Annotated in this window: 47 protein-coding genes and 1 pseudogene (1 of these 48 only partly in view); 28 read left to right on the top strand and 20 right to left on the bottom strand. The window is 49.9% G+C overall.

What is annotated here, in order from left to right:
* Nucleotides 1-945 precede the first annotated feature (945 nt).
* Nucleotides 946-1,428, top strand: coding sequence for a hypothetical protein (locus ABLU88_RS14780; protein WP_004210306.1), 483 nt, complete (start codon nucleotides 946-948; stop codon nucleotides 1,426-1,428).
* A gap of 242 nt (nucleotides 1,429-1,670) precedes the next feature.
* Here ABLU88_RS14780 and ABLU88_RS14775 read toward each other — a convergent pair whose 3' ends face one another.
* The gene (locus tag ABLU88_RS14775; protein ID WP_017146616.1) at nucleotides 1,671-1,985 is read right to left on the bottom strand and encodes a hypothetical protein; all 315 of its coding nucleotides are present in this window, start codon (nucleotides 1,983-1,985) and stop codon (nucleotides 1,671-1,673) included.
* Between the two features lie 907 nt (nucleotides 1,986-2,892).
* On the opposite strand from ABLU88_RS14775, the gene ABLU88_RS14770 reads away from it, so the two are divergent.
* Together ABLU88_RS14770 and ABLU88_RS14765 are read left to right on the top strand one after the other, a co-directional pair.
* Entirely contained in the window at nucleotides 2,893-3,234 is a 342-nt protein-coding gene (locus ABLU88_RS14770; RefSeq protein ID WP_237374845.1) for a hypothetical protein, read from the top strand.
* A 144-nt stretch (nucleotides 3,235-3,378) separates the two neighbouring features.
* Nucleotides 3,379-3,918 (top strand): type II toxin-antitoxin system RelB/DinJ family antitoxin, encoded by a 540-nt coding sequence (locus ABLU88_RS14765; RefSeq protein WP_237374846.1) that lies wholly within the window; start codon nucleotides 3,379-3,381, stop codon nucleotides 3,916-3,918.
* A 139-nt stretch (nucleotides 3,919-4,057) separates the two neighbouring features.
* On the opposite strand, the gene ABLU88_RS14760 is transcribed toward ABLU88_RS14765, so the two are convergent.
* Together ABLU88_RS14760 and ABLU88_RS14755 are read right to left on the bottom strand one after the other, a co-directional pair.
* Nucleotides 4,058-5,218, bottom strand: a complete 1,161-nt coding sequence (locus ABLU88_RS14760; protein ID WP_098141307.1) for an IS30 family transposase — start codon at nucleotides 5,216-5,218, stop codon at nucleotides 4,058-4,060.
* A gap of 93 nt (nucleotides 5,219-5,311) precedes the next feature.
* The gene (locus ABLU88_RS14755) at nucleotides 5,312-5,761 is read right to left on the bottom strand and encodes a MarR family transcriptional regulator (RefSeq protein WP_325779479.1); all 450 of its coding nucleotides are present in this window, start codon (nucleotides 5,759-5,761) and stop codon (nucleotides 5,312-5,314) included.
* A 92-nt stretch (nucleotides 5,762-5,853) separates the two neighbouring features.
* Between ABLU88_RS14755 and ABLU88_RS14750 the strand changes: the two genes are divergently transcribed.
* From ABLU88_RS14750 to ABLU88_RS14730, 5 genes are all read left to right on the top strand, one after another.
* Nucleotides 5,854-6,834 (top strand): zinc-binding alcohol dehydrogenase family protein, encoded by a 981-nt coding sequence (locus tag ABLU88_RS14750; RefSeq protein ID WP_098141309.1) that lies wholly within the window; start codon nucleotides 5,854-5,856, stop codon nucleotides 6,832-6,834.
* Nucleotides 6,831-7,334 (top strand): DUF4405 domain-containing protein, encoded by a 504-nt coding sequence (locus tag ABLU88_RS14745; protein ID WP_165775039.1) that lies wholly within the window; start codon nucleotides 6,831-6,833, stop codon nucleotides 7,332-7,334. Before ABLU88_RS14750 ends, ABLU88_RS14745 begins: the two co-directional genes overlap by 4 nt.
* Nucleotides 7,335-7,424: 90 nt before the next feature.
* Nucleotides 7,425-7,655: a hypothetical protein gene (locus tag ABLU88_RS14740; protein ID WP_098141311.1), complete on the top strand. Its 231-nt coding sequence runs from the start codon at nucleotides 7,425-7,427 to the stop codon at nucleotides 7,653-7,655.
* Nucleotides 7,652-8,791: an efflux RND transporter periplasmic adaptor subunit gene (locus ABLU88_RS14735; protein WP_098141313.1), complete on the top strand. Its 1,140-nt coding sequence runs from the start codon at nucleotides 7,652-7,654 to the stop codon at nucleotides 8,789-8,791. Before ABLU88_RS14740 ends, ABLU88_RS14735 begins: the two co-directional genes overlap by 4 nt.
* A complete protein-coding gene (locus ABLU88_RS14730) occupies nucleotides 8,788-11,850 on the top strand; it encodes an efflux RND transporter permease subunit (RefSeq protein ID WP_098141315.1) in 3,063 nt (1,020 codons plus the stop codon). The genes ABLU88_RS14735 and ABLU88_RS14730 overlap by 4 nt, the downstream gene beginning before the upstream one ends.
* Here ABLU88_RS14730 and ABLU88_RS14725 read toward each other — a convergent pair.
* Nucleotides 11,802-12,005, bottom strand: coding sequence for a hypothetical protein (locus tag ABLU88_RS14725; protein WP_133116585.1), 204 nt, complete (start codon nucleotides 12,003-12,005; stop codon nucleotides 11,802-11,804). The two genes, ABLU88_RS14730 and ABLU88_RS14725, sit on opposite strands and share 49 nt — an antisense overlap.
* A gap of 47 nt (nucleotides 12,006-12,052) precedes the next feature.
* On the opposite strand from ABLU88_RS14725, the gene ABLU88_RS14720 reads away from it, so the two are divergent.
* The 6 genes from ABLU88_RS14720 to ABLU88_RS14695 all read left to right on the top strand — a co-directional run bounded on the left by ABLU88_RS14720 (nucleotide 12,053) and on the right by ABLU88_RS14695 (nucleotide 15,402).
* Complete coding sequence (locus tag ABLU88_RS14720) at nucleotides 12,053-12,664, top strand: LysR substrate-binding domain-containing protein (RefSeq protein ID WP_325934933.1); 612 nt, start codon at nucleotides 12,053-12,055, stop codon at nucleotides 12,662-12,664.
* 33 nt (nucleotides 12,665-12,697) lie between these two features.
* The gene (locus tag ABLU88_RS14715; RefSeq protein ID WP_207762620.1) at nucleotides 12,698-12,910 is read left to right on the top strand and encodes a hypothetical protein; all 213 of its coding nucleotides are present in this window, start codon (nucleotides 12,698-12,700) and stop codon (nucleotides 12,908-12,910) included.
* Between the two features lie 387 nt (nucleotides 12,911-13,297).
* On the top strand, nucleotides 13,298-13,573 hold the full coding sequence (locus ABLU88_RS14710; RefSeq protein WP_237374848.1) for a hypothetical protein: 276 nt from the start codon (nucleotides 13,298-13,300) through the stop codon (nucleotides 13,571-13,573).
* Nucleotides 13,574-13,862: 289 nt separating this feature from the next.
* Nucleotides 13,863-14,573, top strand: a complete 711-nt coding sequence (locus ABLU88_RS14705) for a hypothetical protein (RefSeq protein ID WP_348836899.1) — start codon at nucleotides 13,863-13,865, stop codon at nucleotides 14,571-14,573.
* A gap of 64 nt (nucleotides 14,574-14,637) precedes the next feature.
* Nucleotides 14,638-14,754 (top strand): small membrane protein, encoded by a 117-nt coding sequence (locus tag ABLU88_RS14700; protein WP_348836897.1) that lies wholly within the window; start codon nucleotides 14,638-14,640, stop codon nucleotides 14,752-14,754.
* Between the two features lie 78 nt (nucleotides 14,755-14,832).
* The gene (locus tag ABLU88_RS14695) at nucleotides 14,833-15,402 is read left to right on the top strand and encodes a LuxR C-terminal-related transcriptional regulator (RefSeq protein ID WP_237374850.1); all 570 of its coding nucleotides are present in this window, start codon (nucleotides 14,833-14,835) and stop codon (nucleotides 15,400-15,402) included.
* A gap of 191 nt (nucleotides 15,403-15,593) precedes the next feature.
* Here ABLU88_RS14695 and ABLU88_RS14690 read toward each other — a convergent pair whose 3' ends face one another.
* Genes ABLU88_RS14690 through ABLU88_RS14660 form a run of 7 tightly spaced genes read right to left on the bottom strand, consistent with a single transcriptional unit; the run spans nucleotide 15,594 to nucleotide 22,319 of the window.
* Complete coding sequence (locus ABLU88_RS14690) at nucleotides 15,594-16,067, bottom strand: ribbon-helix-helix protein, CopG family (protein WP_237374851.1); 474 nt, start codon at nucleotides 16,065-16,067, stop codon at nucleotides 15,594-15,596.
* A gap of 2 nt (nucleotides 16,068-16,069) precedes the next feature.
* Nucleotides 16,070-17,293, bottom strand: coding sequence for a DUF4236 domain-containing protein (locus tag ABLU88_RS14685; RefSeq protein ID WP_348836896.1), 1,224 nt, complete (start codon nucleotides 17,291-17,293; stop codon nucleotides 16,070-16,072).
* A 10-nt stretch (nucleotides 17,294-17,303) separates the two neighbouring features.
* Entirely contained in the window at nucleotides 17,304-18,260 is a 957-nt protein-coding gene (locus ABLU88_RS14680; protein ID WP_237374852.1) for an HpcH/HpaI aldolase/citrate lyase family protein, read from the bottom strand.
* A complete protein-coding gene (locus tag ABLU88_RS14675) occupies nucleotides 18,260-19,339 on the bottom strand; it encodes a cysteine protease StiP family protein (protein ID WP_044347237.1) in 1,080 nt (359 codons plus the stop codon). Before ABLU88_RS14675 ends, ABLU88_RS14680 begins: the two co-directional genes overlap by 1 nt.
* A gap of 1 nt (nucleotide 19,340) precedes the next feature.
* The gene (locus tag ABLU88_RS14670; RefSeq protein ID WP_142958039.1) at nucleotides 19,341-20,114 is read right to left on the bottom strand and encodes a hypothetical protein; all 774 of its coding nucleotides are present in this window, start codon (nucleotides 20,112-20,114) and stop codon (nucleotides 19,341-19,343) included.
* On the bottom strand, nucleotides 20,107-21,249 hold the full coding sequence (locus ABLU88_RS14665; RefSeq protein WP_014839884.1) for a phosphoribosyltransferase domain-containing protein: 1,143 nt from the start codon (nucleotides 21,247-21,249) through the stop codon (nucleotides 20,107-20,109). The genes ABLU88_RS14670 and ABLU88_RS14665 overlap by 8 nt, the downstream gene beginning before the upstream one ends.
* An 11-nt stretch (nucleotides 21,250-21,260) precedes the next feature.
* Nucleotides 21,261-22,319, bottom strand: a complete 1,059-nt coding sequence (locus ABLU88_RS14660; protein ID WP_237374853.1) for an ATP-grasp domain-containing protein — start codon at nucleotides 22,317-22,319, stop codon at nucleotides 21,261-21,263.
* A 311-nt stretch (nucleotides 22,320-22,630) separates the two neighbouring features.
* Here ABLU88_RS14660 and ABLU88_RS14655 point away from each other — a divergent pair, with 311 nt between their 5' ends.
* The 7 genes from ABLU88_RS14655 to ABLU88_RS14625 all read left to right on the top strand — a co-directional run bounded on the left by ABLU88_RS14655 (nucleotide 22,631) and on the right by ABLU88_RS14625 (nucleotide 28,532).
* A complete protein-coding gene (locus tag ABLU88_RS14655) occupies nucleotides 22,631-23,215 on the top strand; it encodes a TerD family protein (protein WP_014839886.1) in 585 nt (194 codons plus the stop codon).
* Nucleotides 23,212-24,375 (top strand): TerD family protein, encoded by a 1,164-nt coding sequence (locus ABLU88_RS14650; protein ID WP_237374854.1) that lies wholly within the window; start codon nucleotides 23,212-23,214, stop codon nucleotides 24,373-24,375. Before ABLU88_RS14655 ends, ABLU88_RS14650 begins: the two co-directional genes overlap by 4 nt.
* Before the next feature lie 22 nt (nucleotides 24,376-24,397).
* Entirely contained in the window at nucleotides 24,398-24,853 is a 456-nt protein-coding gene (gene terB, locus ABLU88_RS14645) for a tellurium resistance membrane protein TerB (protein WP_014839888.1), read from the top strand.
* Nucleotides 24,854-24,876: 23 nt separating this feature from the next.
* Complete coding sequence (gene terC / locus ABLU88_RS14640; protein ID WP_014839889.1) at nucleotides 24,877-25,917, top strand: tellurium resistance membrane protein TerC; 1,041 nt, start codon at nucleotides 24,877-24,879, stop codon at nucleotides 25,915-25,917.
* Nucleotides 25,918-25,967: 50 nt separating this feature from the next.
* Nucleotides 25,968-26,546: a tellurium resistance membrane protein TerD gene (gene terD, locus ABLU88_RS14635; RefSeq protein ID WP_071359882.1), complete on the top strand. Its 579-nt coding sequence runs from the start codon at nucleotides 25,968-25,970 to the stop codon at nucleotides 26,544-26,546.
* A gap of 80 nt (nucleotides 26,547-26,626) precedes the next feature.
* Nucleotides 26,627-27,202, top strand: a complete 576-nt coding sequence (locus tag ABLU88_RS14630; RefSeq protein ID WP_017901334.1) for a TerD family protein — start codon at nucleotides 26,627-26,629, stop codon at nucleotides 27,200-27,202.
* Between the two features lie 88 nt (nucleotides 27,203-27,290).
* Entirely contained in the window at nucleotides 27,291-28,532 is a 1,242-nt protein-coding gene (locus ABLU88_RS14625; RefSeq protein ID WP_014839891.1) for a VWA domain-containing protein, read from the top strand.
* Between the two features lie 27 nt (nucleotides 28,533-28,559).
* Here the strand turns inward: ABLU88_RS14625 and ABLU88_RS14620 are convergent, their stop codons facing one another.
* The 6 genes from ABLU88_RS14620 to ABLU88_RS14595 form a co-directional block, all read right to left on the bottom strand.
* On the bottom strand, nucleotides 28,560-29,210 hold the full coding sequence (locus tag ABLU88_RS14620) for an HAD family hydrolase (RefSeq protein ID WP_154946339.1): 651 nt from the start codon (nucleotides 29,208-29,210) through the stop codon (nucleotides 28,560-28,562).
* 584 nt (nucleotides 29,211-29,794) lie between these two features.
* Nucleotides 29,795-30,541 (bottom strand): hypothetical protein, encoded by a 747-nt coding sequence (locus ABLU88_RS14615; RefSeq protein ID WP_135184852.1) that lies wholly within the window; start codon nucleotides 30,539-30,541, stop codon nucleotides 29,795-29,797.
* 64 nt (nucleotides 30,542-30,605) lie between these two features.
* Nucleotides 30,606-31,364 carry a hypothetical protein gene (locus ABLU88_RS14610; protein WP_237374855.1) on the bottom strand — a complete coding sequence of 253 codons (759 nt, stop codon included), beginning with the start codon at nucleotides 31,362-31,364 and terminating at the stop codon, nucleotides 30,606-30,608.
* Between the two features lie 235 nt (nucleotides 31,365-31,599).
* Nucleotides 31,600-32,328 (bottom strand): plasmid SOS inhibition protein A, encoded by a 729-nt coding sequence (locus ABLU88_RS14605; protein ID WP_127673841.1) that lies wholly within the window; start codon nucleotides 32,326-32,328, stop codon nucleotides 31,600-31,602.
* A gap of 570 nt (nucleotides 32,329-32,898) precedes the next feature.
* Nucleotides 32,899-33,498: a hypothetical protein gene (locus ABLU88_RS14600; protein ID WP_348836892.1), complete on the bottom strand. Its 600-nt coding sequence runs from the start codon at nucleotides 33,496-33,498 to the stop codon at nucleotides 32,899-32,901.
* Nucleotides 33,499-34,359: 861 nt separating this feature from the next.
* Entirely contained in the window at nucleotides 34,360-35,631 is a 1,272-nt protein-coding gene (locus ABLU88_RS14595; protein ID WP_094645291.1) for a DUF1173 family protein, read from the bottom strand.
* Nucleotides 35,632-35,812: 181 nt separating this feature from the next.
* On the opposite strand from ABLU88_RS14595, the gene ABLU88_RS14590 reads away from it, so the two are divergent.
* The 3 genes from ABLU88_RS14590 to ABLU88_RS14580 all read left to right on the top strand — a co-directional run bounded on the left by ABLU88_RS14590 (nucleotide 35,813) and on the right by ABLU88_RS14580 (nucleotide 38,274).
* Nucleotides 35,813-36,307: a thermonuclease family protein gene (locus ABLU88_RS14590; protein WP_009655004.1), complete on the top strand. Its 495-nt coding sequence runs from the start codon at nucleotides 35,813-35,815 to the stop codon at nucleotides 36,305-36,307.
* A gap of 108 nt (nucleotides 36,308-36,415) precedes the next feature.
* Complete coding sequence (locus ABLU88_RS14585) at nucleotides 36,416-37,237, top strand: phospholipase D family protein (protein WP_009655014.1); 822 nt, start codon at nucleotides 36,416-36,418, stop codon at nucleotides 37,235-37,237.
* A gap of 242 nt (nucleotides 37,238-37,479) precedes the next feature.
* Nucleotides 37,480-38,274 carry a DUF4942 domain-containing protein gene (locus tag ABLU88_RS14580; protein ID WP_009655016.1) on the top strand — a complete coding sequence of 265 codons (795 nt, stop codon included), beginning with the start codon at nucleotides 37,480-37,482 and terminating at the stop codon, nucleotides 38,272-38,274.
* A gap of 31 nt (nucleotides 38,275-38,305) precedes the next feature.
* Here ABLU88_RS14580 and ABLU88_RS14575 read toward each other — a convergent pair.
* Nucleotides 38,306-38,782, bottom strand: a pseudogene (locus ABLU88_RS14575) (YceI family protein); the annotation flags it as partial.
* Between the two features lie 450 nt (nucleotides 38,783-39,232).
* Between ABLU88_RS14575 and ABLU88_RS14570 the strand changes: the two are divergent.
* From ABLU88_RS14570 to ABLU88_RS14555, 4 genes are all read left to right on the top strand, one after another.
* Complete coding sequence (locus tag ABLU88_RS14570; RefSeq protein ID WP_042928831.1) at nucleotides 39,233-39,637, top strand: H-NS family nucleoid-associated regulatory protein; 405 nt, start codon at nucleotides 39,233-39,235, stop codon at nucleotides 39,635-39,637.
* 207 nt (nucleotides 39,638-39,844) lie between these two features.
* A complete protein-coding gene (locus tag ABLU88_RS14565; RefSeq protein WP_305955472.1) occupies nucleotides 39,845-40,498 on the top strand; it encodes a DUF2913 family protein in 654 nt (217 codons plus the stop codon).
* A 511-nt stretch (nucleotides 40,499-41,009) separates the two neighbouring features.
* Nucleotides 41,010-41,285, top strand: coding sequence for a hypothetical protein (locus ABLU88_RS14560; protein ID WP_009655011.1), 276 nt, complete (start codon nucleotides 41,010-41,012; stop codon nucleotides 41,283-41,285).
* Nucleotides 41,286-41,641: 356 nt separating this feature from the next.
* A complete protein-coding gene (locus tag ABLU88_RS14555) occupies nucleotides 41,642-42,316 on the top strand; it encodes a hypothetical protein (protein WP_154975111.1) in 675 nt (224 codons plus the stop codon).
* Here ABLU88_RS14555 and ABLU88_RS14550 read toward each other — a convergent pair.
* Nucleotides 42,311-44,440, bottom strand: coding sequence for a hypothetical protein (locus tag ABLU88_RS14550; protein ID WP_348836888.1), 2,130 nt, complete (start codon nucleotides 44,438-44,440; stop codon nucleotides 42,311-42,313). The genes ABLU88_RS14555 and ABLU88_RS14550 overlap by 6 nt on opposite strands.
* A 1,758-nt stretch (nucleotides 44,441-46,198) precedes the next feature.
* Nucleotides 46,199-46,768, bottom strand: partial view of a Na+/H+ antiporter gene (locus ABLU88_RS14545; protein ID WP_154975103.1) — the final stretch only. The gene runs 1,065 nt beyond the window's last position; 570 of the gene's 1,635 nt are visible here — the last part of the coding sequence; its start codon lies off the right edge, out of view; the stop codon is at nucleotides 46,199-46,201.

The raw sequence follows: 46,768 nt of genomic DNA, 5'->3' as shown, positions 1-46,768 counted from the left end.
ATTGTATTCGATGCCCGGTTAAATGGCCGGGCATCGCCGGTTCTGCCGGGCAGGAACAACGGGTGTCTATTGTATGCGACAACTAACGCACCGGTTAGGTGCTGTCAGGCAATGGGTTACTGTATTTTATGCCCGATTAAATCGCGGATCAGTGCCGGTTATCCGTGGTGGAAAGAATTTACTGTCTACTGTATGCGACAACCAGTGAGACCTGGCAGAGATGGTAACGGTCTACTGTATCCGACGCTCTGCCTGGTAGCCGGGAAGCGCCAGATATGCTGTAAACCCACGTTTAATGTCTACTGTGTGCGACCCCAACATATTTGGCGAAGGTCTACTGTATTCGAGTTTTTGTTCAGGGGCCGGATAATACCGGTCGAACTGGTGGCCGACATAATGTGTCTACTGTGTGCGACAACCAGGGAAGCCTCGAGGGTAAAGGTCTACTGCATGCTACAACTATCATACTGGCCATTGGCTGGTATGTGCGGCTGTGGTGAGGTTATCCGTAAATGTAAGCTTTTTAAGGAAAGCTGGTGGAGGAAATCACTATGTCTATTGGATGCTATGCCATGGCCCGGGACTGGTCAGTATTGGAAGCACCAGCGTCGAAACCAGGAATGTCTACTGTAGGCGACAACGATCTAAATTTTGCATCGAGCGTTATTCTGGCTTCGTTGTGTCTACTATATGCGATACCCTCTGCTTCGTGATTAAAACTCAAACAATATTATCAGGACATACCGAGGTTCCTGTCTTTTGTGTCGACTACAGTAGACCAGCGGGAAAAGAGGGGGGAGGGGCAACCTGTATACCAGAACGCAAAAGCTATAATTCAAAAGAGACAGCCACCTGCACTGAATCAGATCGGTTTCCTGATTTTTGTTTAACCTGATACTTAATGCTAATGTATGCGTACATTAGCTTTGGCTGAGGACAAGATTCGTGAGAGCTGAAACGAAAGAAGCTATGCGGATGTTTCTGGGGGGACGTTGCTACACGGCTAAACAACTCGAGAAGGACTATCTCTCTGAAGTGGCAGGTTACAGCGACGACCGCTGGGAAGCGCCGCAAAGAGCTGCCCGGCTGGCGGCAGCGGTAAAACGCTACAAAACCTCTGAGATGCTGCGTTTTATTTTTGCCACCATCGCGTATGATCCCGACCCGGATCTGACCCCGCTTGCCGTGAGGCGGCTGTGTCAGGCCTTGTTCGGCAGAACCGGTAGCCAGTGGCTTATAGTGGAAATTTTCGGGGTGAAGGGACGGCAGCACCGCAGCGATGACAGCACTCCGGAGGCCGTTGAAAAAATGGCAACCAGATATCGTCACGCCGCAGGGCTGCACTGGGCGGCAACTCTGGCGGAAATTGAGCGGGTAAAGCGCAACTATCAGACCCAGGTTAAGGCATCCAGGAAGGGAGAAGGGTAAATAACATAAATTTTATGCTAATGTACGCATACATTAGCTTTAAGCTAAAGTGGCTATACCACCAGTTTTTGTATCCCGATGGCTTACTGACATGTTTCCTTGCACGGTAATTCAGGTCTGAATGCGACAGGGGCCTACAGCACAGAACGGGATTGAGAACTGGAATGCGCTGGTCTGTTTTGCACCAGCGCTACGGGGTTTTTATACCACACACAGGTTTCAGCTGGTGGGCATCACGGCAGCTACTTGAGCTTACTGTAGTGTTTTTGCCCAGCCCGATACTGTTTTATTGCAGCCTGTTGGCAGGCTACAGAGTCAGCCGGGGCGATGTCTGGATTTTCTTTCAGTGCGTCAATTGTGGCCTGCACCATGCCCTTGTCCAAACCCCATGTGGGGGAGGACGGATTATTGGCTTCTAAAGGGACTTTCAGTTCCAGTACATCTCGTTTAGCACACGTTTTATTTGCCTGGTTAGTAAGGTCTGGCTCTGCAAGGATTTTAGCGGATACACCAAAACTCGCCAAAACCAGACACAGGGTGATACTTGTCGTTCGCATGTTTTATCCTTATTAATCGTCACTGATAATCAGAGTGGTCTGGGATGCTTCTTTCTCCACGCCATCCACATTCTGTGTTCTGTCCTGATGTTTCCTTCAGAAGTTACTTTATTGTGCTTCGTGGTCGGTGGAGAGGCTAAAACGCTTTCAAGCGTTTCACCAGCATCGAATCGCGCGTACAGCTTGTAATCGGCGGCATTCGTGTTTGTCGGCTCACATTTGCCATGGCTCATTTTTATCATCCTTTGCGATAAGAACTTAACTCTGCCAGGTACCAGCTGCTGGCGCCATAAACGAATTTTTACTCCCGGTGGTAAATCACCTCAGGCATCGTCATCCCAGAGTTCCAGGTTTTAATACGTAGTGAAGGTCTTGCTCAATACTCGCCGGACGGAATTATTCATCATCACCGGCAGGGGCTGCAGTGCTGGTATGCACTTTATAGCAGTCCACCCGGCGGGACAATTCATGAAAGCTGGTGAGCTCGTAACCATCACACTCAAAACGTAAGACAACATGCCTTATAGCCCTGCAAAGCCTTTGCTCCGGAGTGCCACGCTCTGCGTGGGTCTCGACTGTGCACATTTTCGGCATATTCTTTTTTTCTTTTTTTTTATTTTTTCTCTTTTTTTCGTCCGCGCGGCGGGGGCCGGGTCGGGCACGGTAAAGGTCCAAAGACCTTGGGGTATGTTGTCTTACGTTTGCTATTTTATCGCCTGATGGTCGTGCCGGCATTCAGAAATTATGGAGATGGCCATCTCCGTGTTTGCCCACCTTGTCGCATACAGTAGACACCTCTCCGGGGTCAGGTGCCGGTACCCACTGGACTATTCTGCCCGGAGCTGCTGGTCGTTACGGCTCTTAACTGTTACCCTGGATAATGACTGCATATCGGGGGATATAGGACATGGGCAAAGTCCAGGGGATTTTTGTTGGTCACCGAAAGTTTGCTGTAGATAGCGACTGGAAAAGACGGGAAGAAGAGCGACGCTATCAGCTGCGTTGCCAGAAATTTGATGCATGGTCTGAAAAATGGATCACGGTCTACAGGCTTAAGAACTCCCGTCTGTGGACAGACGCCGCCATACGCCGCTGGCTTGGCGTGCCCCTGCAGCAGGGCAAATATAAGGTATTCTCTGTTGAAGCCGTCAGGAAGGCGGAAACACGCCCGGATTTTCAGGCGTGGCTACAGACTCGTATCGATAAAAAACGCACCATGGATAAATTCTCAGAGATCCCGTCTCTCTGAATGTGAATACCCGGCTTATTCCCACGCTTCTCTTTTTCCGATTGTGCTGAAATGCCAAGGATAGGGACTAAGCGTGTAGCATAGTTGCTACACAAATATCACTGTGATATGTTGTATAGCAAACTCACTACACGGGAAGTGTGTATGGCACTGTCACAGATCAGCGTTCGCATTGATGAAGAACTCAAACAACGCACGGATGAAACAATGAAACTGCTGGGAACCAACCCCACGCAGGCCATTACTTTGCTCTATCAGTATATTGCTGAAAACGGAAAACTCCCCTTTACGGTCAGCTCCCGGCTTTTTAGCTCAGAGGAATACACTCGGAGGTTAATCACCACTGCCCGGTCTGTGTTTGAATACTGGCGTGTGCTTACTGAAACATCGTCAACACCCAGAACGAAAAATGGAATGGCGTACTCAATGACGATGGCAGGACATATTTCAAAGCTGCATAACGATCTGATATATGACTGCGGCACCCTGAGCGGTGAGGAGGTCGCGTCATTGATGGACGTTATGGAGGCCATTCTCTCTACTCCTCCAGCTTTTTATAACGGGGAAGCGGGAGGCCAGGAATTGCAGGATAAATTACACGCCGCCGACCAGACAATTCTGGCGATTCAGAAAAATCATGGTATGGAAGTTCAGCGCCGGGAGGATTTTGACTTTCTCAAATGAATGCGTTGACGATGCGACGGCCCCCAAAAGGAGCTTTTTGGTGTTGTGAAGTTCTGTGGGGGCCGCTTGGAAAACGGAAAATATCCTACGCTAAGCCAGTGACTAAAGCAGGTATGACGGTCCGCTTTGTGCTGTGAGTTCAACAGGTGGATGCAACACATTGGTTAAAACGCTCTGCGGGTGATTCATAGTCTAGCGTTTTTCTTGGCCTCTCGTTGAGCTGCCTGGCAACACTGTTTAGTCTTTGCTGGCTGTGAACTGATAAGTCAGTTCCTTTTGGAAAATACTGTCTGAGTAATCTGTTTGTATTTTCATTTGAGCCGCGTTGCCAGGGAGATTGAGGATCGCAGAAGTAAACCTGAATATCTGTGGCTACGGTAAACCGGGTATGGCTGGTCATTTCAGCACCCCGGTCCCATGTTAATGTTTTATAAAGCTCAGCAGGTAATTCTCGGGCTTGTCTGATGAGTGCTGATATAACCGTTATGGTCTTGTTGTCCCTAACTTTGGCCAGCATAACAAAACGGGAATGACGTTCTACGAGGGTGATGATATAGGAGTTTTTAGAGCCCTGGATCAGGTCACCTTCCCAGTGACCGGGTATGGCTCTGTCAGCTGCTTCAGGTGGCCTTTCGCTGATAGAGATCGTATCCGGGATTGATCCTAATCCTTTCCCTTTAAGCGATGATGTTCTGGATCTACGCACGACTCTTCCGCTTCTGAGGCATTGCTGCAGTTCTTTTTTTAATGCACCCCGGGTTTGTATAAAAAGCGTTTTATATATCGTTTCGTGTGACACATGCATTTCCTGACTATCCGGATAACAGCGTTTCAGCCAACCGGCAATCTGTTCCGGCGACCAGTCCTGATGCATCTTCTCTGCAATGATTTTGCACAATGTGGGGCTTTCAATTAGCTTGCAAGGTTTTGGTCTCAGAGCATTTTCCCACGCAGCAGTATCGGCTTTTGCTGCACGATATTGTTTTGCACCGCCGTGCCTCCTTATCTCGCGGCTAATCGTTGAAGGGGCTCTTGATAATTTAACAGCGATGTCCCTGATGCTGCGTTTTGCTACCAATCCTCTGGATATCTCCTCTCCTTCATCAAGTGAAAGCGCTAACCGGTGCCGCTTTCGCACGGGAGGATGGTAGCCACCTGTCTGGTGGATTGTAGGCATAATAGAAGAGTGAAATCTGTCGAACATGCTGGCGATATCATGCAGGGAATCACCTTGCTTATATCTGTCCCAGATAATCGCCTTTTGTTCTGGTGTGTAGTAGATGCGAGTTCTTCGTTTCATGGCAACGTCCCCCTTCGATTAAGGATAGCGTTGCATCGACCCGTTGAACTCACAGCATCGAGCCGTCGTTGGTGCAGGAGTCGCGCATGATCCTCATCTTTTTCGGGTTTCGAGCATGCGCCGAAGCAACGCCTGAAGGGATTGCTGATCTGCTGCACTGAGTTGCTCGATGAGCGGTGCCAATGCCTGCTGTGTCTGTGCATGCAGGCGTTTGACGAGCTTGGCCCCCTCGCTCGTCAGAAAAACATCCGTCGCCCGGCCATCCTCCGCGTTGGGCGCGCGCGCCACGAGTCCCTTTTTTTCCGCCCGGGCAACGAGCCCTGACATCGTCTGCTTCTCCAACCCCAGGTAGTCGGCAAGCTCGGTCATCCGTGGGCGCCGGTCCCACAGGATGCCCAGGACGCGGATCAGCGTGAGGGACAGGTCGTTCTCGGCGCCGATCTTGTTGAGTATGGCCATCGTGACAAAGGCGGTCGGCACGAGCGCATCGGCCAGTCCTTCGCCAGGTGGGGTTGGTTGTTTCATGGATTTTTTCTTCTTCATCTTGGCTCCATCTTGACATAGTTCGCATTACGTATCAACAATAGATCGCAATACGAACTATGTGGGTTGCATGCCCACCCTAGGAGAGCCTCTTGAAAGCAGCCGTCATCACCTCTTTCGATCAACCGCCGCACTATGGCGATTTCCCTGAGCCAGAACCCAAAGGGTCTGGAGAAATGCTTGTCGAAGTACTCGCCGCTGGCCTGCACCATCTCACCCGTGGGCGAGCTTCTGGCGCGCACTACTCCAGCGCTGGCACTCTGCCGCTCGTTCCAGGTGCCGATGGTGTCGGGCGCGGCGCCGACGGCAAGCTACGCTACTTCGCGCAGAGCCCCGGGCAGATCGGTACGATGGCCGAGAGGACGGTGATCGAACTCGACCATAGCATCGAGCTGCCGAGCGGCTGCGACCCCGTCACAGTCGCTGCCGCAATGAATCCCGCGATGGCGTCCTGGCTCGCGCTGCGTTTCCGTCTGCCCTATCAGCGCGGGCGGAAGGTACTGGTCCTCGGCGCCACCGGCAGTTCGGGAACCATGGCCGTGCAGATCGCCCGACACATGGGCGCTTCGCAGGTCATCGCAGCAGGTCGCGACGAGCAGAAGCTCGCGAAACTTCCCGCGCTCGGGGCTACCGAAATCGTGACGCTGGGCGATGCCCGGTTGGGCGCCCTCACGCGCGAGTTGGATGTCGTGCTCGATTTCCTCTGGGGCGAGACCGCAGTGCGAGTCATGGACGCCATGCTCAAGCAGCGGGCAGATCGCAGCCTCCCGCTAACCTGGATACACGTCGGCTCGATGGCAGGTGAAGTCGCTGCAATTTCGGGCGCGTTCTTGCGCTCTGCGAATCTCCAGATCGTGGGCAGCGGACAAGGCTCAGTGTCGGGGCGCGAGATCCTCATGGAACTGCCTACGCTGGCGAAAGAAATCGCACGCGGCACGTTCCACATCGACATGACAGCTATGCCGCTTCGAGATGTTGAGCAGGCATGGTGCGAGACTTACCATACCGGCGGGCGAATCGTCTTCACGCCATTACAGACAGCCAACGATCAGTTCGACAGGAAGCTGAGATGAAAACAGTCAAACCCCTCGGCTTACGCACCTGGTCTACGCCATTGGTCATCGGGTCCTTCATTCTGATGAGTGTCACAGGCGTCCTGATGTTCTTCGACATAGTTCCAGGATACCTCAGCTTCGCGCATGAATGGTTCTCGTGGTTATTCCTTGTCGGCGCAGGCGGCCACATTGCTGTTAACTTCCGTCCGTTCACGAAGCACTTCCAATCCAATTGGGGGCGAGCCAATGTTGCTATTTTTGCTCTCGTTCTTGTCGTATCGACGTTCTCTTTCGGGCGCATCACGGTACCGCAATTGAAGTGGCCAATCTACAACGCACTCATCGACGCTCCGCTGTCTGCATTGGCCGACGTCACACGAAAGGACCGAGCTGCTCTTCTGGCAAAGCTCAAGACACACGGCATCACGGCGACCCCTGACCAGAACATCAAGGAACTGGCAGCAACACACGACATAGATGAGTTCCACATATTGGGTATCGTTATCATTCGCGAGTGAATACCGCACGCCAAGCGCGTAGCAACAATCTCTGTAGTTCATCGCCGCGCTTGGCGTGTGGTGTCTTACCCTCAACCTGGAAGCAAGCACATGAACATACCATTGCTGACCAAGAACCTGACGACAACGCCGGCTGGCGCTGTTCCGTTCCTCAACATCGTGGCGGACCTGGCACAAAAGCGGGGCTACACGCTCAACTACCTCGTCCGCCTGTTTGCGCAGACGGATCAGGCACAGGCCCGATTCCGACTGTACTACATTCTTGGCTGTGGCTGGAACGCCGGCCCAAGACTCATCAAACAACGGGCTATTCAACCATGAAGCATCCTCTCGTTTTTCTCTTCGCCGCGACTGTCGCCCTTTGCATTGCCTGCGCAGTGCTGCTCGTTACCAAGCGCAGCGCTGCTCAAACCACCGCTGCCTCTAATTCATCACCGGCACTGACGGTCAAGAGCACCGTAGCCACCTCACAGCAGTGGCCACAGACATTGAGCGCTGTCGGCAGTATCGCCGCCTGGCAGGAAGTCGTGATCGGCGCCGAGATCAGTGGGCAGCGCCTGTCGCGACTGCTGGCCGACGTCGGTGACCGAGTGGAGCAAGGGCAGCTTCTGGCACAGCTAAATCCTGGCACGCTCGAAGCCGATCTGAACGTCAGCCGCGCGGCGCTTCAAGAGGCCGAGGTCAATGCCGCAGAGGCGCGCCGGGCATCTGATCGCGCCCGAGCACTGCAAGGCACCAATTTCTTGTCGGAGCAGGTCATCGACCAAGCGCTGGCAGCCGGCGATGCGGCGCAGGCACGACTGGCCGCAGCCCGTGCGCGCGTGCAGGCCGACACGCTGCGACTGGCCTACACCCAGGTGCGGGCGCCGGACGATGGCGTGATCAGCGTCCGGCTTGCGGTTGAAGGTGCGCTCGTCCAAGAAGGGGCAGAAATCATGCGCCTGCAGCGCCAGGGCCGGCTTGAGTGGCGCGCCGAATTGCCGGGACCCGAACTCGCACGGATAGCGCCAGGGCAGACCGTGCGCATAGCATTCGGTGGCACACAGTCTGTTGAAGGCCGTGTGCGAAAAATCTCGCCACAGGTCGATCCGCAAAGCCGCACCGGCCTCGTGTACGTGGATCTCAAGTCTGTCCCTCGGGTGCGCGCTGGCCTTTTCGCACGGGGCGAGTTTCTGCTGGACCAGCACACGGTGCTGACGCTGCCGGAAACCGCCGTCCTGCTGCGCGACGGATTCAGCTATGTCTTCCGCATCGAGGGCGACAAGGTGCGTCAGCAGAAGGTGGCGCTGGGCGCGCGGCGCGGTGACCGGATAGAGATCCGCGAAGGACTTGCCGCCGATACGGCGGTCGTCGAGTCCGGAGTCGGCTTCCTAGCGGATGGCTTGACGGTGCGTGTCGTCAGCACCACCCCGAATCGATCTCCCCAGCCCTCCCCGCACGGAAGGAGCCGACTATGAACTTCTCCTCCTGGTCGATCCGCAAACCCGTGCCAGCCATCCTGCTGTTCATTATGCTCACGGCAGCAGGGTTGATCGCCTTCAGCAGCGCCAAGGTTCAGAACTTCCCGGACGTTGACCTGCCGATGGTAACTGTCGTGGCCAGCCTACCAGGTACCGCGCCAGCCCAGATGGAAACCGAGGTCGCGCGCAAGTTGGAGAACGCGATGGCCACCATGAAGGGACTGCGCCACCTGCACACGACGGTACAGGACGGCGTAGCCACGGTCTCGGCCGAGTTCCGTCTGGAGAAGCCGCCACAGGAAGCCCTGGACGACACCCGGGCCGCCGTGGCTCGCGTGCGGGCCGATCTGCCGGCAGCTCTGCGCGATCCCATCATCAGCAAGATCGAGTTCCAGAACGATCCGATCCTGACCTACACGGTGGCATCGACGCGCATGGACGATGAAGCACTGTCGTGGTTCGTGGATGACCATATCACCCGGCGTCTGCTCGCCGTGCCCGGCGTCGGAGCCGTCACCCGCGTGGGTGGTGTGAGCCGTGAAGTGCGCGTGGAACTGGACCCGGACCGGCTGCTGGCGCTGCGTTTGAGTGCGGCCGATGTCTCGCGAAGGCTTGTCCAAGTGCAGCGCGAAGCTCCGGGCGGGCGCGTCAAGCTGGGCAGCGGTGAGCAGACCGTACGCACGATCGGCACAGTGTCCTCGGCTGCAGCGCTGGCCGCCATCGAAATTCCCTTACCCAATGGGCAAGTCGTGCGCTTGGATCAGGTGGCCACCGTGAGCGATGCGATGGCCGAGCGCCGCAGTGGGGCCTTCCTGAACGGCAAACCGGTGGTCGGATTCGAGATACTCCGTACCACGGGCGCCGGTGTCATCGATGTTGCCGACGGCGTGCGTCAGGCGCTCGCCGCATTGAAGACGGAACAACCGGACATCGAACTCACCGAGGCATTCAACGCCGTCGATCCCGTGGCAGAGAACTTCGAAGGTAGCATGTGGCTGCTCATCGAAGGCGCCGTGCTCGCAGTGCTGGTGGTGGGGCTCTTCCTGCGCGACTTCCGTGCGACGTTCGTCAGCGCCGTGGCACTGCCGCTATCAATCATCCCTACCTTCCTGGTCATGCAGTGGATGGGGTTCACGCTGAACGTCATCACCTTGCTGTCCCTGTCACTGGTGGTCGGCATTCTGGTGGATGACGCCATCGTGGAGATCGAAAATATCATGCGCCATCTGGCGCAGGGCAAGGAACCGCTGGTGGCCGCCCGCGAGGCGGCCGACGAGATCGGGCTGGCGGTGATCGCCACCACGTTCACGTTGATCGCCGTCTTCCTGCCCACCGCCTTCATGAAGGGCCTGGCCGGCAAGTTCTTTGTGCAGTTTGGCTGGACGGCATCCATCGCCGTGTTCTTCTCGCTCGTCGTGGCCCGGCTGCTCACGCCCATGATGGCGGCCTACCTGCTCACGAAGCCGACCCGGCCCCATGCCGAGCCATTCTGGATGGCGGCCTATCTGAAGGCCGCGCGCTGGGCCTTCACGCACAAGGGCGCGGCCTTAGCGATCATGACGGTATTCGGCATCGCCAGTTGCACGCCACTGCTCACGGGTGCGATCAAGGGCGACTTCATGCCGCCGGACGACCTGAGCCGAACCCGTATCAGCGTCGAACTGCCGCCCGGCAGTACATTCGAGCAAACGCGCGCCATCGCCGACGAAGTACGTGCCGCCGTGGCCGCACATCCGCATGTGACGATGATCTACGCCGCCATTGGCGGCGGCAGCACCGGAGACAGTCCAGTGCGCAACGCGGCCGAGGCCCGCACGGCGAACTTCACGCTGAACCTGACGCCACGCAAGCAGCGCACAGGTCTGAGCCAGCAACACATTGAGCGCGAGCTGCGCACCCGCCTGCAGGACGTTGCCGGTGCACGCATCAAGGTGGCCGCGAATGAAGCCTACACGCTGGTGCTTTCCGGTGAGGACACTGATCTGCTGGCGCAGCATGCGGCCACGGTGGAGCAGGAACTGCGCGGCCTAGCGGGGATCAACCAAGTGACCAGCAATTCAAGCCTGCAGAGGCCCGAGTTGATCGTGCGCCCGGACACGGCGCGCGCGGCGGATCTGGGCGTGAGCACCGACGCCATCGCAGAGACGGTGCGTGTGGCCACCCTGGGCGACTATGACCAGTTCCTGCCGAAGCTGAACCTAAGCCAGCGCCAGGTGCCGATCGTGGTACGGCTGCCCGACGAGGCGACGCGGGACCTCGAACTGTTGCGTCAGCTCACGGTGCCGGGCGCGCAGGGTCCGGTGCCGCTGCGTGAGGTGGCGGAGGTGGAGATCGTCAGTGGACCCGCGCAGATCAATCGTCTCGACCGGCTGCGCAACGTGAACTTCGAGATCGAACTCAACGGGCAGGCCTTGGGCGATGTGCAGCTGCGGGCCGCCGCGCTGCCCAGTTTGTCTCACCTGCCGCCTGGTCTGTTCAAAAACGACATCGGTGAAGCGGAAACCTCCAACGAACTGGGCAAAAGTTTCCTGTTGGCGATGGGAACAGGCGTGGCCTGCATCTACATCGTGCTGGTGCTGCTGTTCCACGCCTGGATGCAGCCGGTGACGATTCTCGGGGCACTGCTGTTGTCGATCCCTGGCGCCATCCTGGCGCTCTTCGCGACCGGCACTAACCTCAGTATGCCCGCCATGATCGGAATGATCATGCTGATGGGCATCGCCACCAAGAACTCCATCTTGCTGGTGGAGTACGCCATCGTGGCGCAGCGCGATCACGGCATGTCCAGGCTCGATGCGCTGCTCGACGCCTGCCACAAGCGCGCACGTCCCATCGTAATGACCACTCTGGCAATGGGTGCCGGGATGCTGCCCATTGCCTTGGGCTTCGGCGCAGATCCGAGCTTTCGCGCGCCGATGGCTATCGTCGTGATCGGCGGCCTCATCACTTCAACATTCTTGAGCCTACTGGTGATCCCTGTGCTTTACGAAGTGGTGGATGACCTCGCTCAGCGTTTGATGCCAAGACGCTGGATGGCTCGATGGGGAGGAACTTGAATTGGAGCTTCGCCGTTGCTTTCAATTGCAACTTCAAAAAGTAATAAATGAGCAGGATGAAAGAGACCGATGTAGAAACGGTAACCTTCGTCAGTAGTGAAATAGTGCATAACCACTGCCAGGCGCATTTCGAAAGGATATTTACGTTTTGACATGGGACTCTCCAGTAAGAGAGTCCAACTAAATGGGTGCAGTACAGGTAATGCCAGGGTTGCGGCTGGCTATTTCGTCCATTGCCGAACGCATCATCGACGGCAGGATGCTGGCATCCTTTATCGCGGCGTATCCTCATGTCGAACTGGACATTACCATCACCGATGAGGCGTTCGACATTGTGGAGCAGGGGTTCGACGCGGGCGTGCAGCTGGGGGAGGTCATCGCCCGGGATATGATAGCGGTGCCGGTGTCCGCTATGCAGCGGCAGATCGCCGTCGCATCGCCGGCCTATCTTGCGCAATACGGCATTCCGCAGCATCCACAGGAGCTGCTTAAGCATCGCTGTATCGGCTGGCGAAAATCCCCTGGTGTGTCGCCGTATCGCTGGGAGTTTGCCGAGCAGGGCCGCGAATTTGACGTGGACGTTAATCCCCAACTGACCACCAACGATATGGGGGTGATGATCCGCACCGTATGCGCCGGGGGCGGGATCAGTTTTGGTATGGAAGAGACCTATGTGCCTTTTATCGCGCGGGGTGAGCTGGTGACGTTATTAGATGAGTGGTTGCCGACGTTCCCTGGCTTTGATCTCTATTTCTCTGGCGGAAAACATATGCCGCCGAGGCTGAGAACTTTTATTGATCATGTGAGGATGTGACGGAACGGTTGTTGCGAGTAGCCGCTTTGTGGCGTGCAAGCTGTTAAAGGCAGTTTTACTACGCCGATTGACGACGCACTTAAAGCATTCGGGCATAAACGTAACGTGGTGATGTCGGCAGCTTCATTTTTATTTATTCCTGAAATCGTTAAGAAAAGTGACCTTGTTGCGCTTATTCTCCGGCGTTTATTGCAAGCACACTCGGGACCACTCATCGTCACAGAATTACCCTGGCTTGCCGAATAATTTGATAGTTGTCTGATCTGGCACGACCGCAGCCACAGCCACGCTGGGCATCGCTGGGTTAGAGAATTGATTATTGAAATGAATGGCAGAGAAACGTCCGCTCCTCGCTCATTGCTGCCTGTCATTCCTGCTTAAAAAACAGGCTTAACGTAGGATATTTTCCGTTTTCCAAGCGGCCCCCTTCTGTGGTCGGATCGGCAAAAAATGCGCCTTGATTGTCGTCAAATCGCAGCTTCGCTCCCACTGATCCGCACAGCGCGTGTGTACCCCCTATTGCTATACGCCGTTTTCCGTTGATTTTGTCCAATCGGATAACCTAAATGCCATACCACTAAGGCGATAATTTAAAAGCTATAGGTATTGAGACTAAAAGAAAGGAACGCAGGAATGGCTAAGAAAAAATATTGCTGCCCGGAATGCGGTGCAGAGATTACCGTCTGGTTTGATATGAACGCCGAGCTTCAGTACAACGTGAAACCCAGTGGGAGTCTGTCAAAGGTTGTAGTAGTGAGCTGCGACTCCGGAGAGGCGCGGTTTGGGATTAAATGTCAGAGCTGTGAGTGGTCCGTACATGGTCATGATGATGTGATTGAAGAGTATGATGCGCTTATTCAGCTGGCCGCCGATAAAGCGGAAGGTGTTCATCTGGTCGCGAAAAAATAAGACACACGCCGCGAAAGCGGCTTTTTTATGGGCGCTGGACAGAACCTCCTGTACGTCCAAGCTGGCAAGGTGGTTAAATAATGCGCTTAACAATAATTTCCGATCTCCAAACCGACCCCTACAAAGACAATATTCAGTCTGGAGATTCGTTTAACGGAGTGATTGTATTTTGGAATAGATTCGGGCAACTGCAGTTAAATATATCAAGCTGGGAGAGGGAGGCGAATGGGAACGTGAGTGCCTGACATCTGGCATTATTAGGTTTGGTTACGACAAAACACCCCATCAGATGTGCCTTGAGGGAAAGTGGGAAGAAGTCAATAAAGTCTGGTTAGAAGAGAGGAAATATAACCAGTCCACTGCCACCAGTGATGTCAGGCAGATAAAGACATTTTACACAGCCACCCCCAATATACTGTTCATAACTTTCAGCCAGGGATTATTGTATTGGTGCCAGCCTTCCGGGGGGGTCACAGAACTGGATGATGGCAGCAAGATCCGCCCCACTGTGAACGGATGGCACAGCCATAGTCTGGCCGGAAACCCTCTCTCCCACAGCGTCCTGAGCGGTGCTTTACTCGCTACACAGAATTACCGGGGCACCATCTGCGATGTGCGTTTGGCCGATTACGCTCTGCGGAAAATTAACGATGAGCAATCGCCGGAAATCATAGACGCGGATATTGCTGAAGATCAGTACCTGAAGGCTATTAGCAGGCTTTGTAGTTTACTTACCTGGCAGGACTTTGAGTTGCTGGTAGATCTGATTTTTTCCGCCAGCGGATGGAGAAGAACCGGGAGCCTTGGGAGGACACAGAAGACGGTCGACATTGAGCTTGAACTGCCCACCACCGGCGAGCGGGCATTTGTGCAAGTGAAGTCTGTTGCTGACCAGTCTGTATTCTCTGAGTATCTGTCACTGTTCCGGAGCAGTGACAGCTATGATCGAATGTGTATGCATCGCCCTACCATAATCATGGGGAGATATGAAATGAATTAATGGTGATAGGAATTTTCTTGGCAATAAGCTAGTTTAGTCACTGATCCCATATATACGGAGATACATGATGACCAACCTGATTGCACTGCTCGCCGCTATCGTTCTGCTTTGCATCGCTGTGTATTCATTGGTGTCCTACCTTAAAGACCAACGTAGGACTAAAGGCAGCTTTAAACGCTGAAATCATGACCGTATTAGCTCCGGTCACAGTGCATCATTCACAGACGGGGCGGATACCATACATGGAGTGACAAAGAGGTTGATTTACGTCATTACGGACAACCAGTTTCTGTATGCAGGAATTGAGTTGCTACTCAGAAAATATGAGATCACCGTATGCCAACTTTCAGCGGACGATCTCCGTAGCCATATGGTCCGTAAGGAGCATGTATTTTTCATTGAATGCCCACTCCGTGAGGAAAATTTCCACTCACTGAGTAAGCTTTATCACTATGGTGCACGTGTCTGCTATCTGATGCGGAGTTCAATAGGATGTGACCGTAAGAATGTCTCACAGTTTATCGATATCACAACCGAAATGAATGTATTCATCGCTACTGTTCTGAAAACAATCAATAACTCTGCAGGTCCACCAGCAGTAAATACTGTCCGGTTAACTAATCAGGAATTCACTGTCGCCCGTCTCGTTCTGCGTGGCCGTTCCGATGTAGACATTGCGTCTGAACTGTTAATCACCAAACGGTCATCTCAGGACCATATTAATCGAGTGCTGAAAAAACTGGGTGGTAAATCCGTCGCTGATATCTATCTTCAGAGGAATATTATTTACGGGAGTGGCTCCACGCTCCAGAAACAGAAAAGACCGTAATTTGATGAAGGTAACGTTTGGGCTGTTCGGCCCCTCTTGACAGGTAAATAAGTCACTCGTACGTTACGTAGCGATCTAAAGAAGGCACAAAGATTTTCTGACTGTGCCCCCTGGGAGGATGATTCAACCGGTTGTGAAATAGGGGCCCATTCTGCAGGTAACCCCAGATTAATTCTCTGCAGGGAATGATTTTATTCCGGTTTATTTTTCAACTGAATTGCCTTAATAAAGTCCTCGACCTTCATTTCAGCGAGAGTCTCTACCGCCTCACTTCGTGACGTACCGGTAAGTTCGGCCAGTTTGTCTATTTTCCGGAGTATCCGGCGTCGGATGGATAAAGAAACTGTCGTCTTCAGTTCTTTATCCAGCACCACTTTCGTCGAAATATCCTGCGCTTTCTGTTCAGCGTTTTGAGTGAGTGCTTCATTCATACGGCGCAAAGTTTTTTTATCGAGCTGCCCGGGACTAACTAACTGATAGGAATGACCGGCTTTACTGTATTTTATTTCAGCTGCATAGGACTCCCGAAGCTCCTTCAGCGCACGACTGAGGGTAGGTTCAGAACAGTCAAGAATGCTGATGATTTTTGCCGCAGAAACGGGTTTTCCCGTACCCAGTAAGCTCGCCAGAGTATAAATTCGTTCCTGTCGGGTATTTAGTTGCATAGTCAGCTGGTGCCTGCAGTTATCATAATAGGGTCAATAGCCTGAAACAGGAAAGTTGCGCTCATTTTTCGGACCAACGCCTGAACACTCAGCACCGTGATAGGGTCCACATCTTTAAGGTTCGTGTAGTTTATTTTTTCCATATGATGGCGGTCTATCCTGCAGGAAAGAATGTACTCATCTTCAAGGTAACCCGTTTGTTTGCTGATCCGCTGAGTAAAGCCGGAAAGCACGGCGTGTTCAAACGGAAGCGTCTGAAATACGATGGCAGCTAATCGCATCAGGCAACCGTGGACGTGTCTTGCATAACTCTCCCGGACCGCTTTCTGTGTCATCGTTTTTTCAGTGATATCGGTTCCCTTTGCATTGACGGCATATACTTTATCAGGCATATCCTCAATCTCAGGTAAATCAATATCAAGCCAGACCATTGAATCGTCAGGTCTGACTTCAAAAGTCACAAGTGTTTCTCGCGGCCATTCTGTTTGTGAGAGCACCTCTGCCAGGCAGTCTTCAAAGAAACGGGCATCCGATCGGAACTGCTCGCGTGCAACGCCAGCAGTGAGAGAAGAGTTTTTTTCATGTTCCTGAGCTTCAAACTGCCAGTTTGCATACTGCTCAGCCCAGGCGACACGTTGTTTCTCATACCGTTGTTTAAGCAGTGTGTTTTCGCGTTCAACGTCCGCCACTTCCTGTTGCCACTGTCGCTGGTTCTCATTCTGTCGTTCGGTGCGAGCCGCATCGGTTTCGAACCATCCCCCCAGAAAACCACGACCGCAACGTTCATCTGGTGCGGATGGGAAAGGGCTGTATTCAGGTTTGGCAGGACGAACGGGCGCGGGCAGGGTGAACGTCCTCTGGTGGAGCTCAAGATAATGTGATTCGAGCGATGCCCATGTGTTCCCGTCCACGGGTGAAGGGGAAAGCTCATGAATATTGGAAATGGCCGTTATAGCGGACATCAGCCTTTCCACTTCATGCTCCAGCTCTTCCCTCAGTCCCGGATTAGCCTGAGCTCTGCTGTTCTGACGCTCCCGTACTGTCCGGTCAATTCGGGTCCGATAACTCAGTCCAGTGCCCGGCAACCCCAGATTGGCATAGGTCCCGCGCTTCCCAAAAGACAGTGACGCCCCCCGGGGTCCAACACTCAGGCTGGGGGCTCCATTGCTCAGGTTTATCCTGACGCCGGGAATAATGCTTATCGACTTCCTGAATCTGAATCCCATGCTCTGCCCCTTATTGCTGCTGAGAGAACGGGATCAGCTTCATCCCGTCCGTTTTCTGTCCTGTCGTCAGTCCGTATACCTGGCCCCGGGCCAGGATCCCATGCGCCCACCGCCGGTGTGTCGCCGGTTCGCACATCGCTCCCTGTGATTTAAAGACCGCCTGCGTGGAGTTCAGAATTCGCAGTGCGTCAGAATGTTCCCCAGGAGAGACTTTCAGCGCCCCCTCAATCACACTGATCTGATCCGGGTGAATCGCCGTTTTTCCCACCAGCCCGTGAGCGATATCCATCGCCAGCTCGCGCTCCATGACGCCATGGTCATCAATGTGTTCGCATACCGGGGCCGTCAGCGCAAAATCACGGGGTGCAAAAACCGAAACCAGCATTTTAATGACATAGCCCATTGGCGTGTCGTAGAGAGTCAGATCCCGTGGCCGTCGCAGAGAGACCACGTTCATCAGGTCGTTCCCCCCGATGCGCAGCGCAATAATACGTTCCCGGCAGTCATGGTCCGACAGTTCAGAAGCCAGCGCCTGCATTTTCAGAACGTCATAGACCTCTTCTGTTTCAAGCGTCGGCATCATGCTCAACCGGGTACCGGCCATGATGTCCCACCATACCGGCAACGTGGAACGGGTGAATTTCGGTAGCACAAACCCATCAACTGCACTCAGCTCCATGTTTTCAGTCAGCCATCGCCCCATGTCCGGATGACGGGGGCGAATAAAAACCAGCGGCCACTCGTCGTCTCCATGTTGGAATTTCGCGTCATTCAGCCTTTGCAAAAACAGTGAGAGATTCTGAAGAGCAAAGGGAACATCATGCTCACTGACCGCATCTTCCAGACAGACCACCAGAGACCGCAGACCGGGTATTTTCCCTTCCAGCACAACTTCGGCAAGATCCATACGGGTTGCTGGCATATACAGCGTTGCACCGAGATCCCAGGGAGTGAATTGTTTTTTCATCAGCGTACCTTTTTGATGATGGTAACTGCACGATACTGGCCGAGAGCGTCCCCGGCTTCCGTCACCGCGATACCTTTCTCTTTTGCCAGACCGACCAGAAGAGCGACATCCGGGTCATCCATCTGCCGGACAAACACATGATCGGGCACACGGCGCAGAACTGCCCGTGTCGCTTCAGCAATGCCCGGTTTAATCCGGTTAATGCTGTCCACCTCATAACGTTCGGCCAACCCTCCGATGACGTCCCGGCTCAGCTGCCAGCGTGCGGCATTGTGCCCGGCGTCCCAACCTGAAGCGGGAAGGTCTCGACCGTCAAGTTGTTCGCGGAAATGCGCTACCGTATTCACTAGCATCTGGCTACATTCAAAAGACTGAAGGTGATCGCAGACCACGCAGCCATGCAGGCCTTCTTCAGTCCAGACAGAGCGCGAAATCAGACCTGATACAGGAGCACCCATGATACCGAATGGGATCAACCAGTCATCGTCACTGGCGGCAAGCCAGGCACATCCGCAGGGATCTGCCAGCACAACCAGACGAGGTTGTACCGGGTAGCCGGGGCGGTCCTTCAGCGTGCGTGACAATTCGCCGGTAATGGCTCCTTTTCCCGTCCAGCCGTCGACAAACACAATGCCCTTTGTGCCATGACGTGATTCGATGTAGTCGAGCGCCGCAGCGTCAATACCCCGATCGCGGATAATGCTGATACCGTAATGGTAAGACCGTTTTCCCATTGCCCGTAGCGCCTGATGGAGCATCACACCAAGAGGGACACCGGCTCTGACCAGACTGACCAGAACCACGGGGTCATCACCGGCGCGTAAGGCCAGTTCACGGCTAAGCTGAGAGACCTCCCGCGCCAGCCGTGCTGCCCCCGCGTCCAGCGCACGGGTGAAAAGATCCAGATGCCAGCGGGTTGGCTCAGGCTCCTGACTCAGCATGTCGGAGTAATGCATTTTCCCTGACTGAATCAGTTCTTCCTTCAGGTCAACCGGCGTCATCTCCATAGCAATGGGTTTCAGCAAAAACTGAACATCGTCCGGTTGATACGAACCAGAAAACGAAGTGATGTGAGACATGTTATTGCTCTCCAAAAATATGCTGTGAAATAGCCTCAGCAAACTGGCTCTGGCGTGGGAGACCAAACCAGCTGCACAGTTTCATGAACCGATGGTCACTCAGGCTGTCACCCAGCCCTATCACCGGGAAAACCCCGCGCTCCTGGCGGAGCTTCTCCAGCAACCAGGAAACGGCCAGTCCTTTTTCTACCGGGCAGGGTAACCAGGCAATGTTGTTGCTGTTGCGGTGGATGTAAAACCCTTCGGTCGAAAAGACGCGCTCGATCTCATCCCCGATAGCATTCAGTTCATCAAGCTTCGTGCTGTCGCAGTGCTTCATGACCAGATACACCGGCGTACCATCATATTCGTAGTTGAGCCGTGCCCAGGCATTGATGCCCCGTGCTTCCATGAGTTCGGTGATGATATGTTGCATTGACGTTAAGCGGTCGGCGTAGGAGGACAGGCTCTCCAGCATATGGGCTTTCCAGTCGCTGTCTGGCGTACCATCAGGACGAAGGATCACCGCACCATGAGTGGTTACGGCCCAGGAACGGAAGGGGATCTGCACCCGGCTGATTTCTTCCGTTCCTCTGGCCGTCACCGGAATGAGATCCGCATGCTCCAGCAACCAGTCCACCAGCATGGCCTGCTCTTCGGTCATAAAGCTGCGAGGTGTGAGACTGCGATCCAGTGCGCCGGTCCGGAAGGGTTCAAGGGCAAGTTCATCCACCATTTTTCGGCGGGTCTGGAACAGGGTGTCATCGAGATCGCTGAATACGACGGGCTTATTCATAGGTAATCACCTCTACGGCAGGAGCGACGGCGGAAAGCGCCTCAAGCAGGCGGGGGTCCACGCTCGACGCCGGAGTTTCTGTGCAAAGCAGGATGCGGTCAAACCGCTGGTGGGCGACGTTATAGACAAAATTCGGGATACCCAGGCCGTAATTATCGCTGAAAGCAATGGCGGACTGGATTGCAAAGCCGGTTGAAATCGGTGATCGGGTGGTGGAACTGTAAAGGACCTGAGCGCCCGCCGATCCCAGACGTTCAGCCAGCAGGAACGGTTCCCAGACGAATTCGCCGGTGCCCAGCACCAGAATGTTTTCCCCGTGCGAAACCTTAACCTTAAGGCCCAGGTCACTGGCCGGTATCTGCATCCCGAGTCGCCCCCAGGATTGTTTGCCGGTGATCGGGACGTTCCCCCTGGAGGTCACATTAACCGGGGGCATGACGGGCAGCGGGGCATCCGGTTCGGGTGTCCAGCGCCAGTTGCCTGAGATGAGCGATACAGCGTGAACGGGCAGGGGGCTGTTCTGACTGAGGGCCTCTCCGCTCCAGTCAGTCAGCGTGACAGCAATAACCCGTCGTACCTTCCGGAGTGCACCCGATGCACGTAATGAGGCCAGAAGATTGAGAAACGTTTTCCCCGTCGTGGCTTCATCATCCACCAGCACCAGCGTCTGAGCTTCTGCCACTGTGCGCCGCATATCCGGTGTGGAGGGACAGTAGATCAGGTGGTCAGTGGCATGGCTGTGCTCTTCTTTAAACTCGCACAGCAGTTCGCCATCGACCGGATGGCGGGTTGATGTCAGATAGACACAATCAGGGTGATGCTTACGCACCTCATCAAACACTCCCGCCCCAAGGCCGACAGCCGTCTCGGCCATCCCGATAAAGACCACAGGCCCGTCCAGTGTTCCAAGGAACTGCTCCGCCAGCTGTGTGTAAACATTGCGCATGACCTGAGGCGAGACAGGAATATGGCGACCCAGCACTTTACTGACAAACAGAAATGCGCGTTTAGGATTCCGCCGTTCGGCGATATCAAAGAGATCAGTAAGAGGATAATCGGTCACCTCGCTGCTTACCTCAATCCGCCCACAAGATAATGTCTTTTGATAAACGGAACATCCATCCATTACTGACATATTTATCTCCATTAATCGATTCTGTTGGTCAATAATGCCGGGTAGCGAATGACGTCGGTGACAGAGCGGACGACTGCAGGCGAAAAATCAGTTTTCGCTGACTGCCTGACCTGATCCTCATCCATCAACCCCAGTGTATGGAAGGCATACAGACCCGGCAGATTCACGCCACTGTGCTGCGTATAACCGATACCACCTGATGGTCGCATGTTAATTTCCAGCAACAGTGGTTTGCCTTCGGCATTATGGCGGGTCTGAACATTAACCAGGCCGTCTGCGTTCATTAAGCGGGCGCAGTCGATGGCAAGTTCAATCGCTTCCCCTTCATTCTCCAGATACTGAAGCACGCCTTCCTTACGCCGCCCGATAGCGGCCAGGACCGTCCCTTGACTGACCACCATATCCACGGAATATTCTGGCCCGGATAAATAAGGCATCAGCACCTGAGGTGTAAAGGTCTCCATTTCGGCATGTGCAGACAGATACTGTGACGGGCGGATAACACGGCTGTCGGGATTATTCAGAAATGCAACAGGGGAAACATTGTCATCAAAACGCCAGAATCCCATGCCATAAATACCGGTTACGGGCTTAATACAGAGACGATCAGAAGGATACGGGGAGTGGCTGAGCAAATGACTCAGTTCATCGGGAGAGTTGACCCGCACAGACGGCACAACCGGGAGTCCATTTTTTGTCATGTACTCCGAGAAAGTAACTTTTTCGTCAGCGAGCTCGAACCATTCAGTTCCGGTCGCGCCTGTTGTCAGACTCACGGACGGGGATTGAATGGCATCTCGCTGACTTTCAAACCATTTACAGTTTCGCCCGGTATGAATCGCATTAATGCCATGGTTCATCGTGACGGAGTGAATGAAAGAAAGACGGTCATCTTCATTTTTAGGTTCGATTAATGAGAGATCTGAAACAGAGAGAATTTCATTTCGTTCATTCCGGTGAGAAGATAAAACCAGAATATCTTTATTGTGTTTATCTGCAAAAGATTTCACACCGAGAATAATGTCTCGCTGGGAGGACAAACCTTCCATAAACCAAATTTTGTTTTTCATCTTTTATTATTTTTGCCTGAAGAGAGAAAAAAGTTTTACTGATACATGAGTCTAAGAATACCTCCGAACCATGTCAATCATAATATGATAAACTCTGGCTGTTTATGATTTTGAGAACAACTATATATTTTTGAATGCTATCAATTGGTTACGCTAATTTAATTCGTTAGTCCGGAATGTAATTAAAAGTAAATTATGAAAACCTACCCGTTTTTGTCTTGCAGGTGAACTTTGTCATGATATGATTTTGATGGTGCCTGCTTTACTACTAATTTCACAATGTCTCAGTCAATACCTTTTAAGGAATGAATATGGTTTCTTTAAGTAAAAACCAGACGGTATCACTCAGCAAACAATCATCCGCACTCAGCCAACTTAAGTTCGGTCTGGGATGGGATCCGGTAAAGAAAAAAGGATTATTTGGCAACATTTTTGGCGGCAATGACTCTATCGATCTGGACGCGGGTTGCGTTCTGTTGGACAGTGCCGGTAATAAAATTGACACAATATGGTTTCGTAAACTGAAATCGACCTGTGGCTCCGTGGTACATACCGGCGATAACCTGACGGGTGAGGGAGACGGTGACGATGAGGTCATCAATGTCTATCTCGGCCAATTGCCTGCAAAGGTTGAATATCTGGCTTTCACCGTTAACAGTTTCCGTGGGCAGTCTTTTAATGATGTTGATAACGCTTTCTGCCGTGTTGTTGATCAGACCAACAAAGAACTGGCCCGATACAAACTGACCGAGCAGGGAGCGCATACTGGCATTATTATTGCCTCACTCCGCCGTAATAACGGCAACTGGGACTTTACCGCCCACGGGAAAGCCAGCAGTGGACGCACGATCGATGATATGTACCCTGACATCATTAACACAGTGGTCAGCGCATGAACCTGACGCCAGGGGGAAATGCCCCCGTTCCCGCTCAGGAACTCCGCGTGCGGATCCTTTCAGGTGGCCCCGTTGATGCCTCCGCGTTCCGTCTGTTTGCTGCCGGAAAAGTGCAGGGAGACGCGGATATGGTCTTCTACGGACAGCCTCGTAACGACGACAGCACTGTCAGTTATCATCCTGAGGGAAATAACAGCTCTTTTATCGTTGACCTGAGCCGCCTCAAATCTGAGGTACAGAAAGTCGCTTTTACGGTGACCTGTGACGGCAGCCATACCGTCTCGACCCTGAATAATCTTTCTATCCTGGTTGAAAGTGGTGCTTCTCAACTGATCTGCGGGCAGGTTGAACTGACTGGACGGCAGGAGGCCGCACTTATCCTCGGCGAATTCTATCGGCGAAATGCTGAATGGAAATTCCGGTTTATTGCCCAGGGGTTTAATGGTGGTCTCAAACCACTGGCTGAACACTTTGGTGTGAACGTCTCTGATGATGCCGCACTAGCCTCTCCGCCGCCAGTCGCACCGCCTCCGGCTCCTGCACCAAATAAGGTGAGCCTAAGCAAGGTCTCGTTGACCAAAGAGAAACCGGCTATCAGCCTTGCCAAGAAGGACAACTTTGGCGAGATCCGCATCAACCTTAACTGGCATCGTGGCTCCGGCTCCGGTGGCTTACTGGGAGGGATGTTTGGCTCAAGCAAAGCGATTGACCTTGATTTGGGCGCGTTCGTCAAACTTCAGGATGGTCACAAGTCCGTGATCCAGGCACTCGGCAATGCCTTTGGCAACTATCATAACGAGCCCTATGTTCAGCTTCAGGGCGATGATCGTACCGGGGAGGCCATGGATGGCGAATGGCTGCATATTAACGGCCGGGAGTGGAAGCAAATCAATCAGGTTCTGATTTATGCCTTCATCTACCAGGGCGTACCCAGTTGGGATAAAACTGACGGTGTGGTGACGCTCCATATACCGGACCAGCCCCCCATTGAAACCCGTCTGACCGAGGGAGATAACAAACGTACTCTGTGCGCAATTGCCCGTCTGGTGAATGACAACGGGTCAATTCGCGTAGAACGGATTAACCAGTTCTTCAGAGGCCAGGAGGAGATGGACAAGGCCTTTGGCTGGGGGTTTCGCTGGTCTAAAGGTTCTAAATAACCAAATTGATGAGGAACGGAAAATGAGTTTTTTCGACAAAGTTAAAGGGGCACTGACCTCAGGCCGTGATGAGCTGACCCGCCAGGTTGGCCGTTACAAAAACAAGAAATTTATGCAGGGTACAGTCGCGGTATGCGCACGTATCGCGGTTTCCAGTGACGGCGTCAGCGCTGAAGAAAAGCAGAAAATGATTGGCTTTCTGCGGGCATCAGAAGAACTGAAAGTTTTTGAAACGACTGAGGTTATCGAATTCTTCAACAAACTGGTGACCAGCTTCGACTTTGATCTCGAAATTGGTAAAGGCGAGACGATGAAATACATCCTCGCGCTGAAAGACCAGCCTGAAGCGGCTCAGCTGGCAGTCCGTGTCGGTATTGCTGTTGCAAAAAGCGACGGTAATTTTGACGAGGATGAGAAAAACGCCGTTCGTGAAATTGCCCGTTCATTGGGCTTCGACCCGACTGAATTCGGCCTCTGATAAACATCCGCTAAGGGTACGCTATGGTTTCCACACACATCGGTTTTCCGACTGAAACAGTGATTGTTTTTATCGCGCTGTCGGTCGGCGCCATCTTTATTGACCTGTTCATGCATCGCCATGACAAGCCAATTTCCCTTAAGAGTGCGGCCTTATGGTCCGTTTTCTGGGTTATCGTTGCGATGGCATTTGCCGGTTTCCTCTATATCCATCACGGTGCAGAAGTTGCCAGCCTGTTTGTCACGGGTTATGCGCTTGAAAAGGTCCTGTCCGTTGATAACCTCTTCGTCATGATGGCCATCTTCTCGTGGTTCTCAGTGCCAGACCGTTATCGCCACCGTGTGCTGTACTGGGGGATCGTTGGGGCCATCGTCTTCAGGGGGATCTTTGTTGCGATTGGTACCGGTCTGCTCAGCCTTGGCCCTTATGTCGAACTGGTTTTTGCCGTGGTCGTTGCCTGGACTGCTGTCATGATGCTGAAAAGCGGTGATGATGGCGATGAAATTGAGGACTACTCCCAGCACCTCGCCTATCGCCTGGTCAAACGGTTCTTCCCTATCTGGCCGAAACTGTCCGGACATGCGTTCCTGTTAACCCAGAAAGAAGTTGATGCCGAGCTGGCGAAACCCGAAAACAACGATGTGAGCATTGGACGGGTAAAAAAAGCCGCCCTGTATGCGACGCCTCTTATGCTGTGTGTCGCGGTCGTTGAACTCTCTGACGTCATGTTTGCCTTCGACTCCGTTCCGGCAATCATTGCGGTCAGCCGTGAGCCACTGATTGTCTACAGCGCAATGATGTTTGCTATCCTTGGTCTCCGTACCCTCTATTTTGTGCTGGAAGCTCTGAAGCAGTATCTGTCTCAGCTGGAAAAGGCGGTTATCGTCCTGCTGTTCTTTATTGCGTTTAAGCTTGGCCTGAATGCCTCCGACCATATCTGGCACCATGGCTACAGCCTGTCCGCAACCACCAGCCTGTATGTCGTATTAGGCGTGCTGGCGCTCGGTATTCTTGCCAGCGTTATCTTCCCTGAAAAACCGGAAGCGGAAAATAAAGAAAGCTGATCTCCGGCTGTTTAATAATAAGTATGTGATTAACGAAAGAGGATAAATTGATGAGTGTTTCACTATCTAAAGGCGGCAACGTTTCACTGAGCAAAGCAGCCCCGACAATGAAAAATGTTCTCGTCGGTCTTGGCTGGGATGCCCGCTCTACCGATGGTCAGGACTTTGACCTCGATGCTTCCGCCTTCCTGCTGGCCGCAAATGGCAAGGTTCGTGGCGACGCCGATTTTATTTTCTACAACAACCTGAAATCTTCCGACGGTTCAGTCACCCATACCGGCGACAACCGTACCGGTGAAGGTGATGGCGATGATGAATCCCTGAAAATCAAACTGGATGCGATCCCTGCTGATGTGGACAAAATCATTTTCGTCGTGACCATTCACGATGCCCAGGCCCGTCGCCAGAGTTTCGGTCAGGTATCTGGTGCATTCATCCGTCTGGTAAATGATGACAATCAGACAGAAGTCGCCCGCTATGATCTGACTGAAGATGCCTCCACCGAAACCGCGATGCTGTTCGGTGAACTGTATCGCCACAATACGGAATGGAAGTTCCGTGCAGTCGGCCAGGGCTATGCCGGTGGTCTGGGTTCCGTTTGTGCGCAGTACGGCATCAACGCATCCTGATAATAAAGTTACTTTTCTCACTATTTTCACGCGGGGTTGGTCATCCGGCCCCGACGTCAACGATAAGCAGGAGCGATAAAATGGCAGTTTCTCTCGTAAAAGGCGGTAATGTTTCTCTGACCAAAGAAGCCCCTTCCATGAATGTGGCACTGGTTGGTCTGGGCTGGGATGCGCGTGTTACCGATGGTCAGGCATTTGACCTCGATGCCTCGGTCTTCCTGGTCGGCGAAGATGGTAAAGTGCTGTCCGACGCGCACTTCGTTTTTTATAACAACACCACCAGCCCGGACGGCGCGGTACAGCACCAGGGTGACAACCGCACGGGTGAAGGCGACGGAGACGATGAGCAGGTCAAAATCGAGCTGGCTAAAGTCAGCGCTGACGTTAAAAAACTGGTGTTTGCTGTCACTATTCATGAAGCTGAAGCCCGTAAACAGAACTTCGGTATGGTCAGCAACAGCTACATGCGTGTTGTGAACAACGATAACGGCGCTGAGATTGCCCGCTTTGACCTGTCTGAAGATGCGTCGACGGAGACCGCAATGATTTTCGGCGAACTCTATCGCCATGGCGCTGAGTGGAAATTTAAAGCAGTCGGGCAGGGGTTTGCTGGTGGCCTGGGTGCGCTGGCGCAACAGCATGGCATCAACATCTGATAAATAACCCCAACGAAACCCCGGCCTGTCCGGGGTTTTTTATATCAGCTTACTGAATGAATATTGCTCAAAATTAAAGAGGGATCAGATGCAATTACAATCAGGACAGAATATTCCACTACATACTACGGACCTGACGCTCAGACTTGATTATCTGTCATCGTACAGTTTTAGTAGTGAACCAGAAACCTGCCTGTTTATGCTGAATGCTGACGGGAAAGTCACCGGTGACGCAGACTTTATCTTCTACAACAATCGGAGTGCTGCCGGTGGAGCTGTAAAACTGCTTCCCGGCCACCAGCATGCGAACCTTCAGCTTGCGCTGGAACGCATTCCCGAAACCATTCAGAAAATCGCTATAACGCTGGTGATAGATGGCAATGACACGATCAGCGGACTCTCGCAACTCCGGCTGACGGCAACCGGCATCGCTGAATTCAATGTCGACCTGAAGGGCCGTAGTGAGAAAGCGGTGATTATGGGCGAGATTTACCGTCATCAGGGGCAATGGAAACTCCGTGCTCAGGGGCAGGGGTTTAACGGTGGACTGGAGCCACTTGCCGTCAGCTATGGTGTCGATGTCGCACAACCAGAAGATACCCCAACGCAACCAGCCCGGATCAGTCTGGAGAAAAAACTGGAAGGGAAAGCCCCCGCGCTTATCAGTCTGGCAAAAAAAGCCAGTGTTTCTCTTGCCAAACACAAGCTGGAGACGGTTGAAGCCAGAGTCGCTTTTGTTCTTGATGCCTCAGGCTCTATGACCGGTCAGTTTAAAAAGGGACATGTGCAGTCCGTTCTCGACCGTATAGCCGTCCTGTCAGTCCAGTTCGATGATGACGGTACGATGGATGTGTGGGGCTTTGCTGAGCGTCACAAGAAATACCCTGACGTCACCCTGGACAATCTTGACGGATATGTTGCGGCTATCCAGAACACGGGTAAACGATCTGCCTGGGAAATCCTTCCGGGCCTGGGCGGGACAAACAACGAGCCGCCGGTCATGAATGAGGTGATCGACTTCTTCAAGGACAGCATACTGCCCGTTTATGTTGTCTGCATTACGGATGGCGGGATTAGTAAAACCCGTGAAATCAAAGAAGCCATACGCCGCTCGGCCAACTACCCCATTTTTTGGAAATTTGTGGGCCTCGGCGGTTCAAATTACGGTATTCTCGAAAAACTGGATACCTTCAGCGATCGGCGAATCGATAACAGCAACTTCTTTGCCATCGATAACTTCGCAACGGTGAAGGATGAGGAGCTGTACGAGCAACTTCTGGAAGAGTTTAAAGACTGGCTGGATCAGGCAAAAATAGCGGGTATTCTGTGAGCCTTCGCCCCGGAAAGGGGCGATAATTTACCGGATAGGTAGTTCGAAAGGAACTTTTCCCCGACGCCAGGTCGCATGGAAGTGCCGCCAGTGAGGGTCGGCTGCAGCTGACAGTAGTTCGTAATCCCCTCGTGTGTCTCCCCATGCCCGCAGATGATAATTTTTCAAAGGACCGTACTCTTTTTCCAGCCGGATAATTTTCTGGCTACACCGGCAGTTATGCCCACTGATACGCCCGGTAAGTATCCCTTCTTTGACCTCAAGCTGTGTGCCTATCACTTTGATGCCCAGCCTGTCGGCAAATGGCCTGAGTACCATTTCTGGTGAAGCAGAACATAATGTCACTTCCGCGCCGGAATTCACTTCATTCGCCACGGCCATCAGGCCTGCAGGACGCATAAGCCGACTCCAGTAGACCTGGCAAAATTTCTCAGCATTTTTGGATAGCCATTTCTCGTCAACCCCAGTAAGGAAGGTTGTGATGAGAATTTCTTTCAGTTCATCACGTGTCATCTTCTTCCCCATACAGCGTAACGTGGGAAGAGCCATTGTGACGATACGACGGGAAAAAGCCCGATTGCCAAAGGCAAACCGCAGAAAAGGGATAAAGCTGTCATGCCGCGTTAACGTACCGTCAAAATCAAATACAGAGAGCATGCGGGGCTGAATGACATTCATCGTAATGTTCTTCCTGGAAAAATGGGGGAACTGCTTTCAACAGGTAACACTATACCATTCAGGCAATAATATCGGTATTGGTCCACCAGAAGGTGAAGAAAGTTACTTTTTATGATGTTCGATTCACTCATCAAAGCAAAAGCTAGTCACTTACCCTCCAGTTTTCTCGATTTCTTGCTCGGCTGTCACCGGCTCATTCTTCGCAGCACTTGTCAGTCTTAATACCGAATACATCGCGCCGGTGGCGACGGTTCCAGCGATAATAGATAACAGATATATCCCGACGTGACCTACCGCTGGGCTGCCCGGTTATACAGGGATACCTTTTTTCTGGAGCATTATCGGCGGACACTGTTCCCGGACAGGATCCGATCATTACGAGAAAAAGTGGAACAGCAGGGTCTACATAATTAACTGTTGTAAAAAAACAGACGCTAACGGACTTCTGTCCATATTCAGGCATTTCCCTGGCGGTGGGTACTTGGGAAAGTTACTTTTACTGAATGTAAGGCACTCTTTCTTCGAGGTTGCTGGATAAAATATCCCGCCGACTATCTGCCAGGCTCAACGGGATAGTATTGAGATTATGACCGGACAAGCAGAGATGCATTATCGTGATAGGCATAACGATCGGGTACAGCACAACCAATCTGTACCCCGGAATGGTCCGGAGTCAGAATCAGCCCACCTTGTGCAACATGTATATGCAGAAGGTTATCACCTCCGGCCACGTTTAGGTGTAGCGCAGGGACACCGTGATTGATTTCGATCAACACCCCAAAGCATGGCTCTCCAGTCTCGCCAACCAACTCCAGTGATGTCTGGTTCGCTACATGGAGGGTAGCGGTGTAAGAGCGCCCGTCTTCATCGGGGAGCATCTCACTGTCTTGCGCAATGCGCCAGTCTACCATTTTGAGCTGTAACTGTTGTTCGATACCCTGTGTCAGACCGGCATTACTTAAAATTCCCTGAATACCCGCTCGCTGTGATTTCACTGATACAGGAACAGATACTGCCTCTATATCATCACCTTCTAGCCAGCCTTCTATGTGATAGTTAGCCCAGACATTGTGCTCCGGTGACGGAAGACGATCATCTGCTTCAATATGCAGAATGGGTGTGCAGTCGACATCAGATAGATAGGGTCTCGATATATCTCCGTCAGTAACCCCGTTAACGACACCACCACAGAAATCGGCAACAACACATCCGATGGCCTTCATGAACTCCTGGTGAGCTACACGTGTGTCCAGTTCGCCAAGCAGTTCAGGTTTAACCAGAAGAGCCGTTACAATTTCGGCCAGTTCTGCAGGTAAAATTTGTTTTGTCATGTTGTCTCCGGTGTAACTTAATCAGGTTGGTTTACGAAAAGGGAACATTCATAGCTATTGAGCGTCAGATAACCGTCAGGAACTGCTTCAGCACCCGATATTCATCTGGCGTGAGAGTTTTAAGGGTGGTTTTCTTTATAGAGGAGCCAGTGACAAAATTAATGACTCCATCGGTATCTTTTTCACCCCCAGTGCGATAGTTAGGCAGTATTTCATCGAAGCGCTGCGCTGCGTTTACGTTAGCAGGGCAGCGAAGAATAAATCTCTCCGGATATTCCAGTTCACCGTGGACCTCGGTAAAAGAACAGAAGTAATAGTGCATATTTTCATTGAATGCGGTCCTTTCAGCTTCAAGGAACTCGTGGTTTCCAGTCCAGCGAATAAAGTCACGGGAAACGACACAAGCAGCGCCGCCATAGCCATCTGTGCGTCTGAAGTTATTGGAGGTGTGTGATATCTGAAACTCGATAAGTTCATTTTTTTCAAAGGCAATGAGTGATGCCTGAGCAAAAAGCGCTGCATGTTCTGAATTGAAATTACCGCAATCACTGTGAACAAGGAAACCTTCCGAACATATTTCACCATCCAATGACCAGTCGCTATCTTCAATAACTTCTTCGACAGTTCTGTCCGGATGATTCAGCACACAGTGACGCACAATACACTCCATTTCAGACAATCCTTCAGTGTTCGTAGAGGAGGTGAGTTTAGCAATGAAGTTGTCGTCAGGCTCAAATAACTCATTCATCGCTTCCAGTAAAACAGCGCTCTGAACGGGGGTGGCATTAATAACAAATGCAGAAAGCGAATAATAGTCTGCCATTTTAATCTCCATGTGATATTTAAGTATAAAGAGGCTAGGAAGTTTTAATACGCTCATCATAACAAATAGAATTAGCTCATCAAGAGGGTATTTTAAAAAGCATCAGACTAACGATTTAGGATTAGAATATCTGAATGTTTATAGGTTGCTGCAACAATAAAAATTACAGGTGCGATATCAATAACAGGAAGACAAGATGAACTTTTCCTTCCTGATTGTTGATTTAAATTATTAATCACAGTGAAAATGTAATGCGCAATGGCAATGCTGAGACACACAAATTGTATTCCCATAAAGTAATTGAGCTAAGAACATAATCAATTTCATCAAGCAACTCATGTAACGAGTTGCACCAGATATAGTCACTTCGATATTTAGTAATCCAGAATCTTGACCACCATGTTCTGAGCATCATGAAAATATCACTATCACGTAGACACTGACCATGGATCTCATCGTGCCAGTCCCTGAGCCATTGTTTGTGCTCCCCAGGACGGCAGAAATTGAGGCGCTGGCTTGAAATGGCCTTAGCGGTATGAAACGAGATTTCTTTTGATTGCGAATGGCTGGTGGTCTTGCGCTGGTCCCGCAGTTCCATAATCCTTTCACGGTGATCGCGGCGCTGTGTTACCCGGTTCTGTAAACCTGGAAACATCGCTACGGCCACAGTCCATGAGAGCGGCAGGGTAAAGGCTTCTCCACGGGTATCAATCAGGAGATCGATAGCACGGATGTAATCCATTTTTGTAGCCTCACCACGGACTGACGGGTCATAAGAAGCATCGACCTGACGTACATCACTCGATGTAATTTGAGCCTTACCTGTTAATGCTCTGAAAAAAGCTTTTGCATAGGCCAGCTCCCCCAGATTCCTGCCCATGGATCGACGGCGCTCCACGTAAGCAACAGAGGCCATTGCACAGTGTTGATATAAGCCAAGAGGAACAAGTTCTGTACCTGCCATGAAATTAAACCCTCATTTAAAAGCTGGTGTAGTTGACATGATTATCCTACCAGGTTTTATTTGTTACGTAAGGGGTATTTTAAAAAGTGAAATCACAGGAAGAAAAAAACCAGTATAAACACTGAATGTCTATGAAATCGGACAGTGAATTAAAAACTATCCATTTGTAAATTTCACTGTTAAGATAATTTTGTGAATTACTATGAGATAACTACCTTTTCACGTATTTTGAATATTTTAGCATCTGGCGCATTTAACATATTCGGTGTTTTATTTCACTACATACAGACGATGGCATTTATAATTTCCCTGCATTTAATTTATATCGTTTACTTTAGTGATGCCGGGTTATCCAGTTTGATGGGAAATATGATAGATGGAGTAGGGATGTGTCTGATTTTAAATCTATCGGAAGCATTTTTACATGTGACATATAAAACCCTGACAGATTACAAAAGTGATACAATTACGTCACCTTAAAATTATCTCAGGATGATCTCATCACGTTCAAATAACTACCACAAATAGACAATGGAAGCCCTGTAAAATTTCAAGGCTGCCCTTATCGAATTATCTTATAATGTTTTCAATTAAAGAAGAAATATAGTCTCTATCAGCATGGCAACCCGTTAGTGTTACAGGATCAAATACGATATTGTCTGAATCAACATAACGGAGACGTAGGTAAACTTCCTTTCGCAATTCATTTTTTCTGTTTTCCATCAGGACCGGAGAATAATCCCTTGGAGCTATTAGCATTATATATAATGCAGCAACAATACCTATATTCATATAAAAGTAAAACGAACTTTCAAATAAATCCACAGCTGTCTTTGACAACTCAAATCCAGTGAGCCTGAAAATTCCATATGCACCATAAGTGAGAATGTTCAATGCGATAAATCCCACAACCAGGTACATTAACAGCTCATGCATTCTCGATATATCCGGTTCAGCTGTTTTGCCCTGAGGAGGCGCAAAAATAGCCGATCGTCCCGTCTGATTTGTTTCGCTACCAGAGTAACCGCCACCACCCAGAACTACGCCGGACTGAGATAGTCCACCGCCTAAAAGTGTGCCGGATTTTTGTGTGGTTGTCGTCTCTCGCAGATATAAACCACTAATAGATACTCCCTCAGTGGGGCCGTAGCTGACCTCAATATTTTTCATAAAATCATCCGTTTGTTCAGGTGACAACCATCTTAGCAACAGCAGGACGCGGTGTTTTTCAACACAGAGCGGAAAAGTGGATTTAACCAAAAATTTTCTATGGACCTGAAAACTGAACTTAAAAATGGCGAGCCTGACTGAACACAACTTGATAGCGAAATGGTATTCTTCTTGAAAACCGGCAAAGGATTCAACTAACCAGGGGTGGTTTGTTGAATGTGGAGCAGTCGCCCCTTTGCCGGTTTGACACCTCTCGGCTGAGCCGACACCTCTGACGTTGGAAGATCTCCTATCAAGACCTGACCATTTCGTTTAGCGCGACAGAGCTGCGGAACTATTGTTCTTTTTTCTGACTATTGCGTGACAGTGTCACTTATACGGTAAGGCTATATAGTTACGTCAACAATAGTTATGAGTAGAAACTGATAGCATGCAAATACTTGCCTTTCTTTATTTCCTGCCATAAAAATGAAAAGCCATTCCATAAAACACATCAACCTCTGTTCTGAACGATAAATTCGAATTTGCAGGATTTTGAAGATCGGATATCGGTTTGACTAAGATGTGAGAATTATTTAACACTTCGAATAATAACGATTATTCCAAGTGTTAAAAAACGGTATAAACAAGGAGGGCGGTTTTGTGCATCTAACTATGGGGGCAAAAAAGTAACTTTTTCGTCTAAATTCAGCCAGGTTGCGCTACATGAAATCTGAGAAAAAATGAAGGGGTGAGTGCGTCAGATTTTACGTAGCGCACGAAGCCTAAAGTGAACATTTCCTGAGCAAAAATCATCAGTCATGGTTTGAGAAGAAATTCAGGGGGGAGCAAAAGGGCCGAAGCCCTTTATCTGTTCAGCCGTTAACTTCTGGTTTTGGTGGGGAGTTGGGGAAGGGGGCCAGCCGGTGCAACCCAGGAGGCCCAGCCATTCTTACCATATCGCTCATTATAGTAACTTTCTTTGATCGCCTTCCGCGCCAGATATGAAGCGGATTCCATACCAAACACCTCAATAGGAAACAATTCATGGCCCCCTGTATCTGTCAGGCAAAAATCAGGGAATACATCATTATTTGAGGCGTCATATCGAAGGGGTTTGATAAACGATCTTTCCTGTTTATGTAGATAATTAAGCATGGTCAGTTCATAGCTTGAATCAGCCGGGATCCAGTTATCATCAACCGTCATCAGGGCTAACTGGAGGGTTTTGAGATAGTACGCATCTTTCCCTTTAAATTGCCCCAAATCCCCTATAGCAATACAGATGACGTTGCCTCCGGCCCTCCAGTTTGCTATTTCAGTGGGGAATCTCTTCTCCAGAAGAGTCCAGTCTTCTGTATTCATGAGCACGACCGGAACACCAGAAAAATACTTAAGCGGGAGACGTTTTGATTCATTGGAATGCTTTTCAGGATTATATTTTGACAGTGCATTCACGCAAATGAGACGTTCTTTGTTAATCAGAACCTCTTCTGTCATTTTTATATTCCTGGCTACCTGGGGAGTCGATGGATATGCCCCAACCAGTAAATGAGAGGACAGTGGAAGTGAGGCCACTTTTATTTTTTCCGCTGAACTGGTTAGAAGGTTGAATACCTTTGCTGGATTACGTTTCCCGGCCATTTTTGGATACCAGCGATTCAGGCCGCTGTCATCCCAAAGGAACTGGAGTAAACCTAACAGTGACATACTATTTTGCGAGACCCCACCGGGGGTATTCCTGTTATCTGGTGGCACGATCGACGTTGATTGCGAGTCAGATGAGGCTAATGCCACGTCGAGCCTGATACCATAGCCACCATCTTTAAGGTCTTTGACCACGCTTTGTGTGTAGCATTTTAACCCTGAATTATCTTTATCCAGAGTGAAGAAAATACAATCAGGAGAATGCTGGCTACCTGTATTCGGATACCGTGCCAGAAAATACGTATCGCCGGCTGTATGATATTTTACGGCAAGTAATTTTGGGCCTTTTCCCTTACAGGAACAGCTTACCTTCGCGTCTACAGAAGCGTGCGCACGAGATAAAACGGCATACCAGCTCTTTTTAAATTCCTCTTTGGTCTGGAAGTCTCTTGAATACCTTTTACTGTCCACTCCATAAGATACAATCACATCACTTACAGTAGACATAAGCCCCCCCTTTTCCTGAGCTGATATACTTTTTTATTCGCTTTCGGCATTAATTTTCATATGGATTGACACAATAGCATGTAATTAATAAAGTAACCTATACTTCGAAAGTAACCTTTCAAATTCATTGTAATTTTTCCCGTTCAACTCACAATGAATGATTATAACCCAGAGACAGTAAATGATTAATATCCCGATGACCAGATTTACCATTGTCCCTTTGTCTGTATTTATTTTATCTGTGCCGATGCTTTCCTGTGCTGAAACCATTTCAGGGAAAGTTGTGCGAGTTATTGATGGCGATACTGTCCAGGTTTATGACGGCGCTACAAATACCAGAGTGCGGCTCTATGGGATTGATGCCCCGGAGAGTAAGCAGGCCTTCGGCCAGAAGGCAAAGCAAGCCATGACACAGCTGGCAGCAAACAAGGTTGTCGTTATTGAGGACCACGGGCAGGACGTGTATGGCCGTATGCTGGGTACCCTCTATCTGAATAACCAGGATCTTAATGCCGTTATGGTCGCAGAAGGCATGGCATGGGCATATCGTTATCAGGGGCGGCTTACGGTTCCTCAGTATGGTTCTCTTGAGCAAAATGCACGCAACGCAGGTAAAGGGTTATGGTCTGACCCACACGCGGTAGAGCCACGCCAGTGGCGTAAAGCAAATAATTAAGCACTGAGTGACATTTCATCCTTTAAGGCATCGAACCGGCGGCCATTTAAAAAGTAACTTTTATTTTGTCGCTGTCATTCAGAAATTACAGAAAAACCGAGGTTTTTTATGGTCCAGATTCTCAATACAACGGGTTTGAATTATCACGTAGAGCAAACCATCGCGAATGCCGAAGAGCGCATTATCCTGATAAGCCCTTACCTGAAACTCAGCGCCAGAATTAAGGAGCTTATTGAAGATAAAAACCGTATGAAGGTAGATATTCGTATCATCTACGGTAAATCTGAACTCAACCCAAAAGACCATGAATGGCTGGTCAGTTTGCCCTACGTTCGACTGAGTTTCTGCCAGAACCTTCACGCTAAATTTTATGCTAATGAAAGCCAGAGCCTGATATGCAGCCTTAATCTGTATGATTTTAGCCAAATCAATAACCATGAACTGGGGGTGTTAATTGTTAAAGATGAAGACCGGGAAGCATTCAATGCTTCTATTACAGAGGCCCAGCGTTTAATCCGGATCAGCACTGAAAACATTCCATCCCCAGCATCATTGCAAACCGCTGACTCTGATTCGAAAAAAAATCAGGAACAGAAAAAAGATGTTTCGAAATCATCCACAAAAAGTGACGATAAAACTCACGTATCTACTGATGATAAAACCACTGATTTGGATGACAGCGCAGGCAAAGACGATGAAGCTAATGCCGAGCCTGCAAATAAATTAACCACCACAAATTTATCAAAACAGCACAAGATGGGGTTATCCGACATGTATACGAAGCTGATCACAGCGGGATACCTCAAAGATAATGATGGTAAGTATGAATTGACACCGTTAGGGGTATCTATTGGCGGTGAAAGTAAACTTAATCGTTACAGAAAAAATGGAGAGAAATATTTCATGTGGCCTTCTGACATCTCAATCTAATCTGGCCTGCCGATAAAATAGTTGGGTGGTTTTGATAACAAAGCCACTCTTGATTGAATCATTGCTTCAATGCTCCTACCCAGTCATCATTCTCTTAACGATACCCGCCAGAAAGTTACTTTTCTTCAACGACAGCAATGTTATGGTCAAAATCCCGCGCTCGCTCTATATGAATATGTGCCTTTAAAACAGGGTATTGACGAAGCGATCTAATATGTCATCCTTTAAAAAAAGGGGACAATATGACTTCCCACGAACTGAAAGAAACGAATCTTGTAGAAAGCGTTGTGTCTGAGCGGGACATGGCAATGAATCTCTTTATTAATGGATTAACTGCCATATCCGAAGCGGAAAAACTGATGGGCATCTCCCTTATTGATCAGCTCAGAATTGCATATGTTCGCTTTAACCCAGCCCATTTAGATAACCAGATAGAGAGGGCGAGAGTTTTGATTGACAGAGAATCATGGAAGAAACTCATAGACCGAACATCATTAAATATTTACTGGAATGCACCTCAACTGAAATCATTTATTGACGAATTGATAACAGAACCGCCCATTATGACGATTCAGGCAGCAAGAGAGAAAGTCTCTCATACGGTTAATAATCGGGCAGACATACTCTGCGAGGGCCTGGTTTCATGCCTGGGTAATCTGAGCCATGATTTTAAAAAGAACGCCCGAAGCTTTGTTATCAATGAAAATATGGTCATAAAAAACGGGTTCAAGAAGGATGTACACTACCTTGACGAAACGGATCGAGACCTGAACAGCCTCAATGACCTTTACAGGATTTCCCGGTACATAGAAGGGCTATCCTACAGCCAGCAGGATGTTATCGTTCCTAAGCTTTTTGCTCTTCGAGAGAAGAATGATTATCAAAAAGTTGACTATATCGACACGGATTTAAATATTAAATTTATTGTGTATGGAAACGGAAACATCCATATGCGGTTTATGGATAGAAAGGTCCTGGATGGGCTTAATGATGTGCTTGCATCATACCAGAGAAACAACCTGCCTGACGTGAAGTAAATGCCCCGGCACTGGGTGCCGGAGCTTTAAACTACTGCTGAATACCTTCGACAGAGATAATAAGCTCAACGTCCTGCGAGGCCGGTCCAAGGTCGGTGGTGATATTAAAGTCTTTAAGGTGGATATTGCCGGTTGCTTCAAAACCTGCGCGTTTACCACCCCACGGATCATCGCCTTTTCCAATGAGTTTCGCATCCAGCGTTACCGGGTGCATTACACCATTCAATGTAAGGTCGCCGGTGATATCGAGGCCTTCACCATTCTTTTTAACTTCTTTGGAAACAAAGGTGGCTTCCGGGAATTTTGTAGCATTCAGGAAAGAGGCTGAACGAATGTGCTTATCACGTTCAGCATGGTTAGTGTTGACGCTACCCATTGCAATTTTGACACTGACTTTGTCCGACGCCGGGTTAGCTTCATCGTAAGTGAATGTACCGTCAAAGTCTTTGAAAGTACCATATAACCAGCTATAGTCCAGGTGTTTAATCTTAAAATTGATAAAGGCGTGTTATTTAGTTCATTGATTCATCCGTAAAGCTCATCTATATATACTTACGTCAATCTGGTTTACATAAACTTAATATTCACTCTTCCATTTCGATTTTTCAGGTTTCGGCTGTTGTCTTGTTTACCACCCAACCTGTTTGTACATCCAAATGTTAATTGATTTAAGCTCAAACCTGACTATTCAGTCGCATAGCGGACCATGGCCTAAAAAAGTGATTAAGAATTAGCCAGTACAAAATTCTATAATCAGAATTATTCCCTTAACCCAACCATTAATGAATCTCACTCTGTCATTAAAAATATCGACTTACAAATAAATCGTTCTAGGAATCAGTCCATTTAATGTGCGCATACATAATACTTTATAAAGAAAGCTTGCCGAATTATGTGTACTTAATATATTGTATGTCCAGCACCGAAGAGACACAAACAATCAAAATACGAGGTCAAAATGAGCGAGACACTACAGGTTCTAAACAATATTCGTACACTTCGCGCTCAGACACGGGAAGTGGCTTTAGAGGCGCTCGAAGATATTCTTGAAAAATTAACGGTAATCGTTAGTGAGCGTCGTGAAGAAGAAAAAGCAAATGAAGAAGCAAACCGGGTGCATTTAGAAAAACTCAGTCAATATCGTGAAATGCTGATTGCTGATGGTATTGATCCGAGTGAACTAATGTCTACAACCGGTATCGTAAAAGAACGGAAGCAGCGTAAATCTCGTCCTGCGAAATATGTGTACACCGACGATACCGGTGTGGAGAAAACCTGGACAGGCCAGGGACGTACACCGGGTCCAATTCAGGCCCAGCTCAATACAGGCAAATCACTTGAAGATTTCCTAATCGAAAAGTAAATTTCGAATCGATATGAAGCCACCATTCTAAGGTGGCTTTTTTCTTTTACTCAATAGCTGTTTAACACGTCTTGATGTTTTCAACCCACTGCGCTTGTCAAAGTACCTCAAAGACCGTAGTACGAACTTCTGACCCATTACATCTCTTCCTTCACCGCTGTACTGGATGATCTGGTATTAACGACTGAAGTACGCCAGTGACCTCTCTTGTGGTATTCTTCTTTCCCCAGTAGCTGCACTAGCACGGAGATTTCTTTGACTGTTCTACCTACCAAACGCCCAGATACAGAACTGGCTCACTTTTCATGGTGTATCCTTATCGCTGTTGCGCTTGCTCGCAGGGACGGAAAGATACAGTCTTCGCTACAAACCCATATGTTTATTATGCAATGGTTGTCTACTGCACAGAAACGTAAACTGTTTCCCAGATCATTAGCACAGGATATTATCTGGTTACAGGAACAGGGTAAGCATAAGGGCCCGTCTGCACGCCTGTATAATAAGGTTGAATATTTATGGCTGGCGAGTTCAGGTGAGTTAACCAAACAGAGTACCTTATTCAGGTTCACCTGCATGATAGACACACTTCGAACTATGGGATGGCAGGATTATCTGCTCTCGGATACAGACTGGCAGAATGGCTGGACATCTGGCCCCGGGAAACCTTCTATCTATACGCAGAAATCAACGCTTAAAGATTTTTTTACTCAATCTGGAATGCTCATCCAGCCCCTTAGCATACGCTTGTCCGGATGTACTGACGGTATATATCCCTTGCTAGAGCAGTGTAGGCTTAGTTACGAGTCTCAACCTGCAACCGAAGGGTTTTCCGTTCTGCAGTTAAATGCTGATACGAAATGATGAGCATGTTATCTTCTTCAGTCAGAAAGCACAGACGCACTAAGGTTGAATGAATAACTGGCTGAATACCAATTCGCCTGAGAACGAGAACCCGTTAAATGAAAAATGATATGATAGTTCCATATATCGATCCTTTTATAGAGTACAAAGGGTTAATAACTATCTGTTTGGTTGTTTTCCTGGTTTTCTTGCTTTGGTTAACACTAAGGCATCTTGCAACCTATTATGTCGCCATTAAAATACAGACAGCCCATAAGAAAGGACTCGCTAATGATGACCATCCTGAGGTCACCCAATGGCTCAAAAACAAGAGTATTACGTTCTTCTGCTTGCATCTTGCAGCACTGGTCGTCATATCATACAGCGCAATTCGTTTTTACTTGCAGAACTATCCGTAACCACGGTTGTCATAGCATTTACTACAGAACATGCAGACTACAGGGCTATCAATAAGGATGTTTTCTGGCCGACTCAAGATCTCGACACATCAATAAGTTAGTGGAGTCTTAAAATGAAAGTGAAAGAGTTAATCGCCATGCTGAATGAAAGAGACCCTGAGGCAATAGTTCTGATTTCCGGCTATGAAACAATAGGAGGCACGGAAGTCGCAGAAGCAGATGTTCTCGTTGAAATGCAGTCTATATGCTTAGACAAGGCTGATAATCTGACAGGAAATCGTAAAGTTGTTCCTTCTGGTGGTGAAGTTTCTGTTTGGTTAGGCTGGAAAGACGATTACCGTACAAACATGTTTTTAGAAGATGCCCAAATTCCTGATAAAGACGAATGACGTTCAGTGAAGCACCAAAGGCAGATTGTCAGTTCGTGGAACTTGAACACCCACAAAAATAATCCCCTTAATAATCAATAACTTAGTGCGCATAATCATTGTTATGTTAAATGCGAACTGTATATACATACAGATACTATTTCAGACACTACCCTCTCACTTTGTAAGTCTTGCTTCAGGGTTAATGCTATGAAATACGCTTCTGGTACCCTTTGCCCACCAGCAGAGCTTAACTTTAATTTATTGAACTTTATGAGTGATGGTTTTTACGGATAAATTAACCATACTGAACTTACCGCTCTGGCACATTCAGTAAATTTAAGTGAATAAACCTGTGTAAAGATTCCTTGATAAATATGTCGAAAATACATCTCATTACTACGTGTGCGAAAAGTAAAACCGGCCCGGTTCTGGATACGGTATTTCCCTACAATATTCCGGATATATGGAATGCGTACCAGCAATGGAAATGTCTTGTGCAGTCCAGATACACTTCGGGTAAAGATGAAATTACTGAAACCCAAAACATATACCATGGCACTCACTGGAATACGGCTAAGTCGATTGCAGCCTCACATTCTCGTATCAGCCTCTGGGTTATTTCTGCAGGTCTGGGCCTGCGGCACAGTTCTGACCCTGCAATCCCTTATGAAGCGACGTTTTCTCAGCTTGGAAAAAAGAGCGCCATCATCTGGGGAATGCTGACCTCCGACCCTGTTTTGCCGGGAAAAGTAACTTCTCTTGCGGAGCTGTTAAGTTTGTACCGGCATGATAGCTTTGTCATCGCCGCCTCTCCCGTCTATCTGAACGCTGTAGAGGACGATCTTATTAAAGGAATGGCTTATCTCACCTGTCCAAGAGAACAGCTTAAAATCGCTTCCAGCGCTTCCTACAACGGCAAATTAAGGGAGTATGTGCGATACGGTGGAATCCGGATGATGAAAGACCTTAATTCGAATATGACGACTCTGAACATAAAGCATGCTGGCATGCTAATCCATGAGATGGGGATCATGCCAGACACACTATGATTGATCAGATTGGCGGCGAACCTCGATATCAACAATGTGGCGAGGTGTTCGCCCAAGCCGAGGATTGCCATTGGCGACGGCGATGATGTCCTCATGCTCGTCGCCAGCCCACAGGCCAACAAGCTCGTGCAGAAAAAAATCCGCGTAGGAGCAGCTGGCGTCCCGCACCTGCAACGCCGAAACAGAGGTTTTGCTCGTGTGCAACTGGGTCAAATTCCTAACGAGCCGCGCTGGGGCAACCCAGAGAACCGGGCGAGGCGAGGCCGGAGTCGCGAACAGATAGTAGGCGTGTTCTGACTGCTTGAGTATGTCCTCGCACTGCTTCAGGTTGATGCCTACCCTCGAACTGAACCCCCGCCCCGAATCAGTGCCTCTGCGCTTTTTCACCTGCATAAGGGTCGCACGCTGAATAACTGTTTCCCCCTTTTCCACGATACGGCTCAGGAACAGCACGTCTGCCCCCAGCGGAGCACCGGCTGGTGTATTCGCCCCTTCCTCCCGCTTGCTGGGTTGACGCACCTTCACTGTTAAGCTCGGAAACCTCCCCCCCGTCGTATTCGAGAGATGGCGCAACTGGTCGCTCACATTGTCGATCGCCTCCATCGTCAGAGTCAGGAGGCGCGCCGTATGGGCCTCCTCGTCCTCTCCCCAGGTCTCCGAATATTCGCGACAAAATTCTTCCTCAATCTTGCTAAGCGCCCTATAGATGACTTGCTCCACAGAAGGATCGCTCAGCCAAGTTTGGGCTCCTACGCTAGGCAACTCAGAGGCTCCCTCGCCTCGTCCTACCGGCCCCTCTAGGTCCAGTGCACCCTGCTTGGACCGCAGTAGTCCCTTGCACCTCAGTTGCAGTTGCCTTACATCAGTGCTGACAAGCCGATTCGCAAACGCCAGATGTTCCTCGTCATCCATCAATCGCAAAAGCACTGGCTCAACTTCGGCGAATGCCGTCTGCTCGAGCCAAAGGCAAGCAAAATTGAGGAGCCCCTGGGCTAATTCAGGATCCTCATTCACCTGTTCGAACAGATCCTGTCGCCAGGCCTCGCGGGCGGCCGGGCCTAGTTGTGTCCACAGCGATTCTCGGTCCCACGACCGAGATGGCAATTCTTTGAGGCTGGCAGCGACGCATTGCTGGCTAGATCGCGCTGGGTCTCCAAACTTGTGCCAGGCCGCAGCAAGCGCGAGGTCCGAGGGTATGGTGTCCACGTACAATGTAGCAAGCCTCGAGAAGGCTTTGGCAACGCACCCCTTGATACAGTCATACTTCTCTTCCTTCGAATGGATGTTCCAGCGCAGGAACAAATTACGTACATCCTCCGGCAAGATCGCACAGCAATGTTCGATTAGCTCAGGAAAGACTGCCGGAGCGGCTCGTTCAAAAACCTGTTCACAGACCCACCGGGACGTCTGCACCTTCGACGAATTCTCAAATAGAGTTAAGACGAACTCAGGCCTTCTGTTGCTTGAATAGTCCGACGACCTGTCGATATTTTTTTCCAGGTAGTCGCATACACACTGCCAATGCTGCTGGATCAGTTGATCGAAAGCCCAATTATTCCCTCCGTGAGTAGGGGCGACAAGTTGAAGAACATAGATGCAATCTTCCTCGGAAGTATTGACAACCAACGCCTTCATGATCTGATGATCGGCCAAATATTTATTCCGAGAACATGAACGGTTTTCGAGCAACCATTCAACCCAAATAGCACGCGGCTCGATTTTCGCTACAATGGTTTCGCGTAACGCCGAGGGATCGCCATTTAGTATGCAATCACTGAAGGTCTCCTGGGCGCACCGGTAAGAAGTTTGGTCCAAGATAGAGCGCGACTTCTCGATCCCCGTGGGTCCGTGTCCGAGAATTTTTAAGGTCAGCGCTATCTGCCCATGCTGTGCCGCGTTCTCGAATTCTTTAATAAAGTGCTCACGCTCAGTTTGCGAACCATATAGCCAATTCGTAACCCTAACACTAGAGTTCTCAGTTGATAGGTGGGAGTAGTCCAGATGAAGCATGTCTTTATGGATGGTAAAATACCGTGCGAGGAATTCGACAAGCGGCTGAGCCCAACCTTCTAACGAAATACTGGCAACTGCCGATTTATTGTCGAAGTCAATATTTACGAACAAGACGATCCCCTTTCCCCGTAGCTGCCACCGACGACCTTCGCCATGGTGTTCTGCAAATTCTCAATAAGTCTACTGTAGCCAAATCACAGGCGGTTCAAGGAACCGCCCTTAGACAACAGACATTATAGAATTCTATTGAGTTTTTTATTACTTCTACCTAAATAAATTTGCATACTACCGATCCACTTTAACCAGGCCATGGTTGATCTGTTCCCAGTTGCTTGACACAGGGCGTTGTTTGCAAGATTCATGATGATTCAACTACGGACTTCTGCTCTTCGCTCACAGTGGACCTATAGGTCTGTTACCTTGTCCGCTCTGTGCCAGAAGCGGAAATTCACGGCTTCACTCAAAGCAATCATGATCCTGCCTTTTAGCTCGCAATCATGATAAGTCCACTTAAAACTCATATCATTCAGTATTCGAGCACTGACGAAACCAGACCTTAACCCATCTCCCAAAAGTACGCGGGTTGACGATATGCCGTAAAGAGGTATAACGGTATATGGGTAGCAGTAGTACTCCTATCGAGCACTCTGAACTTTGCGTTTTCGTGGTCTGTTTTTGTGATGTGACGATCGAAAACCGCCCTACTTTTCCAGGAGTACATTAAAGGATTTCAGATATGGAAATTTTAGCAACTTTCAGCTTCAAGGACTTAATCGCCTTTGCTCTACCGGTAATTATTACTGCCTTATTTTTCAACAGAAGAAGGAAACGAAAAAGCATAAGAGTTAACTGCTCATTTTTATTTATTGTTTTATCTGTCGGATCTGCCCTCGAAATTTGGGGTAATATCTACGAAACGTTCTCTTACAGGAACAACCATCTATATAACAATGATAAGTTCACCACCGTGTTCAATTATGATATTCCTAAAATCGTATTTTTTTCCATTATCATAGTGGCTTCCATTACCCTTTTCATCCAGGAAGTTCGTATCAGGAAAACTCTTCTGTGAAATTAAATATTTGTACTTATCAGCAAGGCGGGCTAACAAACTGTCTCAGCCCCGGGATAAAACATTCTCCTGCTTCACTCGCTTAAAAATTTTTATCTTACGGGGCATTCGAGTGACTAACCGGCCTGCGAAACTAGGCCATTGTCCTGCAACTGTCAGAACCCGGACTGAAGCCCCGGCGCAGGAAAGCGCTTTAATCCCCCATACTTCTTCACTCGGAAACAAGCATTGAAAGTAACTTTTCTCCGTACCTCCCAGTCTCTAAACCACCCGACCCATTAACACCATTACGAACTGTTTTTACTCGATGAGAAGTAATATCCAATAACTGTGCCGGTGACGGAACAAGCCAGTGTTGAAAAAACATCAAACAGCCTTGTATTTCCAGAGGCCGATGACAAAAATGTTAGGAGTATTAGAAAGAATGGCATTATGATCCCTAATACCGAAGTTATTCGTCCATTTATTCTTGCGGTCATGATTTCAGCCTTACCGATCCCCCCACAACAACAGCATGCCAGCCCGGTGAATGATTCAAGATACCTTTTTCGCTGGAAGCCCCAGTAACGTGGTATCTCTCCCATACCTTGCCTTCTTTTTACGCATACCACACATGAATTCCCGTTGGCTCCATTGCTGCATGTCCCGGATCCCGAACAATGGTTACAGTGGTATAAAACAATATTTTCAGACATGCATAATTCCCTAGGCACAATAACTGATAATGAGTGTTGAATTAACAAAGCCTTCAGCCTCCCCACTCATCGCTGAACAGAGAGGACTGATACGGACACCTGTTAATGAAGACTCTCTTCTTTGAGGTCGATCGCCCTGAGCGTCTGATGGAAGGCGGTATCGCTGATGGTACGGGCCTTTCGCATACGGAAAAGCTCATTACGTTGCGCGATAATAGCCTCACGTTGCATAAACTTCTCAAGCCTGGTGCGTTTCATCAACTCCAGTCCGACGTCGGTTTGTTCATCGCTGTAGTTGTAGTGAAGCCGCCGCTGGTATGTCTCAAGGAGCATATTTCCGGCATCAGCTCGTAATGCCTGCTCATCGGGATCATCGACAGGCTGGCTAAGCAAATCGCTCAGTCGGTTGATGGCCGCTTCAGTCAATGCTGCACCGATATTGCCGCTACCGGCGTCATGAGGCAAATCCTCTCCGAGATAGCGTGTCATGAAGGGAAGTCCTACAGCTGCCACAATAAGTGATAACAGGATCACCGCCATTGAGAGAAAGATAAGCAACTCTCTGCCCGGGAACGGTGACCCGTCATCCAGTACGGCCGGAAGCGTCAGTATCCCCGCCAGAGTGACTGAACCCTTCACACCCGCGAGAGCCATCACGGCCATCGCAGTGAA

It is taken from the genome of Klebsiella sp. GW_Kp182 (genome assembly GCF_040062275.1).
GTDB lineage: Bacteria > Pseudomonadota > Gammaproteobacteria > Enterobacterales > Enterobacteriaceae > Klebsiella > Klebsiella michiganensis.
Note: the sequence above shows the minus strand (reverse complement) of the source record. Positions and strands in the feature narration are given on the sequence as shown.

Coding starts and splice junctions, on each gene's coding strand:
- ABLU88_RS14770 (WP_237374845.1), top strand. CDS start 2,893: ATGGGCAAAGTCCAGGGGATTTTTGTTGGTCACCGAAAGTTTGCTGTA.
- terB (WP_014839888.1), top strand. CDS start 24,398: ATGAGTTTTTTCGACAAAGTTAAAGGGGCACTGACCTCAGGCCGTGAT.
- ABLU88_RS14720 (WP_325934933.1), top strand. CDS start 12,053: ATGCCAGGGTTGCGGCTGGCTATTTCGTCCATTGCCGAACGCATCATC.
- ABLU88_RS14680 (WP_237374852.1), bottom strand. CDS start 18,260: ATGAAAAAACAATTCACTCCCTGGGATCTCGGTGCAACGCTGTATATG.
- ABLU88_RS14670 (WP_142958039.1), bottom strand. CDS start 20,114: ATGAATAAGCCCGTCGTATTCAGCGATCTCGATGACACCCTGTTCCAG.
- ABLU88_RS14725 (WP_133116585.1), bottom strand. CDS start 12,005: ATGTCAAAACGTAAATATCCTTTCGAAATGCGCCTGGCAGTGGTTATG.
- ABLU88_RS14710 (WP_237374848.1), top strand. CDS start 13,298: ATGGCTAAGAAAAAATATTGCTGCCCGGAATGCGGTGCAGAGATTACC.
- ABLU88_RS14570 (WP_042928831.1), top strand. CDS start 39,233: ATGAGCGAGACACTACAGGTTCTAAACAATATTCGTACACTTCGCGCT.
- ABLU88_RS14555 (WP_154975111.1), top strand. CDS start 41,642: ATGTCGAAAATACATCTCATTACTACGTGTGCGAAAAGTAAAACCGGC.
- ABLU88_RS14775 (WP_017146616.1), bottom strand. CDS start 1,985: ATGCGAACGACAAGTATCACCCTGTGTCTGGTTTTGGCGAGTTTTGGT.
- ABLU88_RS14560 (WP_009655011.1), top strand. CDS start 41,010: ATGAAAGTGAAAGAGTTAATCGCCATGCTGAATGAAAGAGACCCTGAG.
- ABLU88_RS14705 (WP_348836899.1), top strand. CDS start 13,863: ATGTGCCTTGAGGGAAAGTGGGAAGAAGTCAATAAAGTCTGGTTAGAA.
- ABLU88_RS14700 (WP_348836897.1), top strand. CDS start 14,638: ATGATGACCAACCTGATTGCACTGCTCGCCGCTATCGTTCTGCTTTGC.
- ABLU88_RS14605 (WP_127673841.1), bottom strand. CDS start 32,328: ATGGCAGGTACAGAACTTGTTCCTCTTGGCTTATATCAACACTGTGCA.
- ABLU88_RS14585 (WP_009655014.1), top strand. CDS start 36,416: ATGGTCCAGATTCTCAATACAACGGGTTTGAATTATCACGTAGAGCAA.
- ABLU88_RS14675 (WP_044347237.1), bottom strand. CDS start 19,339: ATGTCTCACATCACTTCGTTTTCTGGTTCGTATCAACCGGACGATGTT.
- ABLU88_RS14630 (WP_017901334.1), top strand. CDS start 26,627: ATGGCAGTTTCTCTCGTAAAAGGCGGTAATGTTTCTCTGACCAAAGAA.
- ABLU88_RS14740 (WP_098141311.1), top strand. CDS start 7,425: ATGAACATACCATTGCTGACCAAGAACCTGACGACAACGCCGGCTGGC.
- ABLU88_RS14745 (WP_165775039.1), top strand. CDS start 6,831: ATGAAAACAGTCAAACCCCTCGGCTTACGCACCTGGTCTACGCCATTG.
- ABLU88_RS14765 (WP_237374846.1), top strand. CDS start 3,379: ATGGCACTGTCACAGATCAGCGTTCGCATTGATGAAGAACTCAAACAA.
- ABLU88_RS14625 (WP_014839891.1), top strand. CDS start 27,291: ATGCAATTACAATCAGGACAGAATATTCCACTACATACTACGGACCTG.
- ABLU88_RS14580 (WP_009655016.1), top strand. CDS start 37,480: ATGACTTCCCACGAACTGAAAGAAACGAATCTTGTAGAAAGCGTTGTG.
- ABLU88_RS14595 (WP_094645291.1), bottom strand. CDS start 35,631: ATGTCTACTGTAAGTGATGTGATTGTATCTTATGGAGTGGACAGTAAA.
- ABLU88_RS14735 (WP_098141313.1), top strand. CDS start 7,652: ATGAAGCATCCTCTCGTTTTTCTCTTCGCCGCGACTGTCGCCCTTTGC.
- terD (WP_071359882.1), top strand. CDS start 25,968: ATGAGTGTTTCACTATCTAAAGGCGGCAACGTTTCACTGAGCAAAGCA.
- ABLU88_RS14685 (WP_348836896.1), bottom strand. CDS start 17,293: ATGGGATTCAGATTCAGGAAGTCGATAAGCATTATTCCCGGCGTCAGG.
- ABLU88_RS14690 (WP_237374851.1), bottom strand. CDS start 16,067: ATGCAACTAAATACCCGACAGGAACGAATTTATACTCTGGCGAGCTTA.
- ABLU88_RS14615 (WP_135184852.1), bottom strand. CDS start 30,541: ATGACAAAACAAATTTTACCTGCAGAACTGGCCGAAATTGTAACGGCT.
- ABLU88_RS14760 (WP_098141307.1), bottom strand. CDS start 5,218: ATGAAACGAAGAACTCGCATCTACTACACACCAGAACAAAAGGCGATT.
- ABLU88_RS14665 (WP_014839884.1), bottom strand. CDS start 21,249: ATGTCAGTAATGGATGGATGTTCCGTTTATCAAAAGACATTATCTTGT.
- ABLU88_RS14755 (WP_325779479.1), bottom strand. CDS start 5,761: ATGAAGAAGAAAAAATCCATGAAACAACCAACCCCACCTGGCGAAGGA.
- ABLU88_RS14610 (WP_237374855.1), bottom strand. CDS start 31,364: ATGGCAGACTATTATTCGCTTTCTGCATTTGTTATTAATGCCACCCCC.
- ABLU88_RS14620 (WP_154946339.1), bottom strand. CDS start 29,210: ATGAATGTCATTCAGCCCCGCATGCTCTCTGTATTTGATTTTGACGGT.
- ABLU88_RS14600 (WP_348836892.1), bottom strand. CDS start 33,498: ATGAAAAATATTGAGGTCAGCTACGGCCCCACTGAGGGAGTATCTATT.
- ABLU88_RS14730 (WP_098141315.1), top strand. CDS start 8,788: ATGAACTTCTCCTCCTGGTCGATCCGCAAACCCGTGCCAGCCATCCTG.
- ABLU88_RS14660 (WP_237374853.1), bottom strand. CDS start 22,319: ATGAAAAACAAAATTTGGTTTATGGAAGGTTTGTCCTCCCAGCGAGAC.
- terC (WP_014839889.1), top strand. CDS start 24,877: ATGGTTTCCACACACATCGGTTTTCCGACTGAAACAGTGATTGTTTTT.
- ABLU88_RS14655 (WP_014839886.1), top strand. CDS start 22,631: ATGGTTTCTTTAAGTAAAAACCAGACGGTATCACTCAGCAAACAATCA.
- ABLU88_RS14590 (WP_009655004.1), top strand. CDS start 35,813: ATGATTAATATCCCGATGACCAGATTTACCATTGTCCCTTTGTCTGTA.
- ABLU88_RS14650 (WP_237374854.1), top strand. CDS start 23,212: ATGAACCTGACGCCAGGGGGAAATGCCCCCGTTCCCGCTCAGGAACTC.